Genomic DNA, 57158 nt, shown 5'->3' with positions numbered 1-57158 from the left:
AACTGGCTCTGCACCGACCTGCGGGTGCTCTGAACGACCCGCCCCGCGACCTGACCGTCGCGGACGGGAGGCCGGACGAGAACGCGCCCGATTCCCGAGCGAGTGGCCGTGTCCGCGGTGCGAGGCCACTCGGTCAAGGATCGGGCGCGATCTTCCGGAGTCGGATGGATTCCTAGCCGGCCGAGGTGCCGCCGGGCGCGCCGTGGCAGCGCTTGTACTTACGACCCGAGCCGCAGGGGCACGGCGCGTTGCGGGACGGTCCGTTGCTGGCGGTCGCCTGCCCCGGTGCTGGCTGGCGGGAGTTGCCGACCGGTACCGCCGGACCGCGCAGGCCACCGGCAGGACGCTGCGGCGCGGTCGGTGCCGTCCGCCCCGGCGCTGCCGGGGCGGCCTGGTCCGGACGGCCGATGCCGAGCGCGGGAGCCCGCTGCTCCTCACGCTGCACGGCGACGCCACCGGCGCCGGCCTCACCGTCGATGGTGGGCGCGGAGTACTGAAGCCCCTGCTGCTGCGGCGCACGACCCAGGCCCTTGGCCCGGATCTCCACCGGCTTCTCCAGCAGCTGGACCTCCTCGGCCTCCGGCTCCGGCTCGTTGACCTGCACCTCAAGGTTGTAGAGGAAACCGACAGTCTCCTCCTTGATGCCGTCCATCATGGTGGCGAACATGTCGAAGCCCTCGCGCTGGTACTCCACCACGGGGTCGCGCTGGGCGTACGCCCGCAGCGAGATGCCCTCCTGGAGGTAGTCCATCTCGTAGAGGTGCTCACGCCACTTGCGGTCGATGACCTGGAGCAGCACCATCCGTTCCAGCTGCCGGGTGCCCTCGGCGCCGAGTTGCTCCTCACGCCTGTCGTACGCGGCGTTCGCGTCATCCTTGAGCCGGGCGAGCAGGAAGTCGGCGTCGATGCTGGCCCGGGACCCGCCAGCCTCTTCCTCCAACTCCTCGATGGTGATGCCCACCGGGTAGAGCTGCTTGAGGCTGGACCACAACTGCTCGAGATCCCAGTCCTCGGCGTAGCCGTCCGAGGTGGCCCCCCGGACATACGCCTCGATGGTGTCGTTGATCATGTTGCGTACCTGGTCGGAGAGATCCTCGCCGTTGAGTACGCGCAGCCGCTCGGCGTAGATCACCTGGCGCTGCTTGTTCATGACCTCGTCGTACTTGAGGACGTTCTTGCGGATCTCGGCGTTCTGCCCCTCGATCTGAGCCTGGGCGCTCTTGATCTGGCGGGTGACCATCTTCGACTCGATGGGCACGTCCTCCGGGATGTTGAAGCGGTCCATGACCGCCTCCACCGCACCGGAGCGGAACCGCTTCATCAGCTCGTCCTGCAGGGACAGGTAGAACCGCGACTCGCCCGGGTCGCCCTGCCGGCCGGACCGGCCACGCAGCTGGTTGTCGATCCGCCGGGACTCGTGCCGCTCGGTGCCGAGCACGTAGAGCCCACCGGCGGAGGCGACCTCCTCGGCCTCCGCGTCGCAGGCCTGCTTCCACTTCGGCAGGACCTCTTCGAGGGCCTTGTCGTACTCCTCGGCGTTCTCCAGTGGGTCCAGCCCGCGCTGGCGTAGCTCGTTGGCCGCGAGGAACTCGGGGTTGCCGCCGAGCAGGATGTCGGTGCCCCGGCCGGCCATGTTGGTGGCCACCGTGACCGCGCCCTTGCGACCGGCCTGGGCGACGATCTCCGCCTCCCGGGCGTGGAACTTCGCGTTCAGCACCGAGTGCGGGATGCCCCGGCGGCGCAGCAGCTGGGACAGGATCTCGGAATTCTCCACCGAGACCGTGCCGACCAGCACCGGCTGACCTGCCTGGTGCCGCTCGGCGATGTCCTCGATCACCGCGTTGAACTTGGCCTGCTCGGTCTTGTAGATGACGTCGGCCCGGTCCTCGCGGATCATTGGCCGGTGGGTCGGGATGGTCACCACGCCGACCTTGTAGACCTTGTTGAACTCGCCCGCCTCGGTCTGGGCGGTACCGGTCATGCCGGCGAGCTTGTCGTAGAGGCGGAAGTAGTTCTGCAGGGTGATGGTGGCCAGGGTCTGGTTCTCCTGCTTGATCTCCACCCCCTCCTTGGCCTCGATCGCCTGGTGCATGCCCTCGTTGTAGCGGCGACCGTGCAGGATGCGGCCGGTGAACTCGTCGACGATCAGGACCTCGCCGTCGCTGACGATGTAGTCCTTGTCGCGCTTGTACAGCTCCTTGGCCTTGATCGCGTTGTTCAGGTAGCCGACCAGCGGAGTGTTCACCGATTCGTAGAGGTTGTCGATGCCGAGCCGGTCCTCGACCTTCGCCACACCCCGCTCGGTGACCGCGATGGTGCGCTTGGCGTAGTCGACCTCGTAGTCGCCCTCGCCGTCCTTGCCCGACTGGAGACGCGCCACCACGGCGGCGAACTCGCCGTACCAGCGGGCGGAGTGCTCGGCCGGACCGGAGATGATCAACGGGGTCCGGGCCTCGTCGATCAGGATGGAGTCGACCTCGTCGACCACGGCGAAGTTGTGGCCGCGCTGGACCAGCTCGTCCTTCGACCAGGCCATGTTGTCGCGCAGGTAGTCGAAACCGAACTCGTTGTTCGTGCCGTAGGTGATGTCGCACTCGTACGCCGCGCGGTGCTCGGTCGCCGGCCGGTTGGGCAGCACCACACCGACGGTCAGACCGAGGAACTCGTGCACCCGCCCCATCCAGGCGGCGTCCCGCTGGGCCAGGTAGTCGTTGACCGTGACCACGTGCACGCCCTTGCCGGAGAGCGCGTTGAGATAGACCGGCATCACCGAGGTCAGGGTCTTGCCCTCACCGGTCTTCATCTCGGCGATGTTGCCGAAGTGCAACGCCGCGCCGCCCATCACCTGCACGTCGTACGGCCGCTGGCCGAGCACCCGGGCCGCCGCCTCCCGGCAGACCGCGAACGCCTCGGGCAGCAGGTCGTCCAGGGTCTCGCCGTCGGCGAGACGTTCCCTGAACTGCTCGGTCATGTCGCGCAGCTCATCATCGGTGAGGTTGACGTAGTCGTCCTCGATCGAGTTGACGGCGGCGGCGATCGCCTTGAGGCGGCGCACCATGCGCCCCTCGCCCGCACGGAGGACCTTTTCCAGAATCGACACGGATCAACGCTCCCCTAGACAGTCTCGAACCATCGTAGGCGTTCCATCGGGCCGATGGTCACTGGTGGCGGTGGTCGGCCGCCGCGAAACCGACATAACACTCCCCGCTCCCGTCCGCGTCCCGGTTATCCGGTTACGCCGTGCGCGAACGATCCGGCACGATGGCCCGGTGGAGCCCGTGGAGATCACCGAGGACGGCCTGCTGCTGCGGCCATGGCAGGCGACCGACGCCGACGCCGTCTACCGCGCCTGCCAGGATCCGGACATCCAGCGCTGGACCACCGTACCTCGCCCGTACCGGCACGAACACGCGCAGAGCTTCGTCGCGGACCGGGCCCGCCAGTGGGAACTCGGCACCGGCGCGGCCTTCGCGGTCTGCGACGCCGCCAGCGGCGAGGTGCTCGGTGCCTGCGGGCTCAACACCATCGACCGCAACCACGAACTCAGCGAGATCGGGTACTGGACCGCGCCGTGGGCGCGGGGCCAGCGGGTCGCCGTCCGCGCCGTCCGGGCCGTCGCCCGGTGGTCCTTCGACGAGCTGAAACTGCGCCGACTGCTCTGGGGAGCCGAGGTGGGCAACCACGCCTCCCGGCTGGTCGCCCTGCGGTCCGGCATCCGGATCGAGGGACGGCTACGGGCCGCCGACCCGGCCGGCGGCACCCACGAGTGGTTCGGCACGTTGCTGCCCGGTGACGTACCGGCACCCGGCGAGGTCGGCCCGGCCGGTCCGGGCACCCTGGACGCCCGACGCGCGGCCGTCTTCGGCCGGCCCCAACCGACCCTGTTCGCCACCACCGGCACACACGAGCTGAGCCTGCGTCCCATGGACGAGCGCGACCTCGACGCGATCGTCACCACCTGCCAGGACCCGGATACGCTGCGCTGGACGACCGTGCCGGAGGGTTACACGCGGACGGACGCCGAGGATTTCCTACGGTTCGTGCGAGCCACCTGGGCCGCCGGCACCAGCGTCAACTTCGTCTTCACCGACGCTGCGGACCGGTACGCCGGCTCCATCGACCTGCGGCTGTCGGCCACCGACCCGCTGCTGGCCGACGTCGGCTTCATGACCGCGCCGCACGCCCGCGGACGGGGGTACCAGCCGGCTGCGTTGGCGGCCCTGTGCACCTGGGGCTTCACCACCCTGGGGCTGGCCCGGATCGAATGGCGGGCCAACGTAGGCAACGTCGCCTCCCGGCGAGCCGCCGAGAAAGCCGGTTTCGCGGTGGAGGGCACCGCGCGCGGAGCCCTCCACCACCGTGGCACCCGGGTCGACGCCTGGGTCGGTGCACTCCTCGCCGAGGACCTGTGATGACCGCGCCGCACCGCAGCACGCAGCGGATCGAGGCGTACGGGGTGCGGCTTCGGCCGTTCCGCCTCGACGACGTCGAGGACGTCGCGGCCGGTTGCGCCGACCCGCTCACCCAGCACTTCCTCGACGGCCTGCCCGATCCGTACACCGAGGCCGATGCGCGCCTGTGGATCACGGAGGGCGCGCCCGCCGCCTTCGCCGGTGGCGGCGCCGCTTACGCCGTCGCCGACCCGACGACCGACCGGCTGCTCGGCACCGTGGGTCTGAGCCATGTGGTGCCGCAGCGGGGCCAGGCCGAGATCGGCTACTGGGTGGCACCGTGGGCGCGCGGCCGAGGGGTGGCCACCGCCGCCACCCGGGCCCTCTCCGAGCACGCGTTCGCCACCGGCACCGCCCGGTTGGAGTTGCTCACCCGGGTGGAGAACACGGCCAGCCAACGGGTCGCGCTGGCCGCCGGCTTCCGTCCCGAGGGGGTACGCCGAGCCGCGTTGGCAGTTCGAGGCGGCGGCCGGCGGGACCGGATGGTGTGGGTACGGCTCGCCGACGACCCGCCCGGACCGGCGGAGCGCCCGCTGCCGGACCTGCCCGACGGTCGACTCACCGACGGGCTGGTCGTGCTGCGTCGGCTCGGACCGGACGACAACGAGCAGATGTACCGCCTGCACAGCGACCCGGAGGTGGTGGCCAGTCGGGTGCCCCCGGAGGCGCCGACCCGGGATGAGATCGAGCGACGCTGCCACGGTGCGGAGAGCCAGTGGCTGGTCGGCACCGCCGCGGCGATGACCATCCTCGACGCCGCCTCCGGGGAGTTCGCCGGCAGCTGCATGCTCCTGCCCGACCAGCCCGCCAGCGGCCAGGCGATGCTCGGTTACAGCCTGCTGCCGGGATGGCGCGGACGCGGCTACGCCACCCGCGCGGTACGGCTACTCGCCCGGTGGGGGTTCGACCACGTCGGCCTGTCCCGGCTGTGGGCCGGCACTCTGCCGGAGAACGCCGCCTCCCAGCGGGTGCTGCAGAAGGCCGGATTCCGGCGAGAGGGGCTGTTGCGCGGTCGGCTACCCGGCGCGGCGGGTAGCCGGGCCGACTCGACGGTCTACGGCCTGCTGACGACGGATCCGTTGGGCTGATCCGGGGACCCGACGGGCCCAGGTCCGCGACGGCGCCCGGGTCGGGTGGGTACCGACCCGGGCCGCCGTCACGGTCAGATGTCCAGCGAGATGATGCCGTAGTCGTAGGCGTGCCGCCGGTAGACCACGCTCGGGCGGCCGGATTCCTTGTCCTGGAAGAGATAGAAGTCGTGGCCCACCAGTTCCATCTGGAACAGGGCGTCGTCGATGGTCATCGGCTCGGCGGGGTGCACCTTCTCCCGGGCGATGTGCCACGGCTGGTCGTCGGCGTACTCCTCCTCGGGCCGCTCGGCCAGCGCGGTGGCGGTGCTGGTCTCCGCGGCGGCGCTGCTGGTCTCCGCGGGGGCGGACAGCGCGGGAAGGTCGGTCACCGGCAGGCCGGCGGTCGCGGCCGCGACCGACAGCGGCGCGTGCCGGCCCCGGTGTACCCGACGCCGGTCGGCCGCGCGACGCAGCCGGGAGTCGAGCTTGGCGATCGCCGAGTCCAGAGCGCTGTAGAAGTCGCTGGTGCAGGCCTCGGCCCGAATCACCGGGCCACGTGAATAGCAGGTGATCTCCACCCGCTGGCAGTGATCGGCCTGGCGCGGATTGCGCTCGTGGAACAGTTCGACATCGACACGAATGAGCTTGTGGTCGTAGCGTTCGATCTTCGCAAGCTTGTCTGCTACGTGCACCCGGTAATGGTCCGGCACTTCGACGTTACGGCCCTTGACCACGATGTCCACGTGACCTCCCTCGTTCGGACGGTCTTCGATCCGGAACTCCGGTCGCGCCCGGGGGACGGCCCCATTCGGCGTCGACCGGTCAATACGGCTACGCCTCCTCTCACCGCCGGGAGCGGGTGGGATGGCCTTCCTACCCCCGACAGCCAAACGCTAACTCCTGTTAGCCCGACAGTCACCCCCGGTCGCCAAGACCGCCCGGAGAATTTCCACACCTCATACACGAAGGGGTGAAACGGAAACACGATCGGTCACTGTTGGTGCCTTTTCCGTGTCGCGGCCAGCACCGCCGCCCCGTACGGCGACAACCCGCGCACGGTCAGTACCCGGCTGACCGCCGCGAGGGTCGCCCCGGTGGTGACGATGTCGTCCAGCAGGACCACCCTCGCCCCCGCGATGGCCGGATCGCGGCTCGAACGGGCCCGGAAGGCAGCCGTGGCCGCCGCCGCCCGCCCGGCGCTGTCCAGCGTCACCGAGTCCGGTCGAGGTGCGGCACGTACCGCGTTGTGCACCCGGACCGGCCAGCCTGCCGCCCGCAGCCGGCGGGCGCAGTGCCGGGTCAACCGGCTCAGGTGATCGCCGTAGCGGGCCCGGGCCGCCGCCGGGGTGTCCGGCACCGGCACCAGCAGCACCGGCCCCACCGAACCGACCGCCGCAGCGACGACCTCGGCGAGCAGCGCACCGAGTGGCCGGGCAAGACCGTGCCGGCCGTGTTCCTTGTACGCCAGCAGCGTCTCCCGCAGCGGCCCGCCGTACGCACCCAGGGCGTGACAGGGCGGCAGACCCGGCGGGGCCGGGACAGGTCGCACCGGCCCCGGGCGCAGCGCCCGCAGGACGGTGACGCAGTCGGGGCAGACCCCGTGCCGCAGGCCGGGACGGCGTTCCCGACAGCCGGCGCACTCGGTGGGCAGCACCAGGTCGGCCAGGTCCGCCCAGAGCCCGCCCGTCACGGCCTGCTCAGTAGAGGAAGACGGGGGCGGTGGGGTTGCCCGGACGCACCCCCGCCGGCGGCGGTGTCACGTCCTGGACCTGGTCGCGGTTGATCCGGTCGAACGGGTTGCTGCGGTACGCCACCCCGTTCGCCTCGTACATGAACGAGCCGGCCAGCGGGGACCGCTCGGCGGTGGCCGGGTACGCGGCGAGGTGGTCGACCTGGCTGCCGGTGTCCTCCCGCAGCGGGGTCTCCAGGGCACCGTCGACGGTCACGTCGTAGATCGCCGGGCGACCCGCCGAGCCCGCCACCAGCAGGCGGTTCGCCGCCGACCAGTCCACTGCGGTGGCGTCGGTAAGCGAGCTGACCAGCCGTCGGGCCGGGCCCACTGTGGGTACGCCGCCCTCCCAGTTGATCGCGGCGACGTGCAGCGTGCCGTCGACGATCAGCGCCAGCCGGTGCCCGTCCAGGGCTGGGGCCACCGCGGTGACCCGGCCCGGCAGGCTGAGCTGCACCTGCCGCGTCGCCGCCTGGTCGTCGAAGCGGTAGAGCCGGCCGTCGGCGACCACCAGGCCGGTCGGGCGGGCGCCGTCGCTGCGAATCCAGACCGGGCGGCTCATCTCGGCGTACCTGCTGGGACCGGTGGTGAGGGTTTCCACCACGCCGCCGCTCCGCCCGACGGCCAGCCGCTGCCGCCCGTCCTCACCGGCCATCACGACGGCGACCAGGACGTCAGCGTCGACGCGACGCAGTCCGGCCGAGACGATGTCGTGGTTGACCTCGGGCGCCACCGGTACCGAGCCGGCGGCCTCGCCGGCAACCGTCAGCGAGTGGATCGCCCCCTCGTAGACGCAGTATCGCCGTGCGTTGACCTCGATCAGGTCCAGCGGGTTCAGCCGGCGCTGCTCCGCAAGGTCGATCACCTTACGGGACTGGTTGAGGATCTTCACCTCAACGGTGCCGTGCAGCTCCCGCAGGGACCACGCCAACTGGGTACCGAGCTGCTCCAGCCGCCGCTCGTCAGCGCCCGGCATGTCCAGGTTGACCTCCCACCGGCCGTCTGAACCGGTGGCATTGTTGATCATCTCGGTGCGGTCGGGTAGACCGGAGACACCGATCCGCAGCCAGTCCGACGGGCCGGCGGTCAACCACCGGACGACCTCGCTCACCCGCCGCTGCGGTGGTACGGCCGAGGAGAGGTACCGCTGGTCCGGCACGAGCTGGGTGCGGTCGGAGTTCCAGAAGTAGATCGCCTCCGCCTGGTAGTACCGGCGCAGCGCGTCGTCGCTGAGCAGCAGCACGTTCGGCGGGTCGCTGACGTAGTAGCCGGCGTCGTCCTCACCCACCGGGCCGGCACTGATCAGCCGGAACTCGTACGTCGACTCGGTGGCCACCGGCGGCACCAGCATCCCGTTGGCCCGCAGCAGCCCGACCTGCTGCACGCTGATGGTGACCTTCATGCTGTCCACGTCCGGTTCGATCACCGGATCGTCGGTGAGCCGCACCACCGACAGCGCCACCTCGCTGCCCTGCTTGTCCGGCAGCCCGTTGCGGTCCGCGGTCGCGATGAACCGCTTCACCCGCTCGTACGCCCGGTCGGGCTCGCCGGCCGCCGCGGCCAGGAAGTTGCGCACGAACGCCTCGGCGTCGCTGCCGCTGGCCTCCCGCGTCGGTGGCTCCGTACCGCGTCCCAACGACCAGTTCGTCTCCGCGGCCGGCCCACGCTGCTCGATCTGCACCTCGCTGCGGTCGGGGATCCCGCAGCCGGCGGCGACACCCAGCACCAGCACACCGGCGAGGACCCCGGTCAACAACCGTCGCCTCACGAGCCCACCTCCGCGCGCGGCTGTTCGGCCGGCGGCACCGCGTCCGGAGCCGGGCCGACGGCGAGCGCGCCGGCCGGGCCGGGCCCGATGGCCAGCAGCCCACCGGCAGGCGCGCCACCGAACGGCAGCGTGGCGTCGGCCGGCACCAGCCGCAGCGGCGAGGTGGTGAGCCGATCGCCGGCGCGCGCCGGCAGGGTGAGCCGGAACTGCGCGCCCTGCCCCGGTGCACCCCACGCTTCCAGCCAGCCGCCGTGCAGGCGGGCGTCCTCCAGGCTGATCGACAGGCCCAGGCCGGTCCCGCCGGTCTGCCGGGCCCGCGACGGATCAGCCCGCCAGAACCGGTTAAAAACCAGCTTCTCCTCGCCCGGCTTGAGCCCGACGCCGTGGTCGCGGACGGTAAGCGCGACGGCGGTCTCGTCCATGCCCAGTGTGATCCGCACCGGCCGACCCTCGCCGTGCTCGACAGCGTTGCCGACCAGGTTGCGCAGCACCCGTTCGACCCGTCGTGGGTCGATCTCGGCGATCACCGGGGCGGTCGGGACGTCAAGCTCGATGGCCACCCCGACCCGCTCGGCCAGCCCGGCCAGCCGGTCGGCCACCCGGTGGACCACCGGCACCAGATCGGTCGGCTCGGCGTCGAGCACCGCGAAGCCCGCGTCGAACCGGCTGATCTCCAGCAGGTCTGTCAGCAGTTCCTCGAAGCGGTCCAGCTCGGCCTGGAGCAGCTCGGCGCTGCGTGCCACCGCCGGATCGAACTCGTCGCGTTCGGCGAAGATCAGATCAGCGGCCATCCGTACCGTGGTCAGCGGGGTCCGCAGTTCGTGCGACACGTCGGAGGTGAACCGACGTTGCAGTCGGGACATTTCCTCCAGTCGCAGGATCTGCCGTTGCAGGTTGGTGGCCATCTGGTTGAACGAAGCCGCGAGCAGCGCCAGGTCGTCCTCGCCGTTGACGGCCATCCGCTGGTCGAGCAGGCCGGCCGAGAGTCGCTGGGCGGTCCGGGCGGCGACCCGTACCGGGATCACCACCAGCCGGGTCACCAGGGCGGCGAGCAGCCCGAGCAGCAGCACCAGGGCGACTCCGGTGGCCACCACGGTGGCCCGCGCCTGCGCCGCCGTGGTGTCCTGCAGGGTCAGCGGCACGAAGTAGTAGAGTTCCACCTGGCCGAAGCGGGTCGGCACCGGCGAGCCGTAGACGAGGTACTTCGCCTCGGCGTCTCCGGTGAGCCGGCCGGTGCGGATCTGGTTGGCCACGTTCCCGTCGGCCACCGCTGCGCGCAGCTCGGGGCTGATCAGGGGCCGGACGTTCGCCGACGGTGAGGTGCGCGCCTCGATCACTCCGGGCCAGTTGTCCGCGGTCAGGGCCACCACCACGCCGCTGTTCTGCTGGGGGTCGCCACCGGCGAGGTAGTTGACCGTGCCGTCGATCGTCTCCTGGAGCTGCGCCTCCTGCGGCTGGCTGTAGAGGCTGAACTGCTTGGCCGCGTACTCCGCGCCGTTGAGCAGCCGCAACTGGACGTCGGTCTTGGCATTGTCCAGCAGAATGCTCGTGATCTTGTCGGCGATCAGGTAGGCGAACCCGCCGACCAGCAGGCTGGAGGTCACCAACGTGATGGTCACCACCCGCACCTGCAACGACCGGCGCCAGGTCTGGTGCAGCCTCGCCAGTGATCGGGCCAGTCGCCCGCTCACCCCACGCCACAACTCCCGCGCGGCACCGCGCCGGCGGGAGGTCGGGTCGAGATCGGGGATCGGGGAGGTGGTCACAGTGCGACCAAGGCTATCCGGTGCCCGCCTTGTAGCCCACGCCACGAACGGTGAGGATGATTTCGGGGCGCTCCGGATCCGGCTCGATCTTGGCTCGTAGCCGCTGCACGTGCACGTTGACCAGCCGGGTGTCCGCCGCGTGCCGGTATCCCCAGACCTGCTCGAGCAGCACCTCCCGGGTGAAGACCTGACGCGGTTTGCGGGCGAGCGCGACCAGCAGGTCGAACTCCAGCGGCGTCAGCTTCACCTCCTCGCCGTTGCGACTGACGGTGTGTGCCGGTACGTCTATGGCGATCTGGTTGCCGGGCGGGCCGATGGTGAGCAGCTCCGGCGCGGCGTCCTCGCCGCGACGCAACCGCGCCCGCATCCGGGCCACCAGTTCCTTCGGCTTGAACGGCTTGACCACGTAGTCGTCGGCACCCGACTCCAGACCGAGCACGACGTCGACCGTGTCGCTCTTGGCGGTCAGCATCACGATCGGCACTCCGGACTCGCCCCGGATCGCCCGCGCCACGTCGATACCGCTCATTCCGGGCAGCATCAGGTCAAGCAGGACGATGTCGGGCCGATTGTCGCGGAACGCGGCCAATGCCCGTTCCCCGTCCGCCACGAACGAGGGCATGAAGCCTTCGCTGCGCAGCACGATGCCGAGCATCTCGGCGAGCGCGGGGTCGTCGTCGACCACCAGTACCCGGGCTCTCATGGGGTTAATGGTTCCATCCCGTCAGTTCGGTGGGCTCGGCGTCACCCGCACGCTACTGCCGTCAGGTGGGCCGTGCCCAGCACCGCTCGGTTCTACCGCCCGCACGTGCCACCCCGGGGGCGGGTCTGCACCCCGGGCGACCGCGCGTGTCAACATGATCCCCGGGTGCGCCGCAGCGCGCCACCATCACCGCCTCCCAGGAGTACGCGTGCCCGAAACAGGCCCGACCGTCGTACTCCCCGGTCGCCCGCTCACCAGCGGGGAACTGCTCGACTCCGCGGTGCTGCTGCTACGCGGCCAGGCAGCGGTCCTGCTGCCCCTCGCCGCCGTGCTGGCCGCCGGTGAACAACTCCTGCTGCTGCCCCTACGGACCGCCATGGGTGCCACCGGGCCGCTGTGGTGGCCGTCCGGCCTGAGCGAGTTCGGCATCTTCTGGTTCCTGCTCGCCCTCGGCGCGGCAACCGAAGCAATGATCATTCTGCTGCTCGGCAACCCCGCCGCCCACGCCGCCGCCGGCGCGCTGGTCGACGGGCGCTCCGCCGCCACGGACGCATGGGGGCCCGGCGGCCGCTGGGGCGCCACCGTCCTGCTCTGTCCCGCCGTCGGCGCGGTCATGCTGCTCGCGTCCCTGCTCGGCCCCGTCTGGTTCATCGGATTCGCTCTGTTGGGTGCGGTGGCACCGGCGCTGGTGGTCGACCGGGTCGCACCGGTACGCGCGATCAACCGCTCCGTCGCAATGGCGCTGCGCCTGACCGGGCGGGCCGCCGCGCTGCGGGTACTCGGCTACCTCGTCTGGTGGATCATCCGGGTCGGGCTCGGTTGGGGGTTGTTCACCGGGGTGACCGCACTCGATCTGGTCACCGAGGGCTGGGCCGATGCCGTGGCGATGCTGGTCTGGGCGGCCGTGAACACGGTCGCCTTCGCCGCCTTGGCCTGCCTGGACGCGGTCGTGCATCTGGAGACCCGGATCCGCACCGAGGGCCTGGACATCCGGCTCGCCCGGGTGCCCGCCGCACCGCGTACCAAGGACCTGCTGGCGGTCGGCGGATGAGCATCAGCCGCTGGTGGACCGAAACCACCGCAGCCCTCGGCGACCACCTGCCGCTGCCGCTGGCCACGCTGCTGCTGGTGCTGGCCACGGCGCTTACCGCGACGGCCTGGTACACCTTCCCCGCCTGGCTGCCCCGCCGGCTGCCCCGGCTGCACCGACGCCGCCGCACCGAGGGCACGGCGCGGAAGCCCGAGACCCCGCCGGTGACCGTCGCTTCACCGCCGTCGGCCGGCCCGGTCGGCACCGAAGTGATGGCCGACCGGCTGGCCGCCGAGGGCCGCTACGACGAGGCGGTCCGCGAGCGGTTGCGCGGCATGCTCCACCAGCTCACCGATCGGCGCGTGGTGCAGGTCCGGCCCGGTATGACCGTCGCCGAGGTGGTCACCGAGGCCGGTGCCCACCATCCACCGGCCGAACCGCCGCTGAGCGCCGCCGCCGCCATCTTCTCGGAGGTGTGGTACGCGCAGCGCCCGGCCACCGCCGAGCACGATCACCGGATGCGCGACCACGCCGGTCGGCTGGGAGACCTGCTCGCCGCGGCCCCGCCAGCGAAGGACGACGACCGGTGAGCGCACCCGGCCGCCGTCACCGGATCATCGTTCCGGTGCTGGTGGGGGTACTACTGATCGCCGTCACACTCGTCACCCGCGAGATCGACCAGCCGGACCAGACCGACCGGGGCTTCCTCTCCCCGGTGGTGACCGAGGACCACGGTGGCAGCCGGCTCGCCGCGATCCTGGGCGAGCGCGGGGTGACGGTGCACCGGGAGACCGACACCCTCCGGGCGTTGCTGGCCACCCGACCCGCCCCGACCACCCTGTTCGTTCCGGCGCCCGAGCTGCTGCACCCGCGCACCGTCGGCTACCTGGGTCTGTTGCCCGGAGGCACCCGGCTGGTACTGGTCGACCCGCCCCGGCGGGTGCTGGCCGCCGCCGGGCTGCCGCTGCGCCCGGCAGGCCGACGGTGGGCGACCCGGGCCGTGTCGCCGCACGGCGTCGACGGCTCCTGCCCACTGGCCGAGGTCACGCCCGCCGCCACCGCCGCCGTCGCCCGCCAGCGGTACGCATCGACCGGCGCTCCCGGCGGCGTCGATCTCTGCTACGCCGGCGGGCTGGCCCGCCTGCCCGGCGCTGCCGAGAGCGTGGTGGTGGGCGCCAGTGACCCGTTCCGCAACGGCCGGATCGACGAATGGGACAACCTCGTCTTCGCCACCGGGCTGCTCGGCACCTCCGGCCGGGTGGTCTGGCTCGACCTGGACGGCCCGGCGCCGCCGCCACCCGAACCCAGCCCGGCACCCACCCGGCCGCTGCCGGAGCGCGACGACGACATCGACGACCCAGGCGACCCGGAGGACCTGGACAGCGGGGAGAGCGGCGAGACGGCACCGGGTGGCCGTCCGGGCGGTGAGGCGTCCGGCCCCGGCTCACGGGGCTCCTCCGGGGAGCCCAACCCGCTCTGGTCGGCCTTCCCGCCGTGGTTCTGGGCGCTGCTGCTGCAACTCGGCCTGGCGGCGCTGCTGATCGCCATCGGCCGGGCCCGCCGGCTCGGCCCGCCCACGCCGGAACCGCTGCCGGTGTCCGTGCCCGCCGCCGAGACGGTCCTCGGCCGGGGTCGGCTCTACCAACGGGCGCGAGCCCGCGAGAGCACCGCCCGACTGCTCCGGACCGCGACGCTCGCCCGGCTGGCACGACGGGTGCACCTGCCCGCCGAGGCGCCGCCCGCCACGGTCGCCGCCACCGTCGCCGCCCGCACCGGCGACCGGCCCGACACCATCCACGAGCTGCTCTACGGCGACGCGCCCCCAACCGACCGGAACCTGCTGGAGCTGGCCGGTGAGCTGGACCGCGTGACGCGTGCCGGCGGGCCGAGCCCCGCGCAGCCCGTCGCCGACCCGCCGGCCCCGCCCCGGCTGCCGAAGCCCCGATCCGAAGGAGACCACCGGTGACCCGACCCGCGACGACCGTGGACCAGCTCGCCGCCGATCCCACCCGGGCCGCGCTGCACCGGCTCCGCGCCGAGGTGGCCAAGGCGGTCGTGGGCCAGGAGGGCGTGGTCACGGGGCTGATCGTCGCCCTGCTCTGCCGTGGTCACGTGCTGCTGGAGGGCGTGCCGGGGGTAGCAAAGACGCTGCTGGTGCGTACCGTGGCCGCCGCACTGGACCTGACCTCACGGCGGGTGCAGTTCACCCCTGACCTGATGCCCGGCGACGTCACCGGCTCGATGGTCTTCGACGCGCGGACCGCGGCGTTCACCTTCCGGGAGGGGCCGGTCTTCACCAACCTGCTGCTCGCCGACGAGATCAACCGCACGCCACCGAAGACCCAGTCCGCGCTGCTGGAGGTGATGGAGGAACGGCAGGTCACCGTCGAGGGCGAGCAACGCGTGCTGCCCGATCCGTTCATCGTCGCCGCCACCCAGAACCCGGTGGAGTACGAGGGCACCTATCCGCTGCCGGAAGCCCAGCTCGACCGGTTCCTGCTCAAACTCACCGTGCCGCTGCCCAGCCGGGACGAGGAACTGGGTGTGCTCCGGGCCCACCACGCCGGTTTCGATCCCAGGGATCTGACCGCAGCCGGCGTACGCCCGGTGGCGGACGCGGCCGACCTCGCCGCCGCACGTGCGGCGGTGGGCCGCGTGCACGTCGCCGAACCGCTGCTCGGCTACGTCGTCGACCTGTGCCGGGCCACCCGCGCCACCCCGGCGCTTGAGTTGGGCGCCTCGCCGCGCGGTGCGACGGCCCTGCTCGGCACCGCGAAGGCGTGGGCGTGGCTGAACGGACGCGATCACGTGGTGCCGGACGACGTCAAGGCGATGGCGCGACCGACCCTGCGGCACCGGCTGCGCCTGCGGCCGGAGGCCGAACTTGAGGGTGTCGGGGTGGATCCGGTCCTGGACACGGTGCTGGCCACCGTGCCGACTCCGCGATGACCTGGCGGGTGGCGGCGCTGCTGGCGGCAGGGGCGCTGACCCTGCCGGTGTGGCCGGCACCCTTCGTCGGGGTGGCGGTGATGGTCGGCGTGGTGCTGCTGCTGGTCGGGCTCGACCTTGCGCTCGCCGCGCCGCTGCGGGCGTTGACCGCCGAACGGACCGGTGAGCGGGCCGTACGGCTCGGTGGCACCGCCACGGTCACCCTGTACCTGCGCAACGCCTCCGGTCGGCTGCTGCGGGCCCGGGTCCGCGACGCCTGGGTGCCCTCGGCCGGGGCCCGGCCGGAGGTGCCGCCGACCCGGGTGGTGCGGGCCGCACCCGGTGAGGTGCTGACACTGCCCAGCCACCTCACCCCCACCCGTCGGGGCGACCGACCCGCCGTGGCCCTGACCGTCCGCTCGTTCGGGCCGCTCGGGCTGGCGTTCCGCCAGTGGGGTGGCCGGCCGGGCACGCCACCGTGGACCCTACGGGTGCTGCCCCGCTTCGACTCGCGCCGACACCTGCCGGAGCGGCTGTCGCGGCTGCGCGTCATCGACGGCACACAGGTCGGTCGGGGACGCGGACCGGGCACCGAGTTCGACGCGCTGCGGGAGTACGTGTCCGGCGACGACGTACGGTCCATCGACTGGCGAGCCAGCGCCCGGCGGGCCGAGGTGCTGGTCCGCACCTGGCGGCCGGAGCGGGACCGGCGGCTGGTCTGCGTGCTGGACACCGGGCGCACCTCGGCGGTGCGGGTGGGCGACGAGCCGCGCTTGGACGCCTCGATCGAGGCGGCGCTGCTGCTCAGCGCGTTGGCGGCGCGGGCCGGTGACCGGGTGGACGTGCTCGCGGCGGACGCCGTACCCCGGGCCTCGGTCGGTGGTGCCGAACGGCCCGGGCAGTGGAACCGGCTGGCCCACGCGCTTGCTCCGTTGCAACCCACGCTTGTCGAGACCGACTTCCGGCTGATCGCCGGCGAGTTGCTCCGGCGGCACCGCCCGCGCAGCCTGGTGGTGCTGCTCACTGCCCTGGAACCCGGCGCGCTCGGCGACGGTCTGCTGCCGGTGCTGCCCCGGCTGGCCGCCCGGCACCGGGTGTTGGTGGCGGCGGCCCAGGATCCGGTGCTGACCCGACTCACCGCCGCGCCCCCGCGACGTCCGGCGGACGCGTACGCCGCAGCTGCCGCCTGGCGCACGCTCGCCGAACGCGACCGCCTCACCCAGGCACTCACCCGCCACAACGTCACAGTGGTGGACGCCCCCGCCACCCACCTGGCCCCCGCCCTGGCCGACACCTACCTGGCCCTGAAATCCCAAGCCCAACTCTGATCCACCCACCCCCGCTCCGCCCCGCGTTGATCACGAGGTTAGCGGGGAAGTTGATCTCCATGAATGCCGTCAACTTCATGATCAACGGGGTGGGTGCGGGGGCCGAGGAGGAGGACGTAGGTGAGGAAGGCGAGCCAGATGGTGGCGCCTGTGGCGATGCGTAGGGGGGTCGGCAGGGGGGCGGGGGTGATGAAGGCCTCGATCAGCGCTGCGACGGCGAAGAGGGCGACCAGGCCGACGGCGACCAGCACGCCGTCGCGTCCCGCCCGGGCCACCGCCTGCCCCCGGGTCAACTGCTCCGGCGGCGCGATCCACGCCCACCCGATGCGCAGGCCCACCCCGGCGGCGACGAACACGCCGGTCAGCTCCAGCAGGCCGTGCGGAGTGATCAGGCCGAAGAAGACGTCCGCCCGGCCGTAGGAGACCATCACCCCGCCGACCACGCCGATGTTTATCGCGTTCTGCCAGAGCAGGTAGCCGACGGGCACGATCAGCACCCCCGCCGCCAGACACTTCGCCGCCAACCAGGCGTTGTGCGTCCACAGGTGGAAGGCGAACGTCGGCGCGGAGAACTCCGTGTAGTAGCCGGCGAAGCCGGACTCGACCAGGTTGGCGGCCTCGTCGTCGCCGATGAATGCCGCCGCCGTCTCCGGGTTGTCCGCCACGAACCACATCAGGGTGAAGGTGAGCAGGGTGAAGGCGGTCGCCACCGCGCACCACCACGGCGCCGCCCGCCAGATCGCGCCCGGCAGGCCGACCAGCAGGAATCGCCGTACGGCCGACCAGGAGGGTCGGGGCCGACCGGTGAGCCGCGCCCGCGCCCGCAGCACCACCTGGGACAGCTCGCTGACCAGCGCCGGGTCCGGCGAGCGGCTACGCAGTACCGACAGTTGAGTGGTGGCCCGCTGGTAGAGCGCGACCAGTTCGTCGACCTCGGCCGGGTCGAGCCGCCGCTGACCACAGAGCTGATTCAGCCGGCGCCACTGCCCGCCGTGCTCCGCCACGTACGCGTCGACATCCACCGGCCACCTCCGACCGCGCGATCATAGTGTTCACTGTCGGGGTGAGCACAGCGGCGCGAGCGTGGACCGCCCCGGGTTGGGGCGACGCCGGGCTGGTCAGCGGCGAGGCCGTCGAGTTGGACGTGCGGGCCGCGCGGGTCGGCTCCCGGGTGCTCGCACTCCTGCTCGACGTGCTGGTGCAACTGGTGGCCGGGCTGCTGCTCGCCGCGCTGGCCGGGCTGGCCCTGGCCGCCCTGCCGTACGGGATGCTCGACGCGGCGATGGAACGCGCCCTGCTCACCGTCGGGCTCGTCCTGCTCCTGGTCGGCTATCCGGTGCTCTGTGAACGGTTCAACGACGGCCGGACGCCGGGCAAGGCGGTGGTCGGGCTGCGGGTGGTGAGCCTCGACGGCGCTCCCGTCGGGTTCCGGCAGTCGCTGACCCGGGCGCTGGTCGGGGTCGCCGTGGAATGGCCGGGTCTGGTGCTGCCGCTGCTCTCCTGGGCGGTCGGGCTGACCGTGATGCTCAGCGACACTCGTGGCCGACGTCTCGGCGACCTGGCGGCGGGCACCCTGGTGGTGCACACCCGGCCCGCGACGAGGTGGCGGCCGGTTCCGGCGACGGTGCCGGAGCTGGCCGGTTGGGCGTACTCGCTGGATCTGAGCCGGCTGGACGCGGGGCTGGCGCTGGCCGTCCGGCAGTACCTTGCCCGGGCCCACGGGTTCAGCGAGCCGGCGCGCGGCGAGTTGGCCCGGCTGCTGTGGGGGCAGGTCGCCGCGGTTACCAGCCCGCCGCCACCGGCCGGGCGATCGGAGGTGGCCTGTCTGGCCGCCGTCATCGCCGAGCGGCACCGGCGGGCCCGTCGCCTCCTCGCCGGTGAACGCACGCTCACCGAGGCACTGTGGCAGCAGTTCCGGGCCACTCCCACCGATGATCCACCTGGGCGGTCGGCATGAAGGGTTTCGGGCCTTGGCTCGCGGTGCTCGCGGTGGTCGTGCTACTCAGCGCACTGCGGCTGCGCACCCTGGCGGCACTGGTGTCGGTGGCCTGGCTGCTCTGGTGTGTCTGGACGTGGATCCGCCCCACCCGCCGCCGCCGTACCCGCTGACCACCGCTCACCGGCCCGGATGGTCAGGCGGCAGGCCGTGACGTCGTCCGCCCCGACGGGGACGGCCACCTCCGGGGTCGGCCGGTGCGGTCGGCCCCGGAGGTGACGTCGATGCTCAGTAGCGGTAGTGGTCCGGCTTGAACGGGCCCTCCACGGCGACGCCGAGGTAGGCGGCCTGCTCCTTGGAGAGCGTGGTCAGCTTGGCGCCGAGCGCGTCCAGGTGCAGCCGGGCGACCTTCTCGTCGAGGTGCTTGGGCAGCACGTACACGCCGATCGGGTACTCGTCGGTCTTGGTGTACAGCTCGATCTGGGCGATCGTCTGGTTGGCGAACGAGTTCGACATGACGAAGCTGGGGTGGCCGGTGGCGTTGCCCAGGTTCAGCAGGCGACCCTCGGAGAGCACGATGATCGCGTGGCCGTCGTCGAACTTCCAGAGGTCGACCTGCGGCTTGATGTTCTCCCGGGTGACATCCGAGCGCTTCGCCAGGCCGGCCATGTCGATCTCGTTGTCGAAGTGGCCGATGTTGCCGACGATGGCCTGGTGCTTCATCCGGGCCATGTGCTCGTTGGTGATGACGTCATAGCAGCCGGTGGCGGTGATGAAGATGTCAGCCTGCTCGACCACGTCTTCCATGGTGGCCACCTGGTAGCCGTCCATCGCCGCCTGGAGCGCACAGATCGGGTCGACCTCGGTCACCACGACCCGGGCACCCTGGCCGCGCAGCGACTCAGCGCAGCCCTTGCCCACGTCGCCGTAGCCGAACACGACTGCCATCTTGCCGCCGATGAGCGTGTCGGTGGCCCGGTTGATGCCGTCGATGAGCGAGTGGCGGCAGCCGTACTTGTTGTCGAACTTGCTCTTGGTCACCGAGTCGTTGACGTTGATGGCCGGGAAGAGCAGCGTGCCGGCGCGGTGCATCTCGTAGAGCCGGTGCACGCCGGTGGTGGTCTCCTCGGTGACGCCCTTGATGCCGGCGGCGATCCGCGTCCACCGCTGGCCGCTCGCGGCCAGCGAGCGGTGCAGCAGGCCGAGGATGACCGCGTACTCCTCGGAGTCGGCGGACTCGACCGGCGGCACGGCGCCGGCCTTCTCGAACTCGGCACCCTTGTGGACGAGCAGCGTGGCGTCGCCACCGTCGTCCAGGATCATGTTCGGGCCGTCCCCGTCGGGCCAGTCGAGCACCTGCTCGGTGCACCACCAGTACTCCTCAAGGGTCTCGCCCTTCCAGGCGTACACCGGGACACCTGACGGCGCGTCGACGGTGCCCTCGGGGCCGACGACGATCGCGGCGGCGGCGTGGTCCTGGGTGGAGAAGATGTTGCAGGACGCCCAGCGGACCTGCGCGCCGAGCGCGACCAGGGTCTCGATCAGGACGGCGGTCTGGATCGTCATGTGCAGCGACCCGGTGATCCTCGCTCCCGCGAGCGGCTGCGCGTCGGCGAACTCACGCCGGATCGCCATCAGGCCGGGCATCTCGTGCTCGGCGAGGCGGATCTCCTTGCGCCCGAACTCGGCGAGCGACAGATCCGCCACCTTGTAGTCGCCCTCGGCGACAGTACGCGGCCGGACCTCGGACGACGTGCCAGTGGCGGACGCCGGGAGGGTGCTGGTCATGAAAGCTCCTGTCGGACGATGGTGCTGCGCAACCTCCCACCTTACGCGGGTTGACGGCGCGCGGTCGGGGTGGTTACGGACAGCGCACGGGGCGGCCGGTGTGGACGTGTGCCGCCCATCTCCGTCCGCCCCGTGCATCCCCCCGGTTTGGTTCCCCCGCGCGTTCTCGGACCATCGTCGCGATAACGCTACGCACCTATAGAGTCACACTGAGCAAGGGCTGAGTCAAGCTATTCCGGGAAAGTCGGACTTGTCGGTCGCCAGCTGACCTCACCCAAGAACCGAAGCCGACTCAGACCTGACCGGTGGAGGCGACGTACGTCTCACCCTCACCGGTGACCGTGAGTGAACTGCCAGCGGCTGGTCCCACCGCCGCCCGGCCGGAGCCGAGAGTCACTGGCGCCACCCCGTCGGTCACGGTGATCCGGCCGGCGGTGCAGAGCACCACCCGGGGGCCCGGCACCGCCAACGTCACCTCGGACCGACCGTCGCCGACGGTCACCCGGTGCAGCGCGAAGTCGTCCACCGGCACCGGCCAGGTGACCACCCCGTCGGCGACCTCCCGGGGCGCGACCACCGGCCGATCAAGCACCTCGAAACGGAGCACCCGCAGCAGTTCGGCCACGTCAACGTGCTTCGGGGTCAACCCGCCCCGCAGCACGTTGTCGCTGGCGGCCATCACCTCCACCCCGGTGCCGCGCAGGTAGGCGTGCAGGTTGCCGGCCGGCATCCAGATCGCCTCACCGGCGGCCAGCCGCACCCGGTTGAGCAGCAGGGCCACCAGCACTCCGGGGTCGGCCGGGTACGCATCGGCCAGCAGGGCCACCAGGTCCGCGTCCGGGCCGTCCGCCGCCCGGGCCGCCGCCACCAGGTCGGCCCGCTCCGCCGTCGGCCACTCCAGGAGCCGGCGTACGGCCTCGGCCAGTCCCGCCGGCCCGGCGGCCAACGCGTCGAGCACCGGACGCAGCTGCGGTACGCCCAGCGCGGCGAGCGCCCGCGCCGAGGCGGCGGGATCCCGGAACCCGCACAGCGCCTCCATCGGCCCGAGCGCCACCAGCAACTCCGGCTTGTGGAACGGGTCGACATAGTTGCGGTGCCCACCGGAGCGGGCCTGCTCGGCGGCGTGACCGGCCCGCGCCTGTTCGGCGTCCGGATGGGCCTGAAGGCTCAGCGGGGCCGCTGCGGCCAGCACCTTGAGCAGAAACGGCAGCCGGGGCCCGAACCGGTCGAGCACCGGGCGGCCGAGCCACTGGACGGGCTCGGCGGCGAGTACCTCGGTGAGCGCGATCCGCCCGCCGTCACGCTCGACGGCGGCCGGCGCGCCCGGATGCGCACCGAGCCACAGCTCCGCCTCGGGTACCGCGCTGGGCGCCGGCCGTCCCTGAAGTTCGGCGATCGCCGAGCGGGAGCCCCAGGCGTAGTCCTTGATCGGCCCGTACAGCGGTTCCACCGGTCAGCTCCCAGCGTGCCCGGAGGTGGTGGATGACCCGGCCGGGAGCCGGTAGATGTCCGGTTCGAGGTAGATGACCCGAGCGACCGGCACGGCGGCCCGGATCCGCTCCTCCACCGCGTCGATGCCCTGGGCCACCTCCTCGGCGCTCTCGCACCGCGACACCGCGACCTTCGCGGCCACCATCAACTCCTCCGGACCGAGGTACAGCGTCTTCATGTGGATGATCCGCTCCACCTCGGGGCCGGCGGTGACCGCCTGCTCGATGGCCGAGATGTCCGCCGGCTCGGCCCCCTCCCCCAGCAGCAGGCTCTTGGTCTCCACGGCAAGCACGATCGCGATGGTCACCAACAGCAGGCCGATCATCGCGGTGCCGGCCGCGTCCCAGCGGCCGTTGCCGGTGGCCAGGGTCATGCCCACCCCGAGCAGGGCGAAGACCAGGCCGACAAGTGCGCCGAAATCCTCCAGCAGCACCACCGGCAGCTCCGGCGCCTTCGACCGGCGAATGAACCTGGTCCACGACTCACGGCCCCGGACCAGGTTCGACTCCCTGATCGCGGTGCGGAAGGAGAACGACTCCATCACGATCGCCGCGAGCAGCACGGTCACCGGCACCCACTGCCAACTGGTGATGCCGTGCGGATCGGACCACTTGTGCCACGCCTCGTAGAGCGCGAACAGACCGCCCAGGCTGAACAGCACGATCGCGACGATGAAGGCGTAGACGTAGCGCTCCCGCCCGTAGCCGAACGGGTGTTGCGGGGTGGCGGCCCGCCGGGCCCGCTTGCCGCCGAGCAGCAGCAAGGCCTGGTTGCCCGAGTCGGCGACCGAGTGGATGGACTCGGCGAGCATCGACGACGAGCTGGTCAACAGGAAGGCCACGAACTTCGTCACGGCGATGCCGACGTTGGCCAGCAGCGCCGCGATGATCGCCTTGCTGCCACCCTGGGTGCTCACTGGTTGGCCAGTTCCTTCATCTCGGTGATCGCCGGGACCGCCATCGGGTCCAGGCCGTGCGCCAACGCCAAATAGATCGACGCGAAGTCCGGCACCGCCACCAGGGAGGCGAGCCGCTCCAGCGCCGAACCGCCCTCGGCGGTGACCACGTCGCACCGTACGCCCCGCCGCTCGGCGAGGGTCTGCACCGCGTCCGCGCGCCTTTCCTCGACGGCGAGGGGCTCGTCGGCGTCGTCCTCGGCGTTCAGGCCACCGTCGCGCAACAGCACCAACCGCAGTCGGGTGCCCGCGCCGTCCGACTCGTCCGGATCGGCGAAGATGTCCCGCTCTCCCTCGGCCAGACCCCCGAAAACGCCATCGAGCAGGCCGACCCGGCCGCGCCCCGCCTCGCCGAGCGCGCCGGTGACCACCGGGTACCGGGCGTTGGCCGACAGGGTGTCGCCGAAGCGGCGTGCGGCGACCGCCGCCAGCGGAGACGAGCCCCACACGATCGGGATCGACCCGGCCAGCCCGAGGGCGAGAGATTTCGCCGGATTGACGAAGGATTCGGCGGTGGGGCGACTGCGGTCCGCGTCGGCGTCCAGCCGGGCCGCCGTCTCCGCCAGGTCCGCCTCGTTGACCTTGACCAGGCCCAGGGCCCGGGCGGCGAGCAGGACCGGCACGGTGAGGCCCCAGAGGCTGGCCCGGGCCGGTGCCCGCCGGGGTACCGGGATGAACGGGGCGCGGGCCCGCTCGGCGACCGAGTGCAGTTGCGAGTCCGCCGGACCCACCGCGACCAGCCGGGCACCCCGCCGGTGAGCGGCCTCGGCGGCACCCAGCGCCTCCGGGCTGCGGCCGGAGGCGCTGACCGCGATCACCACGTCCGCCGCGCCGACCCAGCCGGGCACGCCGGCAAGGCGGTGCGCGATTACCGGCACCGGGCAGCGCGGCCCGGCGACCGTGGCCAGCACGTCACCGGTCCGTCCGGCGGTGCCGATGCCGGCGATCACCACCGCCCGGGGACGTCCGTCGTCGGCGAGTACGGAGAGGTTCGCCTCGGCGGCCAGGGCGGCCGACTCGCGTACCTGTGCCCCCGCCGAGGCGGTGTGCCGCAGCATGCCCCCCGGATCGCGCTCGGCGAGCGCCTGCGGGTCGTCGAGCAGTCGTTCGTCGGCGTTGCGGTGCCCGCTGACGCCGGCGGTTCCGTCGATCACGATCCCTCCGCAGGGCCGCGCGCCTCGTCCAGCAGCAGCACCGGCACATCGTCGCGGACCTCGAAGATCCGGCCGCACTCGGTGCACGTCAGCGTCTGGACCTGCGCGTCGTAGGTCAGCGGGGCATGGTGTGTGTCCGGGCAGGCAAGGATTTCCAGCAACTGCGGGTCGAGGGCCACTGCGCGGCTCCTTCCACGTGTGCGGCTTCACCGGCCGGAGGTGCCGACCGGCGCGAGCGATCTTATCGGCGAACCAGGTCGAGCACCTCGTCGCGCAGTGCGGTCATCCGCTCGGCGGTCGGTGCCTCGACATTGAGCCGCAGCAGCGGCTCGGTGTTCGAGGCGCGCAGGTTGAACCACGCCCCATCGGCAAAGCGCAGGGTGAGACCGTCCATCTCGTCGGCTTCGGCCTCCGGGTACGCGGCACGCACCTCGGTGACCTTGGCCGCCTGGTCCGCCACCGTGGAGTTGATCTCACCCGAGGCGACGTACCGCTCGTACTCGGCGGCCAGCGTGGACAGCGGCAGCGGCTGCTCGCCGAGCGCCGCCAGGGTGTGCATCGCCGCCAGCATGCCGGTGTCGGCGAACCAGAAGTCCCGGAAGTAGTAGTGCGCCGAGTGCTCCCCACCGAAGACCGCGTTGGTACGCGCCATCTCGGCCTTGATGAAGGAGTGACCCACCCGGGCCACCACCGGCTCACCGCCGTGCTCCCGAATGATCTCGGGCACCGCGCTGGAGGTGATCAGGTTGTGGATCACCGTCGAGCCAGGGTGCTTGGCCAACTCCCGCGCGGCCACCAACGCCGTGATAGCCGACGGGGAGACCGGCTCGCCGCGCTCGTCCACCACGAAGCAGCGGTCGGCGTCTCCGTCGAACGCCAGGCCGATGTCCGCGCCGTGCGCCACCACCGCGCGTTGCAGGTCGACCAGGTTGGCCGGATCCAACGGGTTGGCCTCGTGGTTGGGGAACGTCCCGTCCAGTTCGAAGTACAGCGGCACGATCCGCAACGGCAGGGCCGCCAGAGCGGCGTCGCCGAGCACGCTCGGCACCGTGTGCCCGCCCATCCCGTTGCCGGCGTCGACCACCACGGTCAGCGGCCGGATGCCGGAGAGGTCCACAAGCGTGCGCAGGTGTGCCGCGTAGTCGGGCAGCAGGTCGCGCCGCTGCGTCGGCGCGGTCGGCTCACCGATCGGCTCGTCCTTGTCGAGCAGGGCCTGCGCCCGGTCGCGGACCTCGGCCAACCCGCTGTCCTGCCCGACCGGGCGGGCGCCGGCGTGACAGAGCTTGATGCCGTTGTACTGCGCCGGATTGTGGCTGGCGGTGAACATCGCGCCGGGCAGTCCGAGCGAACCGGAGGCGTAGTAGACCATGTCGGTCGAGGCGAGCCCGATCTCGATGACCGGGCGGCCCTCGGCGCGTACCCCGGTGGCGAAGGCGGCGGCCAGCCCGGGCCCGGAGGCCCGCATGTCGTGCCCGATGAGCACCGCCTGCCCCGGCTCACCGGCGGCGTCGAGCATCTGGGCGAAGGCGACGCCGAGGGCACCGGCGACACGCTCGTCCCACTGGTCCGGCACCGTCCCACGGACGTCGTACGCCTTCACGATCCGGGACAGATCAGACACCGGTTCCACTCCTCGCCTGCGGGACGTCAACGAACCTGAGCGTATCGGAGCGGCGGCACCCGCCCCGGCTCAGCCGCCGAGCCCGCGTCCGTACTCCGGCTCGTCACCCGTCCCGGCACCCGGCGACCGGTCCGGGCGCCCCGACACCCCGCCCTGACCAGGCTCCACCGGCGGCACCGAGGTCGGCGCGGCCGGCGGGCCCGAGGTCGGCGCGGCCGGGCCCGGAGGCGGTACGGGTGACCGGCCCGGGGGCGGTACGGCCAGGCCGGGCGTCGACGGTGCCGGCGGGGCGGAGGTGGGCGGTACGATCCGCGCCGGTGACACCGCTGCACGGGCGGACGTGACGGGTGGGACCGGGCCGGTCGGCGCCACCGGTCCACCCGGCCGAGTCGCCTCGGTCGGGTCGGCCGGCCGGGCACCGTACACCCCGCCGGTCGGCCGGGGCGCTGCGGTGCCGCCGGTCGGCCTGGGCTCTGCCGTGCCGCCGTAGACCCGGGGCGTGCCGGGCCGACTCGCCCCGTACGCCTGACCGGGCGTTGCCGGCGGCACGTTGCCCAGGCCGGGCGGCGATGCCGGTGCGGCATTCGGGCCCGGTGGGACCGGCAGGGCGCCCGGGGCGGATGCGACCGGCGCGGCGCCTTGGCCGCCGGACCGGTACGTGGTGCCACCCGGGTTGCGCGACGGTGGAATCACGAACCCGTCGGCCGGTTGTCCGCGATCCTTGCGGTCCTTGCGGGAGCGGTGGATCAGCAGCCCGATGAGCAGTGCGCCAGCGGCGACCATGGCGATACCGAAGTACATCACCGGCGACCCGCCGGAGGATTCACCGGCCGTCTGGGCGAGATCGTCCGTCGTCTCGGCGGCAAGCGCCACGGTGGGCGTGGCCTCGACGGTCGGTTCCTCGGCCACCTCCTCGCTGGGCGACGGCGACGGGGAGGGCGACGGGGAGGGCGACGCCGAGGCACGCCCGCCAACCACCCGCGACGACGCGGCGGCCCGGCCCAGCACGGCACCGCGCGCCGTGGTCGCCTCACCGGTCACCACCAGTCGGCCGCCGGGGGCATCCGCGGCGAAGGCGACGCGGTACCGCATCGCCAGACCCTTACCCTTGCAGAGCTCGTCCCGGGCCGGGGCGACCGGCGCGGTGGTGACCAGCCCCGTCGCACCGGAGATCCCGACCGGCACCCAACGGCCTCCCACGTTGGCCTGCACCGCCACCTGGTCGGCTCGTACGTCGGGCAGGCTCAGACCCAGCGCGGTGCGCACCCGCACGCATCCGTCGGTGCGCTTGCGCACCTCGACGGTCACACCCTGGGCGGAACGGCCCGCGGTGAAGCTGCCTGCCGAACGCACCCGCACCCGGTCCTCGTCGGCGTGCGCGGGAGCGCCACCGAGCGCCACCAGGGCACCCAGGAACACGCAGACCGTCGCGAGTCGCGCCGTGTGCCGACGTACCGACATGATCAACCACCGTTCCTCCCCCGACGGGGGAACGCCGGTCAGGCTACTACCGGGGCCTGACCTCGGCTGGCCATCGAGCACCCCGCATGTGCGCCGCACCACGTCGCGACGGGCCGCTCGGCGGTCATGCCGGACGGTCCGGACCCTCCCCGGAGCCGGACCCGCCAGCGCCGCCCTCGCCGCCAGCGCCGCCCTCGCCGCCAGCGCCGCTCGCGCCGTCCTCGCCACCCGTCGCGCCAAGTGCCAGCGCAAAGGCCACACCGAGGGCCACACCGACGCCGATGCCGGCAGCACCATCCAGGGCCGCCACCCCGATCACCATGCCGAGCAGGATGCCCGCCGGCCAGGCCCAGAGCCGCCGGTCACCGTCCTTCTTCTCCGGAGCTGCCATTCCGCGAGCGTATTGCCCCCCGTCGAGGCCCGCAGCGGGTGCCGCGCGGGCCGCTCGGCGCGGCAGAACGACCGCTCACCTCACGATGGGTAGGCTCCACCGCACACAAAGCCACGCAGCGACGTAGTCCGATAGGTTACCGGTTGTGATCGACCGCGAACAGGCAGAACAGCTCGCCGCGGTGTGGGCCCGCCGCGACTCGCTGCGCCTGGGGCACGAGTGCCGACCGACGGTCGTCGAGTTCGACCTCGGGTACGTCATCACCTCCACGGCAGCCACACAGGTCAGGCCACTTGCCGGCGATCTGCCCACGACCGTGGTCGACAAGCGGACCGGTGAGGTGAGCACCTGGCCGCGGGTCTCGCCCGACGTGGTGGCGCGGCTCTACCGTCGCAGCCGGGCCACCCGCCCATCGGCCCCGCGTACCGTGGATCCGGCCGGTCAGCTGCTACGCGAGATCCGCCGGTTGCCCGCACCGACCACCACCGCACGTCTCACCGTCGAGGGGCGGATCTTCACCGCCCAGGGCGCCAAGGGTGACGTGGAACTCAACCACCACCCGCTGATCCGCGCGTACCTCGACCGGCAGCCCGCCGGCCACCTGGTACGCGGCGGTTCCCGGCACGCGGAGTTCGTCGTGGTCTCCGACGTCCTGCACGAGTACGACCACCGCCGCACTGCCGAAGGCATCACCGCCATGAGCATGGGCGACGCGAAGGAGCTGCTGACGTCCGCCCGCATCGAGGTGTTTCAGGTCCGGGCGCCGGGCGATCCGCACGGCGGGCCAGCCGAACGACCCTGCGACTCCTGTCTGAACATGCTTGTCGAGTTCAGCGTTCTGCCCCCTGCTGAACGAGCCCACACCGAGCCCTGGCTTCCACAACCGGCTGCCGACCCGGCACCCGGCCGGTTTCCTGCAGAGGTGGCGCGGGCGCTGGTCGCCGCCGGTTGGCGGCCCGACGCCGACGCAGCGACCTCGGCAGGTCACCCGGTCGTCAGCAGCGGCAGGGCGCACGGGCACGCTGCCCTCAACGCCCTACCCCGACTGTTCAGCCGGCGGCGCGGCCCCGGTGAGCAGGTGTGGATCTCCCGCTTCGACATTCACCCCCGTGGGGTCGCCCAATCCGCCGAATCGCTGCATGACTTCGCGGCGGTGATCGGCACCCGGCTGATCCCGATCGGCACCGAGAGCCGGCACAGCATGATCGCAGCTGACGAACGGGGTCGGATATTCGCGCTGGACCAGGCCGGTGAGTGGTTCCTCGGGGCCGACTTCGACGCCGCGCTCATCACCCTGCTGCTCGGCCGCGCCCCGGCCCGGGTACGCGACGACGGCGGTTGGTGACACCGCCGATCGTCGCGCCGTCGCGCCGGGCGGCGTGCGTGACGGCCGCGACGTCTGGCGACAGTGGACCTGCGGCTCAGCCCAGCACCTCGACGATGTTGTTGCGTACCAGGTTCTTGCCTGGCTCCCGGACCTGCTCCATCGCGGCGGAGTTCAGCAGCACACAGCTGCCGGAAGGGCCGGTGACGGTGACCGTGGTCGCCCTGTTGTTGTCCAGGTTGGTCACCCGCAGCCGGGTACCGACCGGGAAGCGGTCACTCGTCGCGGCCGGTCCTGCGTCCTCCTCGAAGAAGGTGATCGCGCCCTGGCAGGCCGATCCGGCGACCGGGCGGGCCGCCGGCGGTGAGGCCGACCCCGGCCGGTCACCGATCACGCCCGGCTGTCCCGCGCCCGGCTGCGCGGCGGCACCGATACGCTCGACCACGTTGTTCCGGATCACGTTCTTGCCGGGCTCACGGACGAGTTCCATCGCGGTGGCGTTGAGCAGCACGCAACTGCCCGACGGACCGACCACGGTCACCTCCGCCGATTTGTCGTTGTCGAGGTTCGTCACCCGCAGCCGGGTACCGACCGGGAACTGGTTGCTGGTGGCGGCCGGTGCGCCCGCCTCGGCCGAGAACGTGATCGATCCCGCGCAGACGCTCTGCCGGCTCGGTGCGCTGTCAGCGAACCCCAGACCGGTGCCCACCGCCACCGTCGCCGCGGCGACCACCGCCACCCCCGCCGCCAGCACGTGCTTCCGCTGCAGCTTCACCTGTTTCTCCCGTCCTCACATCCTTGTGTTCGCGGGCTGGTACGGCGTGGGAGCGCTTTCCAGTTCATCGCCGTGACACTTATCGAAACAATGCTTCGAGTTAGCCGGTGAAGGCATCGGTCATACCGGCCCGTAACGGGTGTGTGGCGCACCGGTCAGCAACGCCCAGTAGCGATCTCCGTACGACCAGTGCCACCACTCGGTGGGGTAGTTCACCAGGCCGGCCCCACGCAGGGCGGCAACCATGATCTGCCGGTGCCGGCGAGCGTCGGGGCCTATCGACGACGCGGCGGTGAAGCAGGCGTTGTCGCTCGCCTCCGGGGTGGCGTCCACAGCGGTGCCCATGTCCAGCTCGACGCCGTCCGCTGTGCACAACGTCAGGTCCACCGCGCCTCCTGTGCTGTGCGGCGCCACCTCCACCGGGGAGACGAACTTGGTGGTCTCCCGGTACAGCCGCTCCGGCGACCAGTCCGGGTGGGCCCGCCGCAGTTCCTCCTGGTAGCCGGTGAAGATGTCAAGCTGTGCCTGGTAGGGCCGGTACCCCTCGACGATCAGCAGGCGCAACCCGTCGGGCAGTGCGCGCTGCGCCGTCAGCAACCGGTCCACCACCGGCTGACGCAACCGGGCGTACGCGCCGGCCGGATCGGCCGCCCGAGAATCCAGCCGCAGCTCGGGGAGATCGCGCAGGTCGACGAGCGGCTCACCGTCGTCGACGCCGGGTACCGCCGCGACCCGCGGATCGCAGAGCAGGATCATCGCTCGTCTCCCCCGCGGGGCCGCTCGGCGTGCCGGGCGAAGGCCAGCGCGACGAGACGGTCCAGGATCTCCCGGTAGCCGACGCCGGCCGCCGCCCACACCTTCGGGTACATCGAGTGGGCGGTGAAGCCCGGCATCGTGTTCAACTCGTTGACGTACAACTCGCCCGCGGCCTCGTCGTAGAGGAAGTCGACCCGGGCCAGGCCCCAGCCACCGATCGCGGCGAACGCCCGCACCGACAGCTCCCTGATCCGCTCGCTCACCTCCCGCGACAGCGGAGCCGGGACGACCATCGGATCGGTGTCGCCGAAGTACTTCTGGCGGTAGTCGAACCAGCCACCGCTGACCCGTACCTCGCCGACCGCTGAAGCGTCCGGACGGGCACCGCCGAGCACCCCGCACTCCAGTTCCCGGCCGCTGACTCCCTGCTCCACCACGACCACCGTGTCGTGTCGCAGCGCCTCCTCGATCGCCGCCGCCAGATCGTCGCCCTCGGCCACCCGGGAGATGCCGATCGAGGAGCCCATCCGGGCCGGCTTGACGAACAGCGGGCGACGCAGCCCCAGCACCAGCTTCTCCGGATCCTCAATGGTCCGGTACGTGGTCGCGTCGAAGGAGACGTGCGGGGTGATCGGCACCCCCTCGGCCCGCAACGCCCGCTTCATCGCCACCTTGTCCATCCCGACGGCGGAGGCGAGGATGCCGCACCCGACGTACGGCACGCCCAGGGATTCGAGCACCCCCTGCACCACCCCGTCCTCACCGAACGGGCCGTGCAGCACCGGGAAGACCACGTCCAACTCGGCGTGCACCGCGCCGGGCGCGTCCATCGCGGTCACCACCGCCGTACCGGCACGCGGCCCGGCCCGCAGCTCCACGGCCGGCCCGATCACCGTCAGCCGGTCGTCGATGGCCCGCTCCGATGTGGTGCCGGCCAGAAATCCGGACAGCGCCGCGTCCGGGACGAGCCGCAGCCCACCGGCGCGAGTGACCCCGATGGCGACGATGCGGTAGCCGCCGCCGGCCAGCGCCCGGGCCACACCGAGCGCGGAGGCGCAGGACACGTCGTGTTCCGCCGACGGACCACCGAACAGAATTCCAATGCGTACGGGCGCACTCATGCCACTGCCACCTCTTCCTTGAGTCGGGCGGCTGCCGCCAGTCGGGCGACCAGGTCCGCCTCCACGTTTCCGCCGGTCAGCACCACGCCGACCGTGCGCCGCCGCGCCCCGTCGTTGCCCAGCGCGCCAGCGGCGGCGAGCCGTAGCGCACCGGCCAGACCGGCCGCCCCCGACGGCTCGGCCAGCATCTTCAGCTCCAGCAGGAGCAGCCGGAACGCCTCGGCGATCTCGTCGTCGTCCACCCGGACCACGCCGCGCAGCCGGGTGCGCAGGATGGCGAAGGGCAGCTCACCGACACAGGTCGGGCGCAGTCCGTCGGCGATCGTCGGTGCCGGTGTGACCGGAACGGGCCGACCGGCCGCCAGGCTGCGAGCCAGCGAGTCGCAGCCATGCGGCTCCACCCCGTACACCTCGATCGGCCGACCGGCCGCGGCCAGGCAGGCACCGGCGGCACCGCCACCGCCACCGACCGGCACCACGAGGGCGTCGAGCGGGGTGCCGGCCCGTTCGGCCTCCTCGATCAGTTCGAGGCTGGCACTGCCCTGGCCGGCGATGACGTCCGGATGGTCGTACGCGTCGACGATCGGGTGGCCGGTCTCGTCACGCACCCGGCGGGCCACGGCCAGCCGCTCCTCGACCGTCGTACCGGCGAGCACCACCCGCGCTCCTGCCGCGCGGGCCCGAGCCACCTTCGTCGCTGCCGCGTCGACCGGAAGCACCACCGTGGCGGCCAGTTCGAACCGCCGAGCCGCGAGCGCCACCGCCACCGCGTGGTTACCGGTGCTCTGGGCGACCACCCCACCGTGCCCGGCCGCTGCCAGCCGGCTCACCGCGTAAAGCCCGCCGCGCATCTTGTACGAGCCACCGGCCTGAAGGTTCTCCGCCTTCAGCAGCACCCGGGCACCGGCCAACCGGTCGATGGCCGGTGCCCGCAGCACCGGGGTACGCAACACCCGGCCGGCCAGCCACCGGGCTGCCTCCGGCACGTCGATCGGAACCGGACCGGCTCCGGACGGATCAGTGTGTGACATGTCCTCTCCTTCAAATCGATCAGTGGGATGCCGTTTGTGCGAGCGGTTCTGCCGCCGACGGCGCGGACGGTCGGGAGGTCGGCCGCCGGGTGGCGTTGCCCCGGACCGGCAGGTCGAACAGCCACGACGCCCGGACCGCCAGCAACAGCCGGTGCAGGCCGAGGCTGATCGCCAGCACGGCGACGGTGAGCGAGAACGGGAAGCCGAGGGCCAACGCGAACCGGACAGGTTCGTCCAGACCAGCGATCGGCTCGGCGATCAGTCGATGCAGCAGCGCCAGCACCGGCATGTGGAGCACATAGATCGGCAGCGTCTGTCGGCCGAGGGCGGCGAGTGGCTCGCCCACCACCGGCCGTCGGGCCAGCCGGACCGCCACGGCGATGCCGAACAGCACCGCGAGGACGGAGACCAGCGGCGCCACGCCGGGCAGCCGAGCGGTGCCGGTCGCCGCCACGGCAGCCAGCGCGACGGCGTACGCCGCTCCGGCCAGCAGCAATCGTCGGCCGGTGACGGCGTCGGCGAACCGAAGGACGTGCCCGCGCAGGTGCAGCCCGGCCAGGAAGAACACCAGGTTCTGGTACAGACCGCCCCGGTTGCCGGGGGTGTCGAGCAGCCCCGCCGCGGCTACGGCGCTCAGCGTGCCGGCGGCGACCAGCAGCACCGCCGGATGGCACCGTCGCAGTGCCTTCGCCAGTACGAAGTACAGCGCCAGCGCGTACAGGTACCAGAGGTTGGACGGGGTGACCGTCAGCTGTGCCAACAGGCCACCGAGGTCGCTCGCCCGGTCGGTCGGGAAGTCCGGGGCGAGAGCCAGAACGGCAGTGTGGATCATCAGCCAGACGCCGTACAGGTAGAGGAAGCGGGCGGCCCGAGGCCGGGCGACCGACCGCCAGGGCCGCTGCACGGCGGTCGCCGCGAGCATGCCGGAGATGGTGAAGAACAGCGGCATCCGCATGGGTAGCAGCAGTTCGCCGAAGGTCCCCCAGGCACCCAGGACCGGCACGTCCAGCCGCCAGTCGATCTGGAGATAGTCCTTGACGATCACGTGCCAGAGCAGGACCAGCAGGATGCAGCCGCCCTTGGCGACATCCACCCAGGTCAACCTGGTGCCGGCTGAGACCGGCCCGGTGCCGGCACCGCCGGGGACGGGCCGGCCGACGGCCGACTCGACCACGGCGTGTTCGCGGGTGGTCATGGGTCTCTCCTCTCCGTCTCTGTCAGGCCGCCAGGCGACTGGCACGCCGCTGCTGTCCGCTGGCCCGCGGCTCAGGTCTCCGGCCCGCCCAGCGAGGTCGCGCGCACGCCGGGCAGGTCGCCGGCACGCAGGCCGGGTCGGTTCCCGGGCACGGCGGAAGCGCTCGTCTTCCGGGCCTGCCGACGCCGTTTCGCGGGCACGCTGAGGGTCGGGTCGCCGCGGATGCGGCCCCGTACGTCGGGTGGTGGCTCGGCTGCCGGCTGGGCGGCCGGGTCAGGGTGCGGTGGGTAGTTGGACGTCCACCCGCAGCCCGCCGTACTCGGCCGGGCGGGCGGCGATCAGGCCGTCGTGGGCCTGCGTGATCGAGCGAGCGATGGCCAGGCCGAGGCCGGCGCCACCGCTGTGATTCGTCCGGTCCCGGGCCAGGCGCCGGAACGGTTCGAAGAGACCGGCGACCGCCTCGGCCGGCACCACCTGGCCCGTGTTGACCACCGTCAGGGCCGGGTTGCGACCGACCGCGACGGTGAGGGTGCCGCCCGGCCGGTTGTACTTGATCGCGTTTTCCACGAGGTTCGTCACCAGGCGCTCCAGCAGCACCCGCTCGCCCATCACCCTCCGAGGTTCCAGATGGCTCTGCACCGTCAACCCGGCCTCGGTGATCCGGTCCTGGTGCGCGGCCAGGACCCCGGTGACGATCTCGTCGAGCCGCTGGGGGGTACGGGATCGCAGCCCCTGGTCGCTCTCACTTAGCGCGAGCAGCCCCTCGATCAGCCGCTCGTTGCGTTCGTTGGTCTCCAGCAACTGCCCGGTCAGCAGTTCCAGCTGTTCACCGGTCAGCGAGCGGGCCATGCCGACCTCGATCAACGTCCGCTGCACCGCCAACGGCGTACGCAGCTCGTGGGAGGCGTTCGCGGCGAACCGCCGCTGCCCCTCGTAGCCGGCGGCGATGCGCTCCATCATCTCGTCGATGGACCGGGCCAGCCGGGCAAGTTCGTCGCTGCCGCGCGGCCGGAGCCGGTGACCGAGATTCTGCGGCCCGACCTGCGCGATCGGCCCGGCCAGATCCCGCACCGGCCGCAGGCACCACAGCGCGGCAGCCCAGATCCCGGCGACCGAGAGCACGAGGAGCACCAGCCCGGTGAGCGGGACGGCCAGGCCGGCGAGGTCCCGCGCCGGCTGGCACACCAGACCCACGCCGGGCAGCCCGGTGTGGCAGAGCCTGCTGACACTCACCCACAACTCGCCGAGCACCGACGTCGTCAGGCCGGGCAGGGCGTACCCGACGAGCAGGGCGAGCACGCCGACCAGCACGACCCGCCAGCGCGGCGTCACTCGGCACCACCGATCCGGTACCCGGCCCGGGGCACCGTGTGAATGACCTGCGGCTCACCGAGCTTCTTCCGCAACGTCATCACGGTGACCCGGACCACGTTTGTGAACGGGTCGGCGAACTCGTCCCACGCCTGTTCCAGCAGTTCCTCGGCGCTGACCACCCGACCCTCGGCGCGGAGCAGCACGTGCAGCACGGCGAACTCCTTCGGGCTCAGGCTGACCGGCCGACCGCTGCGGGTGACGGTGTGCCGGGCCACGTCCAGGACGACGTCATGCGCCTCCAGCACCGGCGGGACGGCCGGGGCGGAGCGCCGACCCAACGCCTGCACCCGGGCGACCAGTTCGGCGAAGGCGAACGGCTTGGTCAGGTAGTCGTCGGCGCCCAGCCCCAGGCCCTCCACCCGGTCCCTGATACCGGCGGCAGCGGTGAGCAGCAGCACCCGCGTACCGGAGCCGGACGCCGCCAGGCTGCGGCACACCTCATCGCCGGTATGTCCCGGCATGTCCCGGTCCAGCACCGCGACGTCGTACCGGTTCACCCCGACCCGCTCCAACGCTCCGTCACCGTCGTAGCAGACGTCCACCGCCATCGAGAGGCGACGCAGCCCCTCCGCAACGGTGTCCGCCAACAACCGCTCGTCGTCCGCCACCAGCACCCGCACGCTTCCGCTCCCCGTGGTCCTCGCTGTCGGGCCTACGTTCTCAGGCAGGAGTTAAGGGTTCTGTAAGTGCCCGCCGCAGCAATACTCCACGTAACCGCGCCAACTCCCGACCTTCGAGAGTGACCTGCATCACCGAGAGGGTGCGCCTCGCCCGGCACCGCGCCCATCGCCCTTTCGACGAGGAGCGCTGCCGTCGTACCTGCGGCGCGGCAATGATTCCCTCATGAAGCCGTAGAATTCAGCTATGGCTATCGAGCGGATCACCGTCGACCCGGGGCGCATGGGGGGTCTTCCCTGCATTCGAGGCACGCGGGTCACAGCGACCGCTGTGCTTGGTCAACTCGCCGCCGGACGCACGATCGATGAGGTGCTCGACGATTATCCGTACCTCGATCGGGAGGACGTGTTGGCCGCCCTGGAGTTCGCCGCAGCCGCCGTCGCCGAGCGCGAGCTGCCGATCCGGCCAGCAGCCGCGTGAAGTTCCTGTTCGACGCGAACCTCTCACCACGGATCGCCGTTCGCCTCGCGGAGGTCGGCTACGACGCTTCTCACGTCGTTGACCACGGGCTGCTGGCGGCCTCAGACGAGAAGATCGCCGCCTTCTCAGTCAACGGTGGTTACGTGATCGTGTCGGCCGACACCGACTTCACGACGATGCTCGCGCTCAGCGGTCACACCGCTCCGTCGCTGGTGCTCATGCGGTCGATCGACAAGCAGACTCCGGCGGACCAGGCCGCACTGCTGATCGCGAACCTGCCGACGGTAGTTGACGAGCTACAGGCCGGTGCCGTTGTCACCTTTGCGCGCGGACATCTCCGGGTACGGCGGCTTCCCCTACGCCCGAAGCACTGACGACGCCGTCGCCGGTGATCCGGGTTCATGGGACTGGTGGCCGCTGTCCGCCGGCCCTCGCCGGTCGCGCCAACGAGGTGGCCAGCACCAGTAGCAGCGCGACTCCGAACATGGCCGTGCCGATGACGTTGACCTGCGGTGGGATGCCCCGCTGGGCGGCACCCCAGACATACATCGGGAACGTGACGGTGGTGCCCGAGTTGAAGTTCGTGACGATGAAGTCGTCGAAGCTGAGCGAGAACGCCAGCAGGGCGGCGGCCCCGATGCCGGGTAGCACCAGCGGCAGGGTGATCCGCCGGAACGTCTGCCACTCACCGGCGTACAGATCCATCGCGGCCTCCTCCAACCGCCTGTCCATCCCGGTCAGCCGCGCCTTGACGGTCACCACCACGAACGACACGCAGAACATGACGTGGGCGACGACGATGGTCCAGAAGCCGAGCGGCACCCCGCCGGAGACGAAGAGGGCGAGCAGCGAGGTGCCCATCACCAGCTCCGGCGTGGCCATCGGCAGGAAGATCAGCACGTTGAGCCCGGACCGACCCCGGAACCGGTGCCGGGCCAGGGCGAAGGCCATCAGCGTCCCGAGCACGGTCGCCGCCACGGTGGCGAGGAACCCGATCTGTACGCTGCGCAGCACCGCGTCGCACATCTCCGAACTGGCGCACGGGTCACGCCAGTTGTCGAGGGTGAACTCGTTGAAGTCGTACGACAGCCGGTTGGACGGGCGGTTGAACGACAGCGCGGCGACCACGGCGATCGGCAGAACCAGGTAGCCGAGCACCAGCAGCGCCACGCCCAGCACCCAGTGCTCGGCGAACCAACGGGAGATCCTCACAGGATTTCCTCCGTGCCGGTACGGCGCAGGTAGCCGAAGACCACTGCGAGGATCGCCGACATCAGCAGGAACGACAGCGTCGCACCCTGCGGGTAGTCGAGACGGACCAGGAAAGCGGAGTCGATGACATTGCCGATCATGTACTCGTTCGGGGTGCCGAGCAGTTCGGCGTTGATGTAGTCGCCGGTCGCCGGGATGAAGAAGAGCAGGGTGCCGGCGATCAGCCCGGGCATCGACAGCGGCAGGGTGACCCGGCGGAACGTCGTCAGCGGGCTCGCGTACAGGTCGCTGGACGCCTCCAGCAGCCGACGGTCGAGCCGTTCCAGGCTCGCGTACAGCGGCAGCACCAGGAACGGCAGGAAGTTGTACGTCAGGCCGAGCACCACCGCGACCGGGGTGGCCAGCAGTCGACCGTCCGGACCGAGCAGGTGCACGTCGCGCAGCAGCCCGACCAGCGCGCCGTTGTCCGACAGGATCGTCTTCCAGGCCAACGTACGCACCAGGAAGCTGGTGAACATCGGCGCGATCACGCAGACCAGCAGTAGGTTCTTCCACCGGCCGGCCTTCTGCGCGATCGCGTACGCCAGCGGGTAGCCCATCAGCAGCGCCAGCACCAACGCGATGCCGGCGTACAGAAAGGACCGTCCGAACTGCGGCCAGTACGCCTGCAACGCCGTCGGATAGTTACCAAACGCCCAGGTCAGCGCGTACCCGGTGGAGAGCGAGCCGGTGGGGTCGTAGAGGCTGGCCGCGGCGAGCTGCACCAACGGCACGACGAAGAAGAGGAACAGCCAGGCGGCACCCGGCAGCAACAGCAGGTACGGCAGGAGCCGGTACCGCCCCGATCGGGCAGCCGGGGGTGATGCTGGCCGCCCGGCCTCGCTTCGCGGGCTCACGGGGACGCGCCGACCGGCTCGTTCCGGACCGGCATGGTGCCGTCCGCCTCGTCGGCGCGGCGGCCGAGCAGAAAGGCGTGCTGCGGATGCCAGTACGCCACGGCCCGCTCGCCGACCGCGAAGCGCTGCTGGGCACCACTGTTGGCGACGAAGACGCTCAGCTCGGTCCCCCAGCCGGTACGCAGCAGGTACTGGGTGCTCACCCCGAGGTAGGAGGCGTCGATGATCGTTCCTTCGAGGTACTGGTTGCCGGCGGGCACCTGCACGGCCGCCCCGGCCAGATGCAGCTTCTCGGGACGTACGCCCAGAAAGACCGGGCCCTGGTCGGTGCGGGACCGCGCCGACGGCACGGAGAACCGCGTGCCGTGCGCGGTGACCAGCAGGTCGTCCCCGCTGCCGCCGGATACGTCACCGGCGATCAGGTTCGACTGGCCGAGGAAGTCGGCCACGAAGGCGGTCGCCGGGAACTCGTAGATCTCGGCCGGCGCGCCGAGTTGCTCGATCCGGCCGGCGTTCATCACCGCGACCGTGTCCGCCATGGTCATGGCTTCCTCCTGGTCGTGGGTGACGTGCACGAAGGTAATGCCCACCTCGGTCTGGATCCGCTTGAGTTCGATCTGCATCTGGCGTCGCAGCTTGACGTCGAGCGCACCGAGCGGCTCGTCGAGCAGCAGCACCTGCGGGTGGTTGATCAGTGCCCGGGCCAACGCGACGCGCTGCTGCTGGCCGCCGGAGAGTTGGGCGGGGCGGTGCCGTTCGTACCCGTCGAGCTGCACCAGGGTCAGCATCTGCCGCACCGGGCCGGCGACCGAGCGGATGCCGCGCCGCCGCAGCCCGAAGGCGACGTTCTCGAAGACGTCCAGGTGCGGGAAGAGCGCGTAGCTCTGGAACACCGTGTTGACAGGTCGTTTGTACGGCCGCAACCGGGAGACGTCGCGGTCACCGAGCAGGACCTGCCCGCTGGTCGGCTCCTCCAGGCCGGCGACCATCCGCAGCGTGGTGGTCTTGCCGCAGCCCGACGCACCGAGCAGAGCGAAGAATGAGCCCTGCGGAACGGTCATACTGAGGTCGTCGACCGCGGTGAAGGTGCCGAAGGTCTTGGTGAGGTTGGCCAGCGTCAGGTCGCCGGCCGGAGTCTCCCGCGCCATCTCACGCCCCGATGACCTGCTGGAACTTGCTCTCGTACTCGCGTTCCTGCTGCTCGTCGAGCGCCATGAAGACCCGGGACCTGGCGAGCATGGTCTCGTCCGGGAAGATCAGCGGGTTCGCGGCCAGCTCCGGATCGATCTTCTCCATCTCCGCCTGCGCCCCCTGCACCGGGCAGATGTAGTTGACGTACGCGGCGAGCTGAGCGGCGACCGCCGGGTCGTAGTAGTAGTTGATCAGCTCTTCGGCGTTGGCCTTGTGGCTGGCCTGGTTCGGCACCAGCATGTTGTCCGACCAGAGCAGCACCCCGGAATCCGGTGCCACGAACCTGATTCGTTCGTCTTCGAAGCCGAGTTGGATGATGTCGCCGGACCAGCCGACGCACGCCGCGATGTCGCCCCTGGCCAGATCCGGGGCGTAGTCGTTGCCGGTGAAACGGCGGATCTGCCCGGAATCGACGGCCCGCTTGAGCTTGTTGAGCGCGTCGTCGAACTGGGCGGCGGTGAAGTCCGCCGGATCGTGGCCGTTGGACATCAGCAGCAGACCCATGGTGTCCCGCATCTCGCTGAGCGCGGTCACCTTGCCCTTGAGGTCGGGACGGGTGAGCAGTTCGTCGACGGTACGGATCTCCCCGGTGACCCGGCCGTTGTAGGCCAGTCCGGCGAGGCCGGACTGCCACGGGACGGCGAACTGGTTCTCGGCGTCGAAGGGGCGGTTCCGCAGCGACGGCAGCAGGTTGGCCTCGACGTTCGGCAGCTTCGACCGGTCGAGCTTCTGGATCCAGCCGAGCCGGATCATCCGGGCGGCCATCCAGTCGGTGAGCACCATGATGTCCCGCCCGGTGCTCTGGCAGGCGGCGAGCTGGTTCTGCACCTTGCCGAAGAACTCGTTGTTGTCGTTGATGTCCTCGGTATAGGTCACCTGGATGCCGGTCCTGCTGACGAACCCGTCCAGACTGGGACGCTTCGACTCGTCGTCTTCGTCGACGTCCATGTACTGCGGCCAGTTGGAGAAAGCCAGCGTCTTCTCCGTGCCGGACAGATCCTCGCTGACGCATCCCTCCTCGGTCTGCTGCGCGGCGGGGGTGCCGCAGCCGGTCAGAGTGCCGCCGGCCGTGAGCAGCGCAGCCGAGCCGAGGGTGCCGGTGAGCAGGCCACGCCGGGTGAAGGGCCGGTGGGCACTACGCATGTGACCGTTCCTATCGATGATCGTCGGCGAGGCCGGGGGGTGGGCGTGCCGGCTGAGGTGTGAAAGTCAGCGGCGATGGACGAATGATCCTGACATGAGGCGCGGGTGCCAGCCACGCCCCGGGGCATCGCCTGACTCGCCCTGGCCCGCCACCGGCTGCCTGCTCCCCCAGGCCGCTTGCTCCACCCAGGCCGCTTCACCCACCAGGCCGCTCGACCACCAGGCCGCTTGATCACCCAGGCCGCCTGACCCGCTCAGGCCGCTTGATCCACTCGACATGCCGCATCCCGCGCCAACCAGGTCGCCTAAGACCGCAAGATGCCGCAACTCGGGACGACCGACAACCGGGCGACCCAGCCGGGCGACCCAGCCGGGCGACGCAGCCGGGGACCGCCTGGCCCACTCGGGCCGCTTGATCACCCAGGCCGCCTGACCCGCTCAGGCGCTTGATCCACTCGACATGCCGCATCCCGCGCCATCCAGGTCGCGTAAGACCGCAAGATGCCGCAACTCGGGACGACCGAGCCGGACGACCGAGCAGGGCGAGGCACAGGGCGACCGAGCAGGGGGCTGCCGGTAGGCCGAACAGAGTGGTTGGTCAGACCGTACTGCGGACGGTGGTGGTGACGAAGGCGCGCCAGGCGGTCGGGGTGAAGGCCAGGGTGCCGCCGTTCCGATCCTTGCTGTCGCGCACCAGGACCCGGCCGGGCAGATTGTCGGCCACCTCGACACAGTCGCCGCCGTTGTTGCTGCTGCGGGTGGCGGTGCGCCAGCGGGCGTCGGTCAACTCCATGTCGTCGCCACTTCCCTGATCAGCTCGATGGACCGTCGGCGGGGCAGCGCCTCACCGGTGACGCTCTCCCACCTCGCGCCCAGGCTAGCAAGATCAGCACTGTCGGTCACCACCTGACCGCGCAGTTGATTGTCCAGATAGGCCGCCTCGGCGCCGTCGGGCATTCGAGCCAGCACGAACGGCCCGGCCAGGCCGGTGTGCCACGGGTTCTCCGCCGGAATCACCCGGACCTGCACGTGCTCCCGCTCGCCCAGCGTGGCCAGGCGGGCCAACTGCTCCGCCATCACGCTCGGATCGTGGCCGACCGGCCGCCGCAGCACCACCTCGTCGATCACCGCGACGAACTGGAGCGGGGTTTCCCGCTCCAGCACCCGCTGCCGAGCCAGCCGCGCCGCCACGATCTCGTCGACCTCCGTCGGCGGCAGCAGGCCGCCGGTGGCCAGCACCGCCCGGGCGTACGCCTCGGTCTGGAGCAGCCCCGGCACGAGCAGTGGCTGGTACGACCGGATGGACCCGGCGTCCTGCTCCAGTTCCGCCCACGCCCGGAACCAGGGCAGGTCCCGTCGGCGGAACGGTTCCGGCCAGAGTTCGGCGGCCTTGCGCCCGAGGAGGTTGGCGACGGCGATCCGGGTCCGTGGATGCGGGATCCGCCCGTCCGCCATCCAGCGAGCCGCCGTCTTCGGGTCGACGCCCACCTTCCCGGCCAGGGACTCGGCAGTCTCGCCCTTGTCCGCCATCGCCACCCGCAACGCCTCGTTGCCCACTGCCCCGTTGCCCATCGCAGCCTCCCGACTCGCCTCACACTCCGGCGCACGCTAGTCACCGCAAGTGGCGATGTCCGCCGGCTGTCGGCGTGTTGCGGCCAGGACTGTTTCGCGCATCCGAAATGCGCCCCCAATGCCCCCGAGATGCCCCACCGACCCCACCCGTCCCCGCGATCAAGAAGTTTTGGTCGCCTCAGGGCTCGGAATGCGACCAAAACTTCTTGATCAACGCCAGCCTGCCAGCCGGCCACGCCAGCCGGCTGGGCCGGGTGGGTGGGGTGGGGTGGGTGGGTTAGTGGGTGGGGGGGATTACGCGGAGGTGGCCGCGGCGGGAGGTGGGGGAGCCAGCGGAGGGTGCGGGCGGGTGGTTCTGGTCGTCCTGGGGCGGGCGGGGGGCAGGGCGGGCGGCCTCGCGGACCGCCTCGGCCAACGCCACCAGGTCGTCCGTGGTGGGCGGCGGCGGCTCGAACTCGCCCTCGTGCCGGACCACCTCCCATCCGCGCGGAGCGGTCAGGCTGCGGGCGTGCGGCTCACAGAGGTCGTACGTGTGCGGCTCGGCGAAGGCGGCCAGCGGGCCCACCACGGCGGTCGACTCGTTGTAGACATAGGTCAGCGTGGCGACCGCTTGCCGGGGGCAGCCGTTGCGGGAGCAGCGCCGTGGTGACCTCACCGGCGCAGGGTATCTCCATTACCGGCTCCGGCGCACCGCTTCGCGTTACGACACGCCCGTCTTGGTGATCACATTTGTCGTCCGTGGCCGCAACGCGCCACGTGTTCGGCGCTGACGCGGCCAGCAGCGGGCTGGAAGCTACTCTTTGGCTCATGACGAGCCCGGAGAACCGCCGCCCCGGTACCGGTCGGCGGGCGCACCGCGACCGGCACGGCCGCGGTCTGCGTGGGCGGCTGGTGCCGGCCACCGTGCCGCTGGCACGGACCAAGGCGGAGATCTTCGATGATCTGGTGCTGGACACCGTCGAGACGCTGGAGCGTCGGTTCGCCAAGGAACTGGCCGGGGTGGAGTTCGCCGTCGAGGACGTCCCGCCCGACCTGAACGTCTACGACTCCGATGTGCTGGAGGATGGCGAGGTGCCGCTGGCCCGGCTGTTGCCCGGGCGACCCGGCCGCCAGGAGGTCCCGCCGCGGATCGTGCTGTACCGGCGACCGCTGGAGTTCCGGGCGATGGACCGGGAGGATCTCGCCGACCTGGTCCACGACGTCATCATCGAACAGGTGGCGAACCTGCTCGGCGTCGACCCGGACGAGTTGGCCTGATCGCGGCCGGAGCCCCCGCCGACCTTATCCAGCGCCGGCAGGGCAGCCGCGCCGGGTGGGACGGCCCCCAACCGTCCCGCCCCACGTCGACCTAGGCCGCCCGGCGCTTGAGCTTGCGCCGCTCCCTTTCGGAGAGCCCACCCCAGATCCCGAACCGCTCGTCGTGGCCGAGAGCGTATTCGAGGCACTCCGTCTTGACCTCGCACCGCGAGCAGATGCGCTTCGCCTCGCGGGTCGAGCCGCCCTTCTCGGGGAAGAACGCCTCCGGGTCGGTCTGCGAGCACAGGGCCCGCTCCTGCCACTCCGGCGCGTTTCCGAGCAGGTCGGCCGCCTCGAGCTGGCCGTCCATTCAGTTGCCTCCTTGTCGCGCACCGGCGTCGTCGCCGCTGCAACCCCCCACGCGAAAGGCGTGCTTTTGTCCGTCCGGTCCCGTTATCGTGCGTTCCGTGCGAACAACCCCATTCAAATTACACGCGTGTAATGCGTGCGCCGTCAAGCCAAACTTGATAATGGAGTCACCCTCCCGACACGCGTCCCGGACGGCCGTCCGTACCACCCGGGTCTCGCCCTGCCCTATCGATTCAGACCCCGGCCGAGTAACGCCCTCCCCGGCGAGTTGCCCGAGTTTTCTCCCGTGGCGCACCGAGCGCCGCCGAAGCGATAGGCCTTCGCGTCCACGCCGAGGAGGCCGCCATCAAGATCCGTTGATCTTGACGCGCAAGGTTATCCCGACTTCGCCAACCCTGCCCGCCGAGCGGGTGAACGACGACCGCGTCCCGCCCACAATGTGGACGGGACGCGGTGGGCGGAGGTGCCGGCGGTCAGTCGCTAGACGCGTTCAAGCTGGTCGGTAAGGCGAATTCGGCGACCACGCCGCCGGTCACGGTGACCGATCCGACGGGCGTTTCGCTGTCCCACCAAACGGTATAGACACCCGCCGGGAGGTCCGGGTAGACGGCGCTGTGGAAGGTGCCGTCCCTGACCCGCCGCTCCCGTACGGCGGAGTGCGTACGCGGGTCGCCGTCGCGATCGGCTCGGCTCACTTCAATTTCCCGACCAAGCAGTTGCCGTCCGGTGTAGATGATCAGGGCGCCGGTGTCCCCGCCCAGGTCGAGGACGACCGTCCCGGTACCCGAGGGGCCGTACGTGTGGGCGTGCTCGTGTCCGCTCATCTGCCTCACCTTCGACTCAGGACTCCGTCGACGGGTTGTTGAACCCGTCGTAGGGCGTACCGAGGAACGGGAACTTGCGCAGGAACGGCGCGGTCACGTCCGCCGCGCTGAGCCCCGGCGTCACCGCTCCCGCCGCCTCGTCCGGCTGGAACTTCCGGTCTACCAACGGCACCGTCAGCCCCGCGATTGCGCGCAGCGCAATTGTCACCACGTCGTCGGTCACCCGCCGGCCGTTCGGGAAGCCCGCGAGATCGCCGCCGAGCACACCGAAGCGGTTGGGCCGACGGGCCGGCGGGATCGCCGTGTTCAGCCGGAGCATGTCCGCCTGGACGTCCCCGGTGGTGTTGGTGAAGCCGTCGATCAGGCCCTCCGGGATGCCGGTGAGCAGTATGGCGACCAGGTCAGCGCGGGCCTTCTTCGACCTGTTCAGTTTGTCCAGGTTGGGGAAGACATCGGGGTAGAGCACCGGCAGCAGGGCGGCCAGTTCGGGCCGCTCGACGAACTCGGCGAACCGCTTGTCCTCCGACGGGGGCAGGGTGTTCCACAGGTCCTTCTGCGCCATCGGCACGATGACCTCGTTGAACAACGGGTTGCCCAACCTGGACACCTGCGTGAACGGCCCGGCGTTGGTGTCGGCCGCCACCCGGTCGCCGAGCACTCGCACCTGCCGACGGGAAGCCGAGGTCCACACCCCGATCACCGAGGCGGGTTCCTGCCAGTGGTACCGGTCGGCGCGGCGGCGCAGCCGCTCCACCGGCACCTGCAACGCCAGGCTGTGCACGTTCAACCGGTCGGTGGCGTTGACCGGCTCACCGGCCTCCTTGAAGATCTTCTTACCGGCGACGTGCAACTGCTGGAACGGCCGAAGCGTACCGAGGTCGAAGATCGCGCCCAGGTCCACGAAGAAGCCGTCGGCACGCTGACCGGCGAAGACCCGCTCGCCGGTGGAGAGCTTGAAGGTCGCCTGGCGAACCAGATCCCCGTAGTCCGGTGTGGACAGTGGGCCCACGTTGCACGGCGGGCAGGGCAGCTTGCGGGCCAACCGTTGCTCCCGGCCGCCGACGATCCGGGTCAGGCTGTAGAACTGCCTGCGGTTCCAGTTCTCGCTGTCAAGCGCGTCGATCGGCCCGGTGTTGTAGAGAAAGCTGTTCGGATTGGTGATCTCGGTGGTGAATTCGAAACGGTAGGTGACGTCCGGCTGTCCGTCACCGTCATTGTCGATGTGGATCTCGTACCGCACGTCGTCGCCGAACTCGAAGAAGTTGGGGCCGCCCGAGGGCAACTGCAACGGCACGTAGTTGGCGATCAGCGTCACCGTGTCCGGGCGGTCCGGGGTGACGAACGCGTACAGGTCGGATGAGTCAGCGACCGGATCCTTGGCGATCTCCGGTGCCTCACGATGTGAAGACATGACGAACCCACCTCACTGGGCGAAGAGTCAATCGGGTTGGCCGGCCGGGGGATCGAGGTCCGGGCCGGGAGTGCCGGACCTGCCGGCTGGGTCGGACCGGCGGAACGCTCAGCGCCGACGGCGGGACCGGACGTGCCGCGCAACACGCCCGCATCCGCAGACGGTGACACCGCGCGGGGCGATACCCACGGCGACGGCGGGCGGGGTGGCCGCTGTGGCGGCGCGGGCTCGGGTGTGCACGGGCTCAGCGCCGGGCGGCGGCGCGACGCAGCCGATCCGCCAGGCCACGGTCCCGCACCTCGATGCGGGACTGGCCGACGAAGACGTCCATGGTGCCGGACCGGGCGTCCCGCAGATGCACGACGATCGTCTCGTCGGTGCCGGCCGCCGTCTTGTCGTCGCCGTCACCGGCCAGGGAAAGCCCCGGTACCGCGAGCGCGGCGGCACCGAGGGTGGCACTGGCCGCGGCGGTGATTGTCTGCCGGCGGGTCAGTTTCGGCAAACGCCGCCTTCGCTTCTCAGTGATCATGACCAACCTTTCCGGCGGCGGCGCGCAGGCGCCCGCGGTGACGGACGGGGGTCACGACAAACCGCGCCGGGCCCCCGGGAGGGGTGCCGGCGGCGGTCCTCGCCGTGCCGCCGCCGGCATCGACAGGTACGTCCGGCGGCGGGCGAAGGTTCGACGCTAGGCCGCGATGTGACCGTACGCAGTCGTACGCCTACGCGCCGGCCGGCCGGCGGTCGCCGCGATGGCCCGCAACTGCTCCTCGGTACGCGCCGACCCGTTGCCGGACCCGGCCATCCGCGAGATGGTCTCCTCCATCAGCGTGCCGCCCAGGTCGTTGCAGCCGCTGCGCAGCAGCTCCGCGGTGCCGGCGTCGCCCAGCTTCACCCAGGAGCACTGGATGTTGTCGATCCGGCCGTGCAACAGCACCCGCGCCATCGCGTGCACCACCCGGTTCTCCCGCCACGTCGGACCGGGTCGGGCGATGCCGGCGAGGTAGATCGGGGCGTTCGTGTGCACGAACGGCAGCGCCACGAACTCGGTGAACCCGCCGGTGCGGTCCTGCACCCCGGCAAGCACCCGGAAGTGCGCCAGCCAGTGCGCGGGATGGTCGACGTGGCCGTACATCATCGTGGAGCTGGATCGGATGCCCAGCTCGTGGGCCGTGCTGACCACCTCCACCCAGGCGGCGGTCGGCAACTTGCCCTTGGTGAGCACCCAGCGCACCTCGTCGTCGAGGATCTCCGCCGCGGTGCCCGGGATGGTGTCAAGTCCCGCCTCGCGCAGCCCGGCCAACCACTCCCGCACCGACACACCGGCCTTGGCGGCGGCGGTGACGATCTCCATCGGCGAGAAGGCGTGCACGTGCATCTGCGGCACCCGGGCCTTGATCGCCCGGACCAGGTCGGCGTAGATCGTCACCGGCAGCTTCGGGTCGATGCCGCCCTGGAGGCAGACCTCGCCGGCTCCGGCCGCCCACGCCTCCTGCGCCCGGTCCGCGACCTGCTCCACCGAGAGCCGGTACGCGTCGGCGTCCCGTTCCCGCTGCGCGAAGGCACAGAACCGGCAGCCCACATAGCAGACGTTGGAGAAGTTGATGTTGCGGTTGACCACGTAGGTCACGTCGTCACCCACGGCGGAGCGGCGCAGCTCGTCGGCGATGCGGCACAACTCGTCCAGGGCCGGACCGTCCGCGCCGAACAGCGCCAGCGCGGCCTCGGCGTGCCGGGGCTCCAGCAGCGCCGCCGGATCCTCGGCGGCCAACCGCAACCCGGTCCGCAGGTCGGCGTCGCCCGAGCCGGCGGTGGCCTGCCGGCCGGCCCCGGCACGGTGCACCGCCTCGGGTGCCGGGCCAGCGTCGACACCGGCTCGTCCCGGCGGCACGGCCGCCTTCGCGGCGACCTCCGCCCAGTCGCCGTAGACGTGGTCGAAGTCGCCCCGGCGGTCGTCCGTACGCCCCGCGGTGTCGATTGTGGCGTGCAGGTCGGTCCGTCCGCCGAAGGTCTCGTCGGGCTCCTGCCACGGCCGGCCCACCGGGCGGGCCGCCTCGACCGCCAGCCCGGTCGTCGGGTCGGCAAGCGCGGTCACGTGCGGCAGCAGCCGGGCGTCCAGCCACGGCTCGCCGGCCTGGACGTACTCCGGGTAGACGGTCAACCGTTCCCGGAGCGTGAAGCCAGCCGCCGCGGTACGGGCCGCCAGTACGTCGAGTTGCGGCCAGGGACGCTCCGGGTTGACGTGGTCCGGGGTCACCGGTGAGACGCCGCCCCAGTCGTCGATACCCGCCCGCAGCAGCAGGTCGTACTCGCCGGCGATGAGGTTCGGTGGGGCCTGGATGCGGGCCTTCGGGCCCAACAGCACCCGGGCCACCGCCACGGTGGCCGCGAGATCGTGCAGCTCGGCGTCGGGCATGCCCCGCATCGCCGTGTCCGGCTTCGCCCGGAAATTCTGCACGATCACCTCCTGGAGGTGGCCGTATTCGCGGTGGGTACGCCGGATCGCGAAGATCGCGTCGACCCGTTCGGCGAGGGTCTCGCCGATGCCGATCAGGATGCCGGTGGTGAACGGAACGCCGACCCGCCCGGCGTCGTCGAGCACCCGCAACCGCACCGCCGGCTCCTTGTCCGGTGAGCCGTAGTGCGGACCGCCGGGCTCGGACCACAGCCGGGTGGCCGTGGTCTCCAGCATCATCCCCATGCTCGGCGCCACCGGCTTGAGCCGCTGCAGTTCCGCCCAGGAGAGCACGCCCGGGTTCAGGTGCGGCAGCAGGCCGGTCTCCTCCAGCACCGCGACGGCGCAGGCCCGTACGTAATCCAGAGTGGACCCGTAGCCGCGTTCGTCCAGCCACTGTCGGGCGGCCGGCCAACGCTCCTCCGGTCGGTCACCGAGGGTGAACAGGGCCTCCTTGCAGCCCTGTGCCGCACCGGCCCGGGCGATGGCCAGCACCTCGTCGCGGTCGAGGAAGGCCGCCGGCAGCCGGTGCGGCACCGTGGCGAACGTGCAGTAGTGGCAACGGTCCCGGCAGAGCCGGGTCAGCGGAATGAAGACCTTCTTCGAGTACGTCACCACGCCGGGCCGGCCGGCGTCCCGCAGACCCGCGTCACGGATCGCACCGGCGATGCCGAGCAGTTCCTCCAGGGCCGTGCCCCGGGCGGTCAGCAGGGTCGACGCCTCGTCGACGTCGAGCGCCCGCCCGGTGGCGGCGCGACGTAGTGCCCGCCGTACGCCCCCGTCACCCGACCCGGGCTCGCTCTGATCAACCATCCGCTCAGCCTATGCGCTGCGGCCCGGTCCGGCCCCGGCCCGTGGGCAACCGCACGTGGCCCCGAGGGCAGCGGGGCCTGGCGCGGCCCGATCCCTGCGGTCGCTCAGCCGGGCTGGTCGCCCGGGTCGATCCGCTGGGTGCGGTCGGCCTCTCCGTCGCCCGGCCGAGGAACCGACGGGCCGGCGTCACCGTCGCCCGGTCGCGGAATCGCCTGAGTCGGCTCGGCGCTCTGGTGCGGGATCGCCTGGGTCGGCTCGGCACCCTCGCGCGGGGAGTTTCCGGCCGGATCGCCCTGGCGCGGAATGCTCTGCGTCGGGTCGGCCGAGGCGGGCTGCCCGAACGGCGGTGCGGCCGGCGAGGACGGCGCGGCCGACTGCGGTGGCACCGCCGGCTGACCGTGCGGCGGCCAGGTGTGCGGGGACTCCGGCGGACCTCCGGCGGAGGGTGCCTGGCCAGCCATTGGCCAGCCCGGCTGGCCGGAGCCGGGGTAGCCGGCCGGATAGCCGGCGGGCCGTTCGGCACCCGGCCAACCACCCGACTGGCCGGGCGGCGTCCAACCACCGCCCTGGTGACCGGGCTGGCCACCGAACTGGCCCGGGCCGCCAGGCTGCGGCCAGCCCTGCTGCGGCGTGCCGTACAGGCCGGGCTCGGGCTTGGGCCGGGGCACGTGGTAGAGCCGCTGCCACACACTCCACACCACGTATGCGGCCGCCGCGAACAAGGCCACCCACGCGACCCGGGTGAGCAGGCCGGTCATCGCGTCGAAGAGCTGCGCTTCGGCCAGCCGACCGACCACCCAGATCAGCATGGTCAGACCGCCGAGCACGGCACTGACCGCGTACTCGATCAGCGCCACCTGCGTGATCAGTTTCGCCCGACCGACGGTCGGGGCGAGATGCGTGGCCAGCAGTACCGCCAGCACCGGAAGGACGACGGCCTCGACGCCGATGAAGGCGAAGAACGAGCTGGCGGCCCGGCCGGTCACCGTGCTGTAGGCGCCCTGCGGGGTGAGCAGCCGGATCAGCCCCACGAAGAGGAAGACGGCGTTCGCCCCCAGGAGCACGAGGGCGACGAGTTCACGCAGCGGCCCGGTCACCTGGCGGGCCGGGGTCGGGTCGGTGGGTGGGGGCTCGGCGGGGCTGGTCACGAACTCTCCCTGGGGCGAAAGCGGACAGATGCCGACGTGAGCCTAGTCTCCCGGGGCAGTCGCCTGCCGGAGGCATCACGTAGGCGAGGATGGGCGGATGCGCATCGTGGTTCTGACCGGCGGAATCGGCGGTGCCCGGTTCCTGCTGGGAGTGCGGGCGTACGCCCGCGAGGTGGGCGCCGAGGTGACCGCGGTGGTCAACGTCGGCGACGATCTGCGGCTGCACGGGCTCCGGATCTGCCCGGACCTGGACAGCGTGCTTTACACGCTCGGCGGCGGCGCCGACCCGCAGCGGGGCTGGGGGCGCGTCGACGAGAGCTGGACGGTCAAGGACGAGCTGGCGGCGTACGGTGCCGAGCCGAGCTGGTTCGGGCTGGGTGACCGGGACATCGCCACCCACCTGGTGCGCACCACCATGCTCGACGCCGGCTACCCGCTGCATCAGGTCACCGAGGCGCTGGCGGCACGCTGGCAGCCCGGCGTACGGCTGCTGCCGGCGACCGACGACCGCCTGGAGACGCATGCGGTCGTCGACGTCGACGGTGGCCAGCGGGCGATCCACTTCCAGGAGTGGTGGGTACGGTACCGGGCGCAGATCCCGACTCACCGGTTCGTCTTCGTGGGGGCGGAGTCGGCGAAGCCGGCACCCGGCGTGACCGAGGCGGTCGCCGGCGCCGATGTGGTGCTCGTGGCACCGAGCAACCCGGTGGTCAGTATCGCGCCGATCCTGGCCGTACCGGGTCTGCGCGAGGCGGTGGCGGGCGCTTCCGCCCCGGTGGTGGGCGTGTCGCCGATCATCGGTGGCGCGCCGGTACGCGGCATGGCCGACCGTTGCCTGGCGGTCGTCGGCGTGGAGTGCACCGCTGGCGGCGTCGGCGGGCTGTACGGAGGCCGGGCCAGCGGCGGGCTGCTCGACGGTTGGTTGGTGGCCGAGGAAGATGCCGCAACGGTGGTGCCGGACGTGACGGTACGCGCGGTGCCGCTGCGGATGACCGACGAGGCGGCGACGGCAGCGATGGTCCGCGCTGCGGTGGAGTTGACGTGAGACTGGAGATCCTGCCGGTGCCCGGCATCGGGCACGTGACCGAGGGTGACGACCTGGCGGTCCTGATCGGAAGCGCGGCGCCCTGGCTACGCGACGGGGACGTGCTGGTGGTGACCAGCAAGATCATCTCGAAGGCCGAGGGTCGGCTGGTGGATGTACCCGCCGACGGCCCCGATCGGCAGGCCGTCCGCGACGAGGTGCTGGCGGCGGAGACGGTACGGGTGGTGGCATCGCGCGGCTCGACCCGGATCGTGCAGACCCGCCACGGCTTCGTGATGGCCGCCGCCGGGATCGACGCGTCCAACGTCGACAAGACCCGGCTGGTGCTGCTGCCCGAGGACCCGGACGCCTCGGCCCGCGCACTCCGCGCCGGCCTGCGCGACCGGTACGGCGTGGACGTCGCGGTCGTGGTCAGCGACACCATGGGTCGCCCCTGGCGCAACGGGCTGACCGATGTTGCCCTCGGCGTCGCCGGAATGGAGGCCATCCGCGACCACCGGGGCGAGGTCGACCCGTACGGCAACGAGCTTGTGCTGACGCAGATGGCGGTGATCGACGAGCTGGCCGCGGCGGGCGAACTGATCAAGGGCAAGTGCGATCAGATGCCGGTCGCGGTCATCCGCGGTTATCTGACGTCGCCGCTGTCAGGTGACGGCGAGGGCGCCCGGGTCCTGGTCCGGGACGCCTCGATGGACCTGTTCTCGCTCGGCACGGCCGAGGCGAGGGCGGCCGGGTTGACGGCCGCCGCCACCCTGCCGGACCAGCCGGGCGAAGCCGCACCCGACCCGGCCGCTGTCGAGCTGGCGATCGCCTCGGTCACCGATGTGATCGCGCCCGGCACGGTCTTCACCCAGGTCACCGACGATGAGGTACGCGCTGCGCTGATCCCCATCGTGCCGGGTTGGCCGGCCCACGCGACCGGCCTGGTGCTCTGTTCCCCACCCACCCCCGTGGGCCCGTTTCAGTTGGTCCGCTTCGGCACCGATGTGCAACGCCTGCGCACCGCCCTCGCGGCGGCAGACGTCCCCACCCGACTCCTCCCCCCACCCAACGGCACCACCGCCGCCGCCACCCTCGCCCTCTGACAGCCTGCCTCGCGGGTGGGCGAGGTCAGGGGTTGAGGACGGCGCGGCCGAGGGGGGTGAGGGTGTGCAGGACGGTGTTGCGGTCGCGGTGGCTGACCAGGAGGCCCGCGTTCCGCAGCACGGTGGTGTGCTGGCTGGCGGCAGCCGCCGAGATGTGCAGCCGACGGGCCAGCTCGCCGGTGGTGCAGCCGTCGTCACTGGCGGCGAGGACCGCCGCGCGGGTACGACCGAGCAACGCGGCAAGCGCCTCCCGGCCGGTGTCGCCCGCCCCGACCGCGTCCGCAGTCAACCCGCCCAGCTTGTCGACCGGATAGACCAGCACCGGCGGTAGTTCCGGGTCGAGCAGCGCGACAGGCGTGTTCGCACAGAAGAACGACGGCACCAGCAGCAGCCCTCGCCCCTCCAGGTGCAGTTCCCGGCTCCGCGGATAGGCGGGGATCTCCAACACCCCCGACTCCCAGCGCAGGCCCGGCCGCAGCGTGGTCAGCAACCCTTCGACACCGCCGTCGAGCATGGCCCGCGCCCGGCGGGCGCGGTCGGCCTCCACCGCCCCCTGAACCCGCGTCCAGTACGGGCCGAGGGCAAGCTCGCGGTAGCGGCCCATCGTCTCCGTCAGGTGGGTCAGGGCCTCCGGCTCGCCCCGGGCGATGGCGGCCACACCGACGGGCAGGTTCCGGTTGCTGTTGGCGAGCAGCGTCAGGTCGCGTTGCAACAACGCCACGGGGGTACGCCGCAACGCCTCCATTCCCGCCTCGAAACCGTGCACGCTCTCGTACGGGGTGAGGAAATCCGGAAAGTAGCCGCGCGGCGGGCTCAACGTGGACAGCAACCGCAGCGCCTCGGCATCCACCTGTCGACGCAACCCCCGGGAGACCTCGCGGCGCCAGCCGGCGAGCAACGGGTCACGGCTGCGCCCAGGCAGCAGGTGCAGGCTCAGCACCACTTCCCAGACCGGATCGGCCGCCGGAGCCACCCGGGTCCGGAGGATGTCCTCGCCGGAGAAATGGATCTTCAGCATGGGTACTCCCATCGCCCGGCGAAGGGGGCACCCGGCGACCTTCGAACTCTACCCGGCCACGTCAGCCTCGGGCAGTTAAGCCTGAGCTAAAAGACCTCGACGCCCGTCACATGAATCCGCCATGCTTCCCGTGCCACAGAGGGCGACGCACGTTCAACGTGTCGACCCCGCTGGGTGCCCGAGATCGGGCGGCCCCCTACGAGGGTCTGCGGCTCAGGTTCCGCAGGGGGTGCCGCCCGATCTCCCTGGCCCAGCTACGGCACACCCCCCGGCTCCCAGGCACCGCACCGACGCGTCCACCAGCACCCCGTACGCTGGCACGGACGAGAGGAGCGGCCGTTGTCGACGCCCCGAATGGTGGCCGAATCCCCGCGCGGCGACGCGGACGACTGGACGGCGCTGCATGCCGACGCGGTGGCGGTGCTCAGTGGCTGGGCACCGACCAGCCCGGACGCGGCAGCGGCCCGGGCCCGTACCCTCGGCCTGCTCGACGCCGGGCCGATCTCGATGGCCCGCGAGCACCGGGCCGGTCACGTCACCGCGAGCGCGTTGGTGTTCGACGCGACCGGCACCCGGGTGCTGCTCTGCCTGCACGGGAAGTTCCACAAGTGGGTGCAGTTGGGCGGGCACTGCGAGCCCGGCGACCGGACGCTCGCCGGCGCGGCGTTGCGGGAGGCCACCGAGGAGTCGGGCGTCACCGGCCTGCGGATCGATCCGACGCCGATCGACGTGGACGTGCATCCGGTGGCCTGCCAGGGCGGTTCGCTGCACCACGACGTGCGCTTCGCCGTGTTCGCCCCGGCGGGGGCCACGGAACGGGTCAGCGCGGAGTCCGAGGCGCTCGGCTGGTTCCCACCGGATCGCCTGCCGCATCCGCTGGCCGGCGGCACGGCCCGGCTCGTCACACCGGGCCTGGCAGCCTTCAGACGAGTTTGTCCTCACCCCGCCTCTTGAGCTCGTCCACGATCGACTTCACGTCCTGAGCGCGGTCGCGCGGGCAGACCAGCAACGCGTCCTCGGTGTCGACCACGATCAGGTCCCGTACGCCGACGGCGGCCACCAGCCGGCCGGCCTGCGGCGCCACCACCATGCCGCTGCTGTCGTGCAGCAGCACCTCGGGCTTGGCGTCGCCGGTGAGCACCACGTTGCCGTCGGTGTCCGCCGGCAGCACCTCGCCGAGGGTATGGAAGTCACCCACGTCGTTCCACCGGAAGTCACCGGGTACGGTCGCCACCCGACCGGCCGCGGCAGCGCCCTCCATCACCGCGTAGTCCACGGAGATCTTCGTCAGCGTGGGCCAGACCGCCCCGAGCACGTCGTCCTGCTCGTCAGTGCCCCACGCCGCCGCGATCGCGGTGACTCCGCCGTGCAGGTCGGGCTGCTGACGTGCCAGCTCGGCGAGGAACGCCGACACCCGCCAGACGAACATGCCGGCGTTCCAGAGGTAGTGGCCGGACCGCACGTACGTCTCGGCCACCTCCGCACTCGGCTTCTCCTTGAACTCGACCACGGGACGCATCGGGCCACCCTCGACGGGCTCGCCGGTCCGCAGGTATCCGTAGCCGGTCTCCGGCCGGGTCGGGGTGATCCCGACCGTCATCAGCAGCCCCTGCTCCGCACCTCGAACCGCTTCCCGGACGGTGTCCACCCAACGCTGCGGGTCGCCGATCAGGTGGTCGGCGGCGAACGATCCCATGACGGCGTCCGGATCACGTACGGCGATGACCGCCGCGGCCAGCGCGATGGCGGCGCAGGAGTCCCGTGGCGACGGTTCGACCAGAATGTTCTCCTCTGGCAGACCGGTCAGTTGGCGGGCCACGGCCGCAGCGTGCGCGGCCCCGGTGACCACCATTGTGCGTTCGGGGGTGGTCAGCGGCCCCAGCCGATCGACCGTCGCCTGGAGCAGCGACGCGGACGTACCCGTGAACGGGTGGAGAAACTTGGGATGGCCGGCGCGGGACAGCGGCCACAACCTTGTGCCGCTGCCACCGGCCGGAATGACGACATAGATCACCAGGACATCATGCCCGAACCACCCGGACCGGGCGCCTCGGTTGCCGGCCTCAGGCCCGCGCCCTGGTCCACGCCGCGATGTGCACCTCGGCGCTGGACCCCCAGGTGAACTCCTTCGCCCGGTCGAAGCCGGCCTTGGCCAGCGACAACCGGCGCGGCTCGTCGTCGAGCAGCGCGGCCAGGTCGGTGGCGATCTGGTCCGGATCCTCGCTGGTGTACGCGACCGCGTCGCCGCCGACCTCGGGCAGCGACAGCCGGGGGGTGGTGAGCACCGGAGCTGCGCACGCCATCGCCTCCAGGATGGGCAACCCGAACCCCTCGCCGTAGGAGGGATACGCGGCGACCAGGGCCCCGCCGAGGAAGCCCGGCAGGTCGCCGTAGCGCAGGTAGCCGGGACGCAGCAGCCGCAGATGTGAGGGCACCTCGGCCACCGCGCGGTCGATGTCGTCGTCGTGCCCCTGCCCGCCGGCTACCACCAGCGCGGGCGGATCCTGCCGGTCGGCGACCGCCCGGACCCACCCCCGGATGAGGTTCGGCACGTTCTTGCGGGGCTCCTTGGCGCCGAGGAACGCCACGTAACTTCCGGCACCGAGCCCCAGGCGAGCACGGACCCTGGCCTTCTCCTCGTCGCCGGGCGCATGGAAGGCGTCATGGTCCACGCCGTGGTAGGCCACGTCGATCCGGGTCGGGTCGGCGTCCAGCAGCCGGATCAACTCGTCGCGGGTGGCCTTGCTCGGCACGATCACCCGGTCCGCTCGCCGCAGTGAGGTCTTGATGGCGCTGCGGAAGAACGTCCGGCGGGACTTGTCGTAGTGCTCAGGCTCGGTGAAGAACGTCGCATCGTGCACCGTCACGGTCACCGGACAGCCGGCCCGCAGCGGGCAGGTGTAGAAGGGCGAGTGCAGCACCTCAGCACCGACCTGTTGGGCGAGCAGCGGCAGACCGGTCTGCTCCCAGGCGAGCCGGGCCGGTCGGTGCGCGACCGCGGCCGGCGCCGGGATGATCTCCGCGCCGGGCAGCTTCCGGCGGTAACGATCCAGATCGGTGCGGAGGCTGACCACCACCAGGTCCACCGCCGATCCGCACACCTTGCCGAGGGCGCCGAGCAGGCCATCGACGTATCTACCGACGCCGCCGCGATCGGCGGGAACACTCGTGGCGTCGATGAGCACGCGGGGCGGGCGACCGGCGGTCACGGGGCGACTCCTTGCGGTGGCGGGACTGTGGGGAACGACACTCCGGCAAGCCTACGCCGGAGCCGGGCACGGACGCTGACTGCGACCCGACGGTACGCCGACTTGTCGCTGCCATCGAGTACGGCCGCCGGGCGCGTATCGTTCGCGCCGATGGCCGACAACATTGCCCGGGTCCTCGCCGACGCGATCGCGACCGACCCGAACCGCCCATTGCTGACCTGGTACGACGACGCGTCCGGCGAGCGCACCGAGCTTTCCGGAGCGACACTTGCGAACTGGGTGGCCAAGAC

General features: G+C 71.6%; 56 protein-coding genes (2 of these 56 cut by a window edge). 18 read left to right on the top strand and 38 right to left on the bottom strand.

The window, feature by feature from the left end:
• On the top strand, positions 1-33 hold the end of the coding sequence (locus Vse01_RS11140) for an Rv3235 family protein (RefSeq protein WP_093406703.1). 648 nt of this gene lie to the left of the window's left edge; the window shows 33 of its 681 coding nt (coding positions 649-681); its start codon lies beyond the left edge, outside the window; it ends in the stop codon at positions 31-33.
• 139 nt (positions 34-172) lie between these two features.
• Here the strand turns inward: Vse01_RS11140 and secA are convergent, their stop codons facing one another.
• Positions 173-3100, bottom strand: a complete 2928-nt coding sequence (gene secA, locus Vse01_RS11135) for a preprotein translocase subunit SecA (protein ID WP_093406578.1) — start codon at positions 3098-3100, stop codon at positions 173-175.
• Positions 3101-3269: 169 nt separating this feature from the next.
• Here secA and Vse01_RS11130 point away from each other — a divergent pair, with 169 nt between their 5' ends.
• Both Vse01_RS11130 and Vse01_RS11125 read left to right on the top strand, forming a co-directional pair.
• Positions 3270-4412, top strand: coding sequence for a GNAT family N-acetyltransferase (locus Vse01_RS11130; RefSeq protein WP_093406576.1), 1143 nt, complete (start codon positions 3270-3272; stop codon positions 4410-4412).
• Positions 4412-5539, top strand: coding sequence for a GNAT family N-acetyltransferase (locus tag Vse01_RS11125; RefSeq protein ID WP_093406700.1), 1128 nt, complete (start codon positions 4412-4414; stop codon positions 5537-5539). The genes Vse01_RS11130 and Vse01_RS11125 overlap by 1 nt, the downstream gene beginning before the upstream one ends.
• Before the next feature lie 74 nt (positions 5540-5613).
• Here the strand turns inward: Vse01_RS11125 and hpf are convergent, their stop codons facing one another.
• The 5 genes from hpf to mtrA all read right to left on the bottom strand — a co-directional run bounded on the left by hpf (position 5614) and on the right by mtrA (position 11487).
• The gene (gene hpf, locus Vse01_RS11120) at positions 5614-6264 is read right to left on the bottom strand and encodes a ribosome hibernation-promoting factor, HPF/YfiA family (protein ID WP_093406573.1); all 651 of its coding nucleotides are present in this window, start codon (positions 6262-6264) and stop codon (positions 5614-5616) included.
• 248 nt (positions 6265-6512) lie between these two features.
• Positions 6513-7175 carry a ComF family protein gene (locus tag Vse01_RS11115; protein WP_093406698.1) on the bottom strand — a complete coding sequence of 221 codons (663 nt, stop codon included), beginning with the start codon at positions 7173-7175 and terminating at the stop codon, positions 6513-6515.
• 43 nt (positions 7176-7218) lie between these two features.
• A complete protein-coding gene (locus Vse01_RS11110) occupies positions 7219-9018 on the bottom strand; it encodes an LpqB family beta-propeller domain-containing protein (RefSeq protein ID WP_093406571.1) in 1800 nt (599 codons plus the stop codon).
• Positions 9015-10784, bottom strand: a complete 1770-nt coding sequence (gene mtrB, locus Vse01_RS11105) for an MtrAB system histidine kinase MtrB (protein WP_170863483.1) — start codon at positions 10782-10784, stop codon at positions 9015-9017. The genes Vse01_RS11110 and mtrB overlap by 4 nt, the downstream gene beginning before the upstream one ends.
• Before the next feature lie 13 nt (positions 10785-10797).
• A complete protein-coding gene (mtrA, locus tag Vse01_RS11100; protein ID WP_093406568.1) occupies positions 10798-11487 on the bottom strand; it encodes an MtrAB system response regulator MtrA in 690 nt (229 codons plus the stop codon).
• Between the two features lie 208 nt (positions 11488-11695).
• On the opposite strand from mtrA, the gene Vse01_RS11095 reads away from it, so the two are divergent.
• The 5 genes from Vse01_RS11095 to Vse01_RS11075 are packed head-to-tail and all read left to right on the top strand — an operon-like array spanning position 11696 to position 16773.
• Positions 11696-12538, top strand: coding sequence for a hypothetical protein (locus Vse01_RS11095; RefSeq protein ID WP_093406566.1), 843 nt, complete (start codon positions 11696-11698; stop codon positions 12536-12538).
• On the top strand, positions 12535-13107 hold the full coding sequence (locus tag Vse01_RS11090; RefSeq protein ID WP_232511308.1) for a DUF4129 domain-containing protein: 573 nt from the start codon (positions 12535-12537) through the stop codon (positions 13105-13107). The genes Vse01_RS11095 and Vse01_RS11090 overlap by 4 nt, the downstream gene beginning before the upstream one ends.
• On the top strand, positions 13104-14483 hold the full coding sequence (locus Vse01_RS11085) for a DUF4350 domain-containing protein (RefSeq protein ID WP_198413187.1): 1380 nt from the start codon (positions 13104-13106) through the stop codon (positions 14481-14483). Before Vse01_RS11090 ends, Vse01_RS11085 begins: the two co-directional genes overlap by 4 nt.
• Positions 14480-15466: an AAA family ATPase gene (locus Vse01_RS11080; RefSeq protein ID WP_170863482.1), complete on the top strand. Its 987-nt coding sequence runs from the start codon at positions 14480-14482 to the stop codon at positions 15464-15466. The genes Vse01_RS11085 and Vse01_RS11080 overlap by 4 nt, the downstream gene beginning before the upstream one ends.
• Entirely contained in the window at positions 15463-16773 is a 1311-nt protein-coding gene (locus tag Vse01_RS11075) for a DUF58 domain-containing protein (RefSeq protein WP_093406563.1), read from the top strand. Before Vse01_RS11080 ends, Vse01_RS11075 begins: the two co-directional genes overlap by 4 nt.
• A 38-nt stretch (positions 16774-16811) precedes the next feature.
• On the opposite strand, the gene Vse01_RS11070 is transcribed toward Vse01_RS11075, so the two are convergent.
• On the bottom strand, positions 16812-17795 hold the full coding sequence (locus tag Vse01_RS11070; protein ID WP_093406561.1) for a stage II sporulation protein M: 984 nt from the start codon (positions 17793-17795) through the stop codon (positions 16812-16814).
• Between the two features lie 41 nt (positions 17796-17836).
• Between Vse01_RS11070 and Vse01_RS11065 the strand changes: the two genes are divergently transcribed.
• Together Vse01_RS11065 and Vse01_RS11060 are read left to right on the top strand one after the other, a co-directional pair.
• On the top strand, positions 17837-18730 hold the full coding sequence (locus Vse01_RS11065; protein ID WP_232511307.1) for an RDD family protein: 894 nt from the start codon (positions 17837-17839) through the stop codon (positions 18728-18730).
• Complete coding sequence (locus Vse01_RS11060) at positions 18727-18882, top strand: hypothetical protein (protein ID WP_170863481.1); 156 nt, start codon at positions 18727-18729, stop codon at positions 18880-18882. Before Vse01_RS11065 ends, Vse01_RS11060 begins: the two co-directional genes overlap by 4 nt.
• Positions 18883-18997: 115 nt before the next feature.
• Here Vse01_RS11060 and ahcY read toward each other — a convergent pair whose 3' ends face one another.
• The 8 genes from ahcY to Vse01_RS11020 form a co-directional block, all read right to left on the bottom strand.
• Positions 18998-20497, bottom strand: a complete 1500-nt coding sequence (ahcY, locus tag Vse01_RS11055) for an adenosylhomocysteinase (RefSeq protein WP_093406556.1) — start codon at positions 20495-20497, stop codon at positions 18998-19000.
• A gap of 292 nt (positions 20498-20789) precedes the next feature.
• The gene (manA, locus tag Vse01_RS11050) at positions 20790-21947 is read right to left on the bottom strand and encodes a mannose-6-phosphate isomerase, class I (protein ID WP_093406553.1); all 1158 of its coding nucleotides are present in this window, start codon (positions 21945-21947) and stop codon (positions 20790-20792) included.
• Between the two features lie 3 nt (positions 21948-21950).
• Complete coding sequence (locus tag Vse01_RS11045) at positions 21951-22904, bottom strand: cation diffusion facilitator family transporter (RefSeq protein ID WP_093406550.1); 954 nt, start codon at positions 22902-22904, stop codon at positions 21951-21953.
• A complete protein-coding gene (locus Vse01_RS11040) occupies positions 22901-24097 on the bottom strand; it encodes an SIS domain-containing protein (RefSeq protein WP_093406547.1) in 1197 nt (398 codons plus the stop codon). Before Vse01_RS11040 ends, Vse01_RS11045 begins: the two co-directional genes overlap by 4 nt.
• Positions 24094-24276, bottom strand: coding sequence for a Trm112 family protein (locus Vse01_RS11035; protein ID WP_093406545.1), 183 nt, complete (start codon positions 24274-24276; stop codon positions 24094-24096). The genes Vse01_RS11040 and Vse01_RS11035 overlap by 4 nt, the downstream gene beginning before the upstream one ends.
• Positions 24277-24338: 62 nt before the next feature.
• Complete coding sequence (locus Vse01_RS11030) at positions 24339-25718, bottom strand: phosphomannomutase/phosphoglucomutase (protein WP_093406688.1); 1380 nt, start codon at positions 25716-25718, stop codon at positions 24339-24341.
• Between the two features lie 69 nt (positions 25719-25787).
• A complete protein-coding gene (locus Vse01_RS11025) occupies positions 25788-27179 on the bottom strand; it encodes a hypothetical protein (RefSeq protein WP_170863480.1) in 1392 nt (463 codons plus the stop codon).
• Between the two features lie 124 nt (positions 27180-27303).
• Positions 27304-27570 (bottom strand): hypothetical protein, encoded by a 267-nt coding sequence (locus Vse01_RS11020; RefSeq protein WP_093406542.1) that lies wholly within the window; start codon positions 27568-27570, stop codon positions 27304-27306.
• A gap of 145 nt (positions 27571-27715) precedes the next feature.
• Here Vse01_RS11020 and Vse01_RS11015 point away from each other — a divergent pair, with 145 nt between their 5' ends.
• Positions 27716-28915, top strand: coding sequence for an SUKH-3 domain-containing protein (locus tag Vse01_RS11015; RefSeq protein WP_093406540.1), 1200 nt, complete (start codon positions 27716-27718; stop codon positions 28913-28915).
• A 76-nt stretch (positions 28916-28991) separates the two neighbouring features.
• On the opposite strand, the gene Vse01_RS11010 is transcribed toward Vse01_RS11015, so the two are convergent.
• The 7 genes from Vse01_RS11010 to Vse01_RS10985 all read right to left on the bottom strand — a co-directional run bounded on the left by Vse01_RS11010 (position 28992) and on the right by Vse01_RS10985 (position 35766).
• Entirely contained in the window at positions 28992-29669 is a 678-nt protein-coding gene (locus tag Vse01_RS11010; RefSeq protein WP_093406537.1) for an RlpA-like double-psi beta-barrel domain-containing protein, read from the bottom strand.
• Between the two features lie 120 nt (positions 29670-29789).
• On the bottom strand, positions 29790-30425 hold the full coding sequence (locus Vse01_RS11005) for a M15 family metallopeptidase (RefSeq protein ID WP_093406535.1): 636 nt from the start codon (positions 30423-30425) through the stop codon (positions 29790-29792).
• Complete coding sequence (locus Vse01_RS11000) at positions 30422-31546, bottom strand: D-alanine--D-alanine ligase family protein (protein ID WP_093406533.1); 1125 nt, start codon at positions 31544-31546, stop codon at positions 30422-30424. The genes Vse01_RS11005 and Vse01_RS11000 overlap by 4 nt, the downstream gene beginning before the upstream one ends.
• Positions 31543-32577 (bottom strand): threonine ammonia-lyase, encoded by a 1035-nt coding sequence (locus Vse01_RS29310; protein WP_232511306.1) that lies wholly within the window; start codon positions 32575-32577, stop codon positions 31543-31545. Before Vse01_RS29310 ends, Vse01_RS11000 begins: the two co-directional genes overlap by 4 nt.
• Positions 32578-32596: 19 nt before the next feature.
• Positions 32597-33772, bottom strand: coding sequence for an acyltransferase family protein (locus Vse01_RS29305; RefSeq protein WP_232511305.1), 1176 nt, complete (start codon positions 33770-33772; stop codon positions 32597-32599).
• A 273-nt stretch (positions 33773-34045) separates the two neighbouring features.
• Positions 34046-35104: a sensor histidine kinase gene (locus Vse01_RS10990; RefSeq protein ID WP_093406531.1), complete on the bottom strand. Its 1059-nt coding sequence runs from the start codon at positions 35102-35104 to the stop codon at positions 34046-34048.
• Positions 35101-35766: a response regulator transcription factor gene (locus tag Vse01_RS10985; RefSeq protein ID WP_093406528.1), complete on the bottom strand. Its 666-nt coding sequence runs from the start codon at positions 35764-35766 to the stop codon at positions 35101-35103. Before Vse01_RS10985 ends, Vse01_RS10990 begins: the two co-directional genes overlap by 4 nt.
• Before the next feature lie 244 nt (positions 35767-36010).
• Between Vse01_RS10985 and Vse01_RS10980 the strand changes: the two genes are divergently transcribed.
• On the top strand, positions 36011-36244 hold the full coding sequence (locus Vse01_RS10980) for a DUF433 domain-containing protein (RefSeq protein WP_093406526.1): 234 nt from the start codon (positions 36011-36013) through the stop codon (positions 36242-36244).
• On the top strand, positions 36241-36618 hold the full coding sequence (locus tag Vse01_RS10975) for a DUF5615 family PIN-like protein (RefSeq protein WP_093406523.1): 378 nt from the start codon (positions 36241-36243) through the stop codon (positions 36616-36618). The genes Vse01_RS10980 and Vse01_RS10975 overlap by 4 nt, the downstream gene beginning before the upstream one ends.
• Before the next feature lie 25 nt (positions 36619-36643).
• Here the strand turns inward: Vse01_RS10975 and Vse01_RS10970 are convergent, their stop codons facing one another.
• From Vse01_RS10970 to Vse01_RS10940, 7 genes are all read right to left on the bottom strand, one after another.
• Complete coding sequence (locus tag Vse01_RS10970; protein ID WP_093406521.1) at positions 36644-37456, bottom strand: ABC transporter permease; 813 nt, start codon at positions 37454-37456, stop codon at positions 36644-36646.
• Entirely contained in the window at positions 37453-38352 is a 900-nt protein-coding gene (locus Vse01_RS10965) for an ABC transporter permease (RefSeq protein WP_093406518.1), read from the bottom strand. Before Vse01_RS10965 ends, Vse01_RS10970 begins: the two co-directional genes overlap by 4 nt.
• Positions 38349-39500: an ABC transporter ATP-binding protein gene (locus tag Vse01_RS10960; RefSeq protein ID WP_093406516.1), complete on the bottom strand. Its 1152-nt coding sequence runs from the start codon at positions 39498-39500 to the stop codon at positions 38349-38351. Before Vse01_RS10960 ends, Vse01_RS10965 begins: the two co-directional genes overlap by 4 nt.
• Before the next feature lies 1 nt (position 39501).
• Positions 39502-40686 carry a polyamine ABC transporter substrate-binding protein gene (locus tag Vse01_RS10955; RefSeq protein ID WP_093406513.1) on the bottom strand — a complete coding sequence of 395 codons (1185 nt, stop codon included), beginning with the start codon at positions 40684-40686 and terminating at the stop codon, positions 39502-39504.
• A 598-nt stretch (positions 40687-41284) separates the two neighbouring features.
• Positions 41285-41479 (bottom strand): DUF397 domain-containing protein, encoded by a 195-nt coding sequence (locus Vse01_RS10950; RefSeq protein ID WP_093406510.1) that lies wholly within the window; start codon positions 41477-41479, stop codon positions 41285-41287.
• Positions 41470-42258 (bottom strand): helix-turn-helix domain-containing protein, encoded by a 789-nt coding sequence (locus Vse01_RS10945; protein WP_093406508.1) that lies wholly within the window; start codon positions 42256-42258, stop codon positions 41470-41472. Before Vse01_RS10945 ends, Vse01_RS10950 begins: the two co-directional genes overlap by 10 nt.
• 277 nt (positions 42259-42535) lie before the next feature.
• The gene (locus tag Vse01_RS10940; RefSeq protein ID WP_093406506.1) at positions 42536-42913 is read right to left on the bottom strand and encodes a DUF3499 domain-containing protein; all 378 of its coding nucleotides are present in this window, start codon (positions 42911-42913) and stop codon (positions 42536-42538) included.
• A gap of 152 nt (positions 42914-43065) precedes the next feature.
• On the opposite strand from Vse01_RS10940, the gene Vse01_RS10935 reads away from it, so the two are divergent.
• Complete coding sequence (locus Vse01_RS10935) at positions 43066-43515, top strand: metallopeptidase family protein (RefSeq protein ID WP_093406503.1); 450 nt, start codon at positions 43066-43068, stop codon at positions 43513-43515.
• A 91-nt stretch (positions 43516-43606) separates the two neighbouring features.
• Here Vse01_RS10935 and Vse01_RS10930 read toward each other — a convergent pair whose 3' ends face one another.
• The 6 genes from Vse01_RS10930 to Vse01_RS10905 form a co-directional block, all read right to left on the bottom strand.
• Positions 43607-43864 carry a WhiB family transcriptional regulator gene (locus Vse01_RS10930; RefSeq protein WP_013731688.1) on the bottom strand — a complete coding sequence of 86 codons (258 nt, stop codon included), beginning with the start codon at positions 43862-43864 and terminating at the stop codon, positions 43607-43609.
• A 472-nt stretch (positions 43865-44336) separates the two neighbouring features.
• A complete protein-coding gene (locus Vse01_RS10925; RefSeq protein WP_093406686.1) occupies positions 44337-44687 on the bottom strand; it encodes a phospholipase in 351 nt (116 codons plus the stop codon).
• A gap of 16 nt (positions 44688-44703) precedes the next feature.
• Positions 44704-46098 carry a DUF4331 domain-containing protein gene (locus Vse01_RS10920; RefSeq protein ID WP_093406501.1) on the bottom strand — a complete coding sequence of 465 codons (1395 nt, stop codon included), beginning with the start codon at positions 46096-46098 and terminating at the stop codon, positions 44704-44706.
• Between the two features lie 244 nt (positions 46099-46342).
• The gene (locus tag Vse01_RS10915) at positions 46343-46627 is read right to left on the bottom strand and encodes a hypothetical protein (protein ID WP_093406498.1); all 285 of its coding nucleotides are present in this window, start codon (positions 46625-46627) and stop codon (positions 46343-46345) included.
• A gap of 156 nt (positions 46628-46783) precedes the next feature.
• The gene (locus tag Vse01_RS10910) at positions 46784-49363 is read right to left on the bottom strand and encodes a bifunctional FO biosynthesis protein CofGH (RefSeq protein WP_093406496.1); all 2580 of its coding nucleotides are present in this window, start codon (positions 49361-49363) and stop codon (positions 46784-46786) included.
• Positions 49364-49467: 104 nt separating this feature from the next.
• Positions 49468-50511, bottom strand: a complete 1044-nt coding sequence (locus Vse01_RS10905; RefSeq protein ID WP_093406493.1) for a hypothetical protein — start codon at positions 50509-50511, stop codon at positions 49468-49470.
• A 97-nt stretch (positions 50512-50608) separates the two neighbouring features.
• On the opposite strand from Vse01_RS10905, the gene cofD reads away from it, so the two are divergent.
• Positions 50609-51556, top strand: coding sequence for a 2-phospho-L-lactate transferase (gene cofD, locus Vse01_RS10900; protein ID WP_093406491.1), 948 nt, complete (start codon positions 50609-50611; stop codon positions 51554-51556).
• Entirely contained in the window at positions 51553-52641 is a 1089-nt protein-coding gene (locus Vse01_RS10895) for a coenzyme F420-0:L-glutamate ligase (RefSeq protein ID WP_093406488.1), read from the top strand. Before cofD ends, Vse01_RS10895 begins: the two co-directional genes overlap by 4 nt.
• Positions 52642-52666: 25 nt before the next feature.
• Here Vse01_RS10895 and Vse01_RS10890 read toward each other — a convergent pair whose 3' ends face one another.
• Complete coding sequence (locus tag Vse01_RS10890; RefSeq protein ID WP_093406486.1) at positions 52667-53659, bottom strand: ArsR/SmtB family transcription factor; 993 nt, start codon at positions 53657-53659, stop codon at positions 52667-52669.
• 354 nt (positions 53660-54013) lie between these two features.
• Here Vse01_RS10890 and Vse01_RS10885 point away from each other — a divergent pair, with 354 nt between their 5' ends.
• Entirely contained in the window at positions 54014-54613 is a 600-nt protein-coding gene (locus Vse01_RS10885; RefSeq protein WP_093406483.1) for an NUDIX hydrolase, read from the top strand.
• On the opposite strand, the gene Vse01_RS10880 is transcribed toward Vse01_RS10885, so the two are convergent.
• Both Vse01_RS10880 and Vse01_RS10875 read right to left on the bottom strand, forming a co-directional pair.
• A complete protein-coding gene (locus Vse01_RS10880) occupies positions 54582-55673 on the bottom strand; it encodes a mannose-1-phosphate guanylyltransferase (protein WP_093406481.1) in 1092 nt (363 codons plus the stop codon). The two genes, Vse01_RS10885 and Vse01_RS10880, sit on opposite strands and share 32 nt — an antisense overlap.
• 49 nt (positions 55674-55722) lie before the next feature.
• Positions 55723-56868 carry a glycosyltransferase family 4 protein gene (locus Vse01_RS10875; RefSeq protein WP_093406479.1) on the bottom strand — a complete coding sequence of 382 codons (1146 nt, stop codon included), beginning with the start codon at positions 56866-56868 and terminating at the stop codon, positions 55723-55725.
• A gap of 150 nt (positions 56869-57018) precedes the next feature.
• Between Vse01_RS10875 and Vse01_RS10870 the strand changes: the two genes are divergently transcribed.
• Positions 57019-57158 carry the 5' end (the start) of a TIGR03089 family protein gene (locus Vse01_RS10870; RefSeq protein WP_093406476.1) on the top strand. It continues 571 nt past the right edge of the window, so 140 of the gene's 711 nt are visible here — the first part of the coding sequence; its start codon is at positions 57019-57021; its stop codon lies off the right edge, out of view.

It is taken from the genome of Micromonospora sediminimaris, assembly GCF_016863575.1.
GTDB lineage: Bacteria > Actinomycetota > Actinomycetes > Mycobacteriales > Micromonosporaceae > Micromonospora > Micromonospora sediminimaris.
This window is presented reverse-complemented; position numbering and strand designations above follow the sequence as displayed.

Coding starts and splice junctions, on each gene's coding strand:
- Vse01_RS11125 (WP_093406700.1), top strand. CDS start 4,412: ATGACCGCGCCGCACCGCAGCACGCAGCGGATCGAGGCGTACGGGGTG.
- mtrA (WP_093406568.1), bottom strand. CDS start 11,487: ATGAGAGCCCGGGTACTGGTGGTCGACGACGACCCCGCGCTCGCCGAG.
- Vse01_RS11090 (WP_232511308.1), top strand. CDS start 12,535: ATGAGCATCAGCCGCTGGTGGACCGAAACCACCGCAGCCCTCGGCGAC.
- Vse01_RS11075 (WP_093406563.1), top strand. CDS start 15,463: ATGACCTGGCGGGTGGCGGCGCTGCTGGCGGCAGGGGCGCTGACCCTG.
- Vse01_RS11060 (WP_170863481.1), top strand. CDS start 18,727: ATGAAGGGTTTCGGGCCTTGGCTCGCGGTGCTCGCGGTGGTCGTGCTA.
- ahcY (WP_093406556.1), bottom strand. CDS start 20,497: ATGACCAGCACCCTCCCGGCGTCCGCCACTGGCACGTCGTCCGAGGTC.
- Vse01_RS11025 (WP_170863480.1), bottom strand. CDS start 27,179: ATGTCGGTACGTCGGCACACGGCGCGACTCGCGACGGTCTGCGTGTTC.
- Vse01_RS11020 (WP_093406542.1), bottom strand. CDS start 27,570: ATGGCAGCTCCGGAGAAGAAGGACGGTGACCGGCGGCTCTGGGCCTGG.
- Vse01_RS11005 (WP_093406535.1), bottom strand. CDS start 30,425: ATGATCCTGCTCTGCGATCCGCGGGTCGCGGCGGTACCCGGCGTCGAC.
- Vse01_RS11000 (WP_093406533.1), bottom strand. CDS start 31,546: ATGAGTGCGCCCGTACGCATTGGAATTCTGTTCGGTGGTCCGTCGGCG.
- Vse01_RS29310 (WP_232511306.1), bottom strand. CDS start 32,577: ATGTCACACACTGATCCGTCCGGAGCCGGTCCGGTTCCGATCGACGTG.
- Vse01_RS29305 (WP_232511305.1), bottom strand. CDS start 33,772: ATGACCACCCGCGAACACGCCGTGGTCGAGTCGGCCGTCGGCCGGCCC.
- Vse01_RS10980 (WP_093406526.1), top strand. CDS start 36,011: ATGGCTATCGAGCGGATCACCGTCGACCCGGGGCGCATGGGGGGTCTT.
- Vse01_RS10960 (WP_093406516.1), bottom strand. CDS start 39,500: ATGGCGCGGGAGACTCCGGCCGGCGACCTGACGCTGGCCAACCTCACC.
- Vse01_RS10955 (WP_093406513.1), bottom strand. CDS start 40,686: ATGCGTAGTGCCCACCGGCCCTTCACCCGGCGTGGCCTGCTCACCGGC.
- Vse01_RS10950 (WP_093406510.1), bottom strand. CDS start 41,479: ATGGAGTTGACCGACGCCCGCTGGCGCACCGCCACCCGCAGCAGCAAC.
- Vse01_RS10945 (WP_093406508.1), bottom strand. CDS start 42,258: ATGGGCAACGGGGCAGTGGGCAACGAGGCGTTGCGGGTGGCGATGGCG.
- Vse01_RS10935 (WP_093406503.1), top strand. CDS start 43,066: ATGACGAGCCCGGAGAACCGCCGCCCCGGTACCGGTCGGCGGGCGCAC.
- Vse01_RS10930 (WP_013731688.1), bottom strand. CDS start 43,864: ATGGACGGCCAGCTCGAGGCGGCCGACCTGCTCGGAAACGCGCCGGAG.
- Vse01_RS10925 (WP_093406686.1), bottom strand. CDS start 44,687: ATGAGCGGACACGAGCACGCCCACACGTACGGCCCCTCGGGTACCGGG.
- Vse01_RS10920 (WP_093406501.1), bottom strand. CDS start 46,098: ATGTCTTCACATCGTGAGGCACCGGAGATCGCCAAGGATCCGGTCGCT.
- Vse01_RS10915 (WP_093406498.1), bottom strand. CDS start 46,627: ATGATCACTGAGAAGCGAAGGCGGCGTTTGCCGAAACTGACCCGCCGG.
- Vse01_RS10910 (WP_093406496.1), bottom strand. CDS start 49,363: ATGGTTGATCAGAGCGAGCCCGGGTCGGGTGACGGGGGCGTACGGCGG.
- cofD (WP_093406491.1), top strand. CDS start 50,609: ATGCGCATCGTGGTTCTGACCGGCGGAATCGGCGGTGCCCGGTTCCTG.
- Vse01_RS10890 (WP_093406486.1), bottom strand. CDS start 53,659: ATGCTGAAGATCCATTTCTCCGGCGAGGACATCCTCCGGACCCGGGTG.
- Vse01_RS10885 (WP_093406483.1), top strand. CDS start 54,014: ATGGTGGCCGAATCCCCGCGCGGCGACGCGGACGACTGGACGGCGCTG.